We start from the raw sequence: 57,671 nt of genomic DNA, 5'->3' as shown, positions 1-57,671 counted from the left end.
CGGTCATCGTAATTGTAGATGCAAGTATGGATATTCGTAATGATATCTAAAACTCGATAGTCATCATTTGCTACTGAGAAATTGATAATTTCTTCAAGAGTCTCGGCACTTAGATCGTTCAAAAGCGAATGGTCTCGCACGATGCTTTCAATACGGTTAGTAATAGAGGAATTGTCGATAGCAACACTTAACATAGCAACGCTTCCTTGACCAAGTGGGTGTCTAGCTTGTTATTGGTTGCAATATCAAGCATTTCCATCAAATCATCATCAGCACTATGTTTGCCAGAACTCAGCGTATCTAAAACAAACACTGCTGATTGATACCAGTGAGCCACAATATCTAAAAAAGATTCCTCATCATCATGACTCTCAACAACAAAGCGTATAGCCATCAATAACTGCAAAAGTGATGTCGATATAGTGTATGTTAACTTGTCAAACCCTAATGATTCTGAAACTTCACTGTCAGTAGTCGTCTGCTGAGTAAAACCATGATCGAGGTGCTCTGGAATGTTGCTTATGCCGTGGTTATTCAAAAACACTTCGATGTCTTGAGCCTCCATGTTCACAGCATCAAGTCGATGCACTGAATCTTTCATTGCTTCAAGTAAAATAGCGTTCTGGAACTGACGTATCCAACGTGCATTAAAGAAGTCCATTAACGGCTTCGGAAGGTAAGATGTCAGTAGGTTTGCATCCTTCTTTTCATGACCAAGCGCCTCGGCAACGGCATCCATTGAACGTGTTTCCAAATAAATTTGAAAGCCTCGGTGTCGTCTAATGGAACGTAACGAATGGATATCGGAGATGGCTTGAGCATCTTCCAAGGTTATGTCGCTGCTCTTATCAAAGAGTGTTTCATCTTGAAGCCAATCATAAAAATCATTTGCTGAATGAAGAGTTGTATTGAGGTGATATGGGCGTATCACATTGGCAGCGGTTGCAGTCAAAATCATCTTTCGCCAATTCACATCCCCTTTTTGCTTCAGATATTCGCGACTCATATGAGTATGCTGTATCAGGAACTCAACTATAGATTTAGAAAATTCATTGAGCACTACTTCTTGATGCGCATTGGTAGACCCTTTGCGTGATTTGTAACTGACCGCAATGTGCTGATTACCAACTTGCTTATAACCCACCATATTGCCATTTACATCAAATAAGTCCCATTCTGCTAACCAAGAAGGGGTTATTAGAGGATGCTCAATCACAAGAAGCGTCAAAAGAACATTCAGTGTTGATTTGGTTGGTAGATTTAACTCTGTGTTGAACTGACTAGCATTTCCATGAAACCCCAAAAATTGTAAATAGGCAGTGTCTTTTGCAGCGATGCCATGCGCATAAAAGGTTGCTACTGTATTCTCTAACTTATCTTCACCGACAAAGTTCTTATATTTTTCATAGCCTGCCGTGCCGCTCAATGGTTTAACTAAGCCTGTGCTCTGAAAAGCTTTATTTCTATCTTCTCGCTCTAAAAGCTCTTCAAATTTCAAGAGACACACATGCCTGACATGCGCCATGTCTCGGTCTACACGTTGCTGAATAATTGAAACAGCCTCTTCATCTTTAATTTTGAGTGGAATGTTAGCAAACCATCGAAGGCTTTCTGGCTGCGTAGCATTGCCACCAATTGAAAAGGTGGGTGCTGCATCTTTTGGGTCTTTCCAGTCTGGAACGATGAATGGTTTGTGAGGCTCAGCAAAAACACCCGTGTTGATAAAGCACTCGGTATAATAGGTAATGGCATTTCGCCACTTAATATGAAAATCTTTTGGGCAGTTATGGGCTGCTTGAGAGCGCACAAATAGCACTTTAAACACCTTATGGAAAAGTAGCTGCACATAATTACGACTTAGAAGGGTTTCTATTGTCAGCCCGTCTCGGTCGGTATAAACAGTGGAGATACCTACAAAAAGTTTTTTGAGTGCATTTAATGCACTGGTCAGAGATGATGATTTTTGTGTAAAAGCGTAGTTTTTAAGAGCAAGATGAACCTTGTTGGTAAACGCCTCACCAAAATTAACATAAAGCGTATCCAGATGAGCCTCATGTTCCTTGCCTTCTTTTGATAGCACCTGCCAACCATCAAGGTAGTCAGATTTTGATTTATCTATATTAAGCTCTCTGAACTGAGCGAGACAACTCGAAGCCTCTTCTGTGATTTTTACAACCGAAAGCTTTACTTCATCAAGAGTTAAATGTTTATCTTGCGCAATGTAGCAGAAAAGATTTTTGAGTAGATTACCAATCACATATCTATGCTTGATAGTGATATCATCATAGTTATAAACAAAGCCAATGAGCGACTGGAAGTGTGCATTAAGTGAGCTTGAATCATTCAGTATTTCCAATGCACTGTAGTTACCTTGTTTAACCAAGTAGCAGAAAGCTGCATAAATATTCAATGTTGACTGAATTTTCGTTGAATCGATTGAGGATTCAGCAGCAAGTGTTAGGTAGTTAGAGTATTCGACTGACAGTGCAGTTTTTAATAAAGAAAGCTCATTTAGTATTTTTACATTCACAACCAAACCTCATAAATTGACAACTAATAAAAAACGTAGAAGTCAAAGTGATTATTGTCAACGTAAATAAAATGCACTAAAAACCATTTAAATCATTCACATTCATAAACTTGATACTGTTTTGATAACTTTTAGTCATTAGGATTAAGAACGTTTCATCTAAAAAAAGAATGCCGTTATGCGCCAAAGAGATCTCCCCCGGCCTTGGAATTGAACCACCACCAACTAAGGCAGCCATAGAGCTTGAATGATGAGGTGCACGTAGCGGTCGTTGTAACCAATTGCCTTGATGAATGCTCTGCTGAGTCAGCGAGGCAACAGCTGCAGTTTCTAACGCCTCATCATGGCTCATAGGGGGTAATAAATCACATAAGCGAGAGGCTAACATGGTTTTTCCCGTTCCAGGAGGGCCAAGAAACAGAAGGTTATGGCCACCGGCAGCTGCAATTTCCAATGCCCGCTTACCTTGCTGCTGACCAATAATATCTTGCATATCTCGCCCCTGAGTCAGATCTAACGAATCATCATCGGGTTTTGTTTGAAAGCGTAAAGATAAACTTTGCTGTCCTAATAGGTGAGCGCAAACTTGGATCAAATCAGGCGCTGACTTATGTTGTTTTTCACCTACTAATGCCACTTGATCGCCATTACGATCAGGGACAATCAAACACCTTTTAGCCTTTAATGCAGCAAGAGCAGCAGGCAGTGCCCCCTTTACCGGACGCAATTGCCCTGATAAAGCCAACTCCCCTAAAAATTCGTATTTATGCAGTGATTCTGCGGGTATTTGTCCTGAAGCAGCTAAAATTCCAAGCGCGATGGGTAAGTCAAATCGGCCCCCTTCTTTAGGCAAATCAGCGGGAGCTAAATTGACGGTAATTCGCCGAGAGGGAAACTCAAAATTGGCATTAAAAATGGCACTTCGAACCCGATCTTTGGCCTCTTTTACCGTTGTCTCAGGTAAACCCACCAGAGTAAAACTGGGCATTCCATTACTTAAATGAACTTCAACAGTTACTGCTGGAGCTTGTACCCCAACGCAAGCCCGGCTATGCACAATGGCCAATGACATACACAGTTCTCTTTTATGACTCAAAACCGCTACTACAGCGGATGAAGCCAAGGCTCTGCATTTTTTTCGTTAAAAGTTGCATATTAGTTAACAAAAATAACGAAAACCTTCGAGCCGATTAACTATTCATTGTTAACTCAATTCCAAATTCAGTTTCTAACCCATTGAGAAGTTAGAGAATAAAATCGCACTCGTTAAGATTAGTTATGTAAGTTGTTAGCAATTTTCTTAAATAACGAGAAAAAAGATGAAAAAAATCACACTTTTTCCTTGTCTGGCGGCTTATTGATGTGATATCACTTAGTTAGTACAACAAATAAACAATAAAAACTGGACAGACAGTCAATGCTATTTACATCAAACCTACTCATTCTCATTAACGTCGTCATCGAGGTGATTATTTCACCGCGACGGGGAATGCTAGGCGTAAAATAGCAACAAACACAACAACGCAAAGCCCCCGCAAGATCTCTTACGGGGGCTTTTTTTTCAACACTATGGACAGAGTGACGTCGCATATTCACGGATAAGGAGCAGCGATGACAGGGGCCGAGTTAGTCGTAAAGGCACTACAACAACAGGGAATCACCACCGTTTTTGGCTATCCAGGTGGGGCGATCATGCCAATCTATGATGCTCTCTATGATGGCGGTGTTGAGCACATTCTGTGTCGCCATGAACAAGGGGCTGCCATGGCTGCAATTGGCATGGCCAGATCAACTCAGCATGTCGCAGTGTGCATGGCAACCTCAGGACCGGGGGCGACCAACTTAGTCACTGGCCTTGCTGATGCTTTTCTAGATTCCGTACCACTGGTTGCCATTACCGGACAAGTTGCCAGCTCCCATATCGGAACTGATGCTTTTCAAGAAATGGATGTGATCGGCATGTCTTTAGCTTGCTGCAAACACAGCTATCTTGTTACTGATATTGATGAGCTTGCCAGTACTCTTGCCGAAGCCTTTGTGGTGGCAACATCAGGCCGTCCAGGCCCAGTGTTAGTTGATATCGCTAAAGATGTACAACTTGCCGAAGTGCCCGATCCCACTACCTATCATTTTCAGCCACCAGCACCACCGATTGCGACCAATGAACAAATTATGGCGGCACAGCAGTTATTATCTCAGGCACAAAGACCCGTTCTTTATGTGGGTGGTGGTGTCCAAATAGCTCATGCCACTCAAGTGGTTCGTCAATTTCATCAGCACAACCCAATGCCAGCAGTGAGTACTTTAAAAGGGCTCGGCACCATTGAACGTCATCATCCGTACTATTTAGGCATGCTTGGGATGCACGGCACACGCGCTGCAAACTTAGTGGTACAAGAATGCGACCTATTATTGGTGATAGGGGCTCGTTTCGATGATCGCGTCACAGGAAAGCTCGATACATTTGCCCCTCACGCCAAAGTTATCCATCTTGATATTGATGCAGCAGAAATTAATAAACTGCGCCAAGCTAATGTTGCATTACGAGGTGAAATCCAAGCGGTTCTCCCTCAATTAGAGCTTGGCTCAGATATTTCCGAGTGGCTTGAGCACTGCCAGCAATTACGGACTAAATTTAAATGGCGATATGACCATCCTGGTGAGCGTATTTATGCCCCAGCTCTGCTTAAGAACTTATCCGATAAGATGGCCGAGAATACTGTTATTGCAACCGATGTGGGCCAACACCAAATGTGGGCAGCACAACACATTCAACCAAGATCACCAGAAAACTTTTTATCATCAGCAGGCCTTGGCACCATGGGATTTGGACTTCCTGCCGCCATTGGAGCCCAAATTGCAAGACCGCACGATGATGTGGTTCTCATTACAGGTGATGGCTCTTTTATGATGAACGTACAAGAGCTTGGCACCATTAAACGCAAGCAATTACCAGTAAAAATAATTCTATTAAATAACCAACGTCTGGGCATGGTTAGACAGTGGCAATCTCTGTTCTTTGATGGCCGCTATAGTGAAACGATTTTAGATGATAACCCTGACTTCGTCGCATTAGCGAAAGCCTTTGCCATTGATGGACAAACCATTAGCCGTAAAGAAGACATAGAGGGCGCATTAGAGACTCTACTACAAAGCAAGGGACCTTATTTGCTGGAAGTGGTTATCTCAGAACAAGACAATGTTTGGCCCTTGGTTCCACCAGGTGCTGCTAACCAAGATATGCTGGAGAATACTTAACCATGGATAGATATGTATTAACCATTACCGCCGACGATAAACCCGTATTACTAGAGCGTGTTTTAAGAGTGATTCGTCACCGCGGTTTTATTATCAAAAAAGTCACGGCGACTCAAAATCAAACCAGTAAGGTCGCCAGCATTGAAATCATTGTCGACAGTATTCGACCGATTACGACGCTAATTCATCAAGTTGAAAAATTATGGGACATTCGCCACGTTGAAAGTGCGCTAATCACCACAAATGAACCTGCTCTCTAAACTGCAGGATGCTTATATTTTTAAGGAAGGAAAATACAGATGGCCAATACCGCAGATTATATTTGGTTTAATGGTGAAATGGTGGCTTGGGCAGATGCGAATGTCCACGTCCTCACCCATGCAATGCATTACGGTACGTCCGTTTTTGAAGGGATCCGCTGTTATAACACGCCGCAAGGTCCGGCGGTATTTCGTCATAGAGAGCACATGGAGCGTCTGAAAAATTCAGCAAAAATCTACCGTTTTCCCATTAACTACAGTGTTGATGAGCTGATGGAACACTGTCGAGCAACCCTACGCACTAACAAGCTAGAATCGGCCTACATACGTCCTCTTGCCTATGTGGGTAATGTCGGTCTTGGCGTTTGTCCTCCACCAAATACTGAGATGGAACTGATCATTGCCGCCTTCCCTTGGGGTGCTTACCTTGGAGATGAAGCGCTAGAAAATGGCGTCGATGCGATGATTTCCAGTTGGCACCGAGCAGCACCTAACACTATTCCAACCGCAGCCAAGGCTGGAGGAAACTATCTTTCATCATTATTGGTGGGTGGTGAAGCTCGTCGTCACGGTTATGCTGAAGGTATTGCGCTCAATGTAGAAGGCTATATTTCTGAAGGTGCGGGAGAAAACCTCTTTGTGGTGCGCAATGGCATCATCTCAACCCCACCAGCAACAGGTTCAATTCTGCCCGGTATTACCCGCGACACCATCATGACCTTAGCCAAAGAGTTAGGCTATGAGGTTAGAGAAGAAAACATTGCTCGTGAAGCGCTGTATTTAGCTGATGAAGTCTTTATGACAGGAACCGCGGCAGAAATTGTGCCTGTGCGCAGCATTGATCAAATCACCGTCGGCGTTGGCAAACGAGGGCCAGTTACTAAAGTCATGCAAGAGGCGTTTTTTGGCTTATTTAATGGCACCACAGAAGATAAGTGGGGCTGGCTTGATTATGTTAATGAGCAGTAAGAGACCCAATAAGCTATAACTTATGAGCTATCACCCATAAGCTAGAAATTAATGTGCTGAGGGCAATCTTCCCTCAGCTTTAGGACAGTTGTAACAAGGATGGAAACCTATGCCGACATATCGCTCAGCCACCACAACCCACGGCCGAAATATGGCTGGAGCCCGCGCACTTTGGCGTGCAACCGGGGTGAAGGATGAAGATTTTGGTAAGCCGATTATTGCCGTTGTGAACTCATTTACCCAGTTTGTACCAGGTCATGTACATCTTAAAGATTTGGGCCAATTGGTTGCAAAAGAGATTGAGCAAGCTGGAGGCATTGCAAAAGAGTTCAATACCATAGCAGTCGATGACGGTATAGCAATGGGTCATGGTGGTATGCTGTATTCTTTGCCATCAAGAGAGCTAATTGCCGATTCTGTTGAGTATATGGTTAATGCTCACTGTGCCGATGCCATGGTTTGTATCTCTAACTGTGACAAAATCACCCCGGGAATGCTTATGGCTTCGCTGCGCCTTAATATTCCCGTTATTTTTGTCTCTGGTGGACCGATGGAAGCTGGAAAAACCCAACTGTCCGATCAAATTATCAAGTTGGATCTGGTTGATGCGATGATCCAAGGTGCAGATCCTAATGTATCTGATGCCCAAAGTGAGCAGATCGAACGATCCGCCTGCCCAACCTGCGGATCATGCTCTGGTATGTTTACCGCTAACTCCATGAACTGCTTAACGGAAGCTCTCGGACTAAGCCAACCAGGCAATGGCTCTCTCCTTGCGACCCACAGCGATCGCAAACAACTCTTTCTTAACGCAGGTCGTCGTATTGTTGAACTAACAAAACGCTACTACGAACAAGATGATCCCCAAGCCCTTCCTCGTAATATTGCCAATAAAGCCGCATTTGAAAATGCCATGGCCTTAGATATCGCCATGGGCGGCTCAACCAACACAGTGTTACATTTGTTAGCAGCTGCGCAAGAAGGTGAAGTCGATTTTACAATGAATGATATTGACCGCATGAGCCGTCAGGTCCCTCATCTCTGTAAAGTCGCTCCCTCAACCCAGCAATACCATATGGAAGATGTCCATCGCGCAGGTGGCGTCTATGGCATTTTAGGGGAATTAGATAGAGCCGGATTGCTCAATAATCAATGCGTTAATGTGCTGGGCCAAACCGTCGCAGACAGCTTACGCCAATTTGATATCACGCAAACTCAAGATCCGGCAATCATTGACTTTTATCGTGCAGGTCCAGCTGGGATCCGCACTACAGAGGCTTTCTCACAATCTTGTCGTTGGGATAAGGTCGATGATGATCGTCAATTGGGTTGTATTCGTCGCCAACAAGATGCTTACAGTCAAGATGGCGGCCTAGCTGTACTGTTTGGCAATATGGCTCTAGATGGCTGCATTGTTAAAACTGCGGGGGTAGATGAGTCTTGCTTAACATTCAGTGGACCTGCCATCGTCTTTGAAAGCCAAGAAAGTGCGGTGGAAGGCATTTTAGGAGGCGAAGTCAAAGCAGGGGATGTGGTTGTTATTCGCTATGAAGGCCCAAAAGGCGGTCCGGGTATGCAAGAGATGCTTTACCCAACCACTTATTTAAAATCTATGGGCCTTGGTAAATCTTGTGCGCTGATCACCGATGGGCGTTTCTCCGGTGGTACCAGTGGCTTATCTATTGGTCATGTTTCCCCAGAAGCAGCGAATGGCGGCACTATCGGTCTCATTGAAAATGGCGATAATATCAATATAGATATCCCCAACCGCACCATTGAGTTAAATGTTGACCCCTTGCAATTGGCTCAACGTCGCGAGCAAGCCGAACAGCGAGGTTGGAAACCAATCGATCGTCAACGCCAAGTCTCATTTGCTCTTAAAGCTTACGCCAATCTAGCGACCAGTGCCGATAAAGGCGCTGTGCGAGATAAATCGAAATTGGGAGAGTAGCATGAGCCAAGCAGATGTTATTGAGGCCACCCCCTCACCACTACAAGGATCAGACTATTTACGCCAGATCCTAAAAGCGCCCGTTTATGAAGTTGCTCAAGTCACCCCTTTGCAAACCATGGAGCGACTCAGTACTAGACTGGGTAATCATATTGGACTTAAGCGCGAAGACCGCCAACCCGTGCACTCGTTTAAACTGCGTGGCGCTTACAATATGATGGCACAACTTAGCCATGAGCAAAAACAAGCTGGAGTGATCGCAGCATCGGCAGGTAACCATGCACAAGGCTTGGCTCTATCGGCCCAAAAGCTGGGCGTTCCTGCCATCATCGTGATGCCATTAACCACACCCGATATCAAGGTCAGTGCGGTACGAGGTTTTGGCGGGGATGTTATCTTACATGGCAGCAATTTCGATGAAGCCAAAACTCACGCTCAACAATTATCGCAACAGCACGGTTACACCTTTATTCCTCCATTTGATCACCCTCAAATCATTGCAGGACAAGGCACCATAGGATTAGAGTTAATTCAGCAAAATGGTCACCTAGATTATATCTTTGTTCCTGTCGGTGGTGGTGGGTTAGCAGCAGGCGTTGCCGTATTAGTTAAGCAACTGATGCCTGAAATCAAAGTGATTGGTGTCGAAGCTGAAGATTCCGCCTGCCTTAATGCGGCGCTAGATGCTGGCGAGCCCGTCACTTTAGATCAAGTCGGAATGTTTGCTGATGGCGTGGCTGTTAAACGCATTGGCGATGAAACATTTAGACTGTGCCAGCAGTTTCTTGATGGCGTTATTACCGTCAGTAGCGATGAAATCTGTGCTGCGGTTAAAGATATCTTTGAAGATACCCGAGCTATTGCTGAGCCTTCGGGAGCGTTATCGTTAGCGGGTTTAAAAAAATACGCTGAGCAATATCAATTAACCCAACAACAACTGGCCGCGGTACTGTCAGGGGCAAACCTTAACTTCCATGGTTTACGCTATGTATCCGAACGCTGTGAATTAGGAGAAAAGCGAGAAGGGCTATTGGCGGTAACCATTCCTGAGCGACCAGGAGCATTTCTTGATTTCTGTCGTCTATTAGGCGGTCGGGCAGTCACTGAATTTAACTACCGTTATAACCATAACCAACTGGCAAATATTTTTGTTGGGGTTCGCTTGCTCCAAGGGCAGGAAGAGTTGGATGCAATCATTACAGAGCTGCGTAAAGGCGGTTATCCTGTGGTGGATCTCTCAGATGATGAAATGGCCAAAGTTCATATTCGTTATATGATTGGAGGCAAACCCGCTAATGCATTAAAAGAGCGTCTGTACAGTTTTGAGTTTCCAGAATATCCAGGCGCACTGATTAAGTTTCTTAACACCTTGGGCACCCATTGGAATATCAGCTTATTTAACTACCGCAACCACGGTGCTGATTATGGTCGAGTGCTGTGTGGTTTTGAGCTTGATGATAAAGACTTACTCTCTTTTACCAGTTACTTACGCGAATTGGGCTATCACTGGAAAGACGAAACAGACAACCCAGCTTATCGTTTCTTCTTAGCTCAGCATTAATTTTACAACCCAGAGTCATTATCCAACCGATAAAAAAACAGCGACTCAATGGTCGCTGTTTTTATGTATTCATCATTAACGGCGCTTTAAAGCCGTAATATAGTCTAACCAGCAAGAGATAAACTCTTTATTATGCTTGATGAGTTGAGAGCGAACTTGGCTTGGCACTTGACCAAAGAGATTTAATAACTCTTGGATTTCACTGTGCTCGTCCCCCATTACCTTTTCTTCGTCGTCAAAAACAAACCAAGTTAAAGGTCGACCTGTTAGCTGAGCAATCTCAACTAAGGTAGAAATACGTGGTTCAGTCTTACCTGACTCTAAATCTAAGTAAGTTTGACGGGCAATACCTAGAGTTTTCGCCATTCCTACTTGAGTGATCTCTTTCCACTCTCGGGCTTCGCGAATTTTAGCTGCTATACGTGATTTTGAATTATCCATCTAATTACCATCAACATTTATCGTTATTGGCAGCAAACAAGGTGTAATAGCTGAGAGTCACTATGACAAAGATGTTGCCGTAAAAACAAATTATGACGCTAATAAGAATAAGATCACGGAATTCGAACTTAAAATGTGATATGCCGCTTTCCATGTAACCCAACATAGGCAAACACAAAAAAAATATGCCTACATAGATATACAAGCAAAACTATCAATTACACAGCATCAAGACTCATACTTTTTTGCTTATTTTTTATGAGTTAAGGCTCGAGTATACTCTGCCATAAACCCTGCTAATTGAAGACTTTGTTGTAATATCAAATGACGGGCAGAGTGAGGCAAACGACTAAAATACTGTAATAAGCGATCCAGTTCTTCACGGTATTCACTTTCCAGCATTTCTGTGCCTTCATCACCATACACAAACCATGTCAATGGACGTTCAGTAATGTGTGATATTTCTGCCAATAAACGCACTTTAGGCTCTGTCTTTCCAGTTTCTAAATCGAGATAGGTTTGCCTTGCGACCTCAAGTCGTTGCGCCATATACACTTGAGTTAACCCTTTCCACTCTCGAGCTTCCTTGATTCTCGAAGCAATTGTTACTTTGTTATCAGTCATGAAGCATCTACTCCCTAAGATAATCTCTTCATGACAACTAATGCATACATTGTTCCAATCAATGAGAATAGCGCATTCAATTAGTTAGCTGAAAATATGACGTAAATAACTGTGAATTCTGTCGTAATTTAAAAATTGCACCGCAAAATGCGAGCAAAAAAATCTAGACATAAAAAAGGCAGATACTGAAAAAACAGTATCTGCCATAATGATAAATATCTCAATATAAGCGAGTTAGGAATTACTCTACCGTAACGGCTTTCGCTAAATTACGAGGCTGATCAACATCTGTCCCCTTAATAAGGGCAACATGGTACGACAGTAATTGCATTGGGATTGTGTAGAAAATAGGAGCGATAATCTCATCAACTTTTGGCATGGTGATGATCTTCATTCCTTCACTCGCTTCAAAGCCTGCTTCGTTGTCAGCAAAAACATACAATAGACCACCGCGCGCGCGAACTTCCTCGATATTAGATTTAAGTTTCTCAAGTAAATCGTTGGTAGGTGCAACCACAATGACTGGCATATCAGCATCAATTAACGCTAATGGGCCATGCTTTAGTTCACCCGCAGCATACGCTTCAGCGTGAATGTAAGAGATCTCTTTTAACTTTAAAGAGGCTTCTACTGCAATTGGGTAAAACTCACCACGGCCTAAAAATAGTGCGTGATGCTTATCGGCAAAATCTTCTGCTAATGCTTCAATGGGCTTATCAAATGCGAGTGCTTTTTCAATATAGCTTGGTAGTTGCTGCATCGCATGAACAATTTTAGCTTCCAGCTCCGAATCAATCGCACCTTTTTCTTTACCTAATGCCGTTACCAACATCAGTAGGGCAATAAGCTGTGTGGTGAATGCTTTTGTTGATGCAACACCAATTTCCGCACCAGCTCGGGTCATAAAGGCCAAATCGGATTCACGAACTAATGAGGAACCGGCCACATTACAAATAGTCATTGCTGCCATATAGCCTTTCTCTTTGGCTAAACGAAGGGCGGCTAGGGTATCGGCAGTTTCACCTGACTGAGATAAGGTGATTAATAAACTATTTGGGCGGGTAACAAATTTGCGGTAACGAAACTCAGAAGCAATCTCAACATCACAGCTTACGCCTGTCATCGCTTCAAACCAATAACGAGCAACCATGCCTGCATTGTAAGAAGTACCACAAGCCACAATTTGGATATGCTCAACTTTATTTAAAATCTCTTTAGCACCAGTGCCAATACTTTCAACCACAACGCTATTGTTACGAATACGACCTTCCATCGTATTAATTAATGCACTTGGCTGTTCATAGATCTCTTTTTGCATGTAATGGCGATACTGACCTTTATCTGCAGCATCATGCTCGACAGTGGACTCATGGATTTCACGTTGTACCGCTTGGCCAGCCTCATCAAAAATAGCGATATCTCGACGAGTAATTTCGGCTACATCACCTTCTTCTAAGAAAATGAACCGACGAGTAACGTTAAGTAGGGCGAGTTGATCAGAGGCAATAAAGTTTTCACCAACACCTAGACCAATGACCAATGGACTACCAGAACGAGCGACAACCACACGCTCATTATCACGGCGATCCATAACCACAGTACCGTATGCGCCTTCAAGTTGAGCTACTGTTTTCTGTACCGCTTCCAATAGAGAGCCACTTTGTGCAAGCTCCCAATGAACAAGGTGCGCAATAACTTCAGTATCCGTTTGAGATTGAAATTCATAGCCACGTTGCTGAAGTAGGCTACGCAACGCTTCGTAGTTTTCTATAATGCCGTTGTGAACAAGAGCGATATCGCCCGAAGTGTGGGGATGAGCATTTGCTTCTGACGGCTCACCATGGGTTGCCCAACGAGTGTGAGCAATACCCGTACCGCCTGCAAGAGGCTGTTGCTCTAAGGCATCTGCCAACATTTGGACTTTACCTAGTCGACGAACGCGATGTAGCTGGTGCTCACTGTCGATCACAGCGATACCAGCAGAATCATAACCTCGGTATTCTAAACGACGCAGACCTTCTACCAAGATTTCTGCCACATCACGCTGTGCTACTGCACCAACAATCCCACACATATCGACTCCTGTTACTGCTATTCAGGGGCGCGAATCACTTGCACCCCATGTTGTTCAATTTGTTGTTTTGCCGTATCACTCAATCCACTATCGGTAATAACCGTATTGATGTTGCTCCATGGAATCTCTAGATTCGGGATCTTTCGTCCAATCTTGCTCGATTCCACCATAACCACAACCTCGCGAGAGACTTCAGCCATAACTCGGCTTAGCCCAATTAACTCGTTAAAGGTTGTCGTTCCTCGTGCAATATCAATACCGTCGGCACCAATAAATAGCTGATCAAAATCGTAAGAACGCAGTACCGACTCAGCCACTTGGCCTTGAAAGGACTCTGAATGCGGATCCCATGTTCCACCAGTCATCAGTAACGTAGGCTCGTTTTCTAACTCATTTAATGCATTGGCAACCTGTAATGAGTTTGTCATCACGATCAACCCTTGCTTTCGACCTAGCAAACTGATTAAGGCTGCGGTTGTACTGCCACTGTCAACGATAATACGATTATGATCACGAATGCGTTTTTCTGCTTCTTGAGCGATGGCTACCTTTTGAACCGAAACTTTATCTTCTGAATCATCAGTCATAATCTCAGAGGGCATTGCAATGGCCCCACCATAACGACGAAGCAATAAGCCATTATTTTCTAATGCCGCAAGATCTTTACGAATAGTGACTTCAGAAGTCGCAAACTGTTCGGCTAGTTTGTCGACACTGACTTCGCCTTGTTCATTCACTAAAGTCACAATAGCGTGACGACGTTGCTGAGTATTTCGTTTTGACATAATTCTGATTCGATAACTTTAAGTTTCGATTCGAAACTTATTTTAGCAGGAGTAAAACTTATAGATCAATGTTAAGAGCCAGAGATCTGCGAAAAAAAGATAAGATTCTCATAAGATAGAAGCCGTTATCTTGTTAGTCTAAGTGTAATCAATAAAAAAGGCAGGTGATATACCTGCCTTTTATAAAAGTTTCAGTTAAAAACTTATTACTTCTTAACTGGACGCTTCCAGCCTTGAATATTTCGCATTGGAGCGCGGGTGATCACCAACTCACCATCATTAACGTCTTTATTAATGGTAGAGCCAGCACCAATCGTTGCGCCTTTACCAACTTTCACAGGAGCAATCAGCTGAGTATCAGAGCCGACAAAAACATCATCTGCGATCTCAGTCTTAAATTTATTAGCGCCATCGTAGTTACAAGTGATAGTACCTGCACCGATGTTAACATTTGCACCAATCTCTGCATCGCCTAAATAGGTTAAGTGACCCGCTTTTGAACCTTCACCAAGACGCGCTTGTTTCATTTCAACAAAGTTACCTACGTGGGCATCACGCATCAGTTCAGCACCAGGGCGCAGACGGGTAAATGGGCCAACAGAACAATCTTCACCTACTGTTGCGCCTTCAATAACACTGTATGGACGGATCTCGGTGTTATCGTCAATCTCACAGTCTTTTAATACACAGCCAGCACCAATAACAACGTTATTACCCAAAGAAACAGAGCCTTCGATAATCACATTAACATCAATTTCAACATCAGTACCGCACTGTAGGTCACCGCGCAGATCGAAACGAGCAGGATCTCGCAACATCACACCTTGTTCTAATAGGCGCTCTGCTTGCATCGCCTGGAAAGCACGCTCTAAACGAGCCAGTTGAATACGGTTGTTTACACCTTCAACTTCAATGGCTTTTTCAGGGTGTACCGCTTCAACAGCACGGCCTTCTTCGTGTGCCGCTGCGATAATATCGGTTAAGTAGTACTCACCTTGCGCGTTATCGTTTTTCAATGCTGATAACCAACGCTTCAGATCGCCACCGCTAACAACCATCACACCCGTGTTGATTTCTTTAATTAGCTTTTGCTCTTCTGTTGCATCTTTTTGTTCAACGATTGCAACAACAGGGCCATTACGACGCACAATACGACCGTAGCCAGTAGGATCATCTAGAACAACAGTCAGCAGCGCGATACCACCAGCTGGTTGAGCATCAAGAAGGTTTTCTAGCGTGGTTTGACTGATAAGTGGAACGTCTCCGTACAAAATCAGAACTTGTTCATCGTCAGCTAGATTAGGTGTCGCTTGGTTAACAGCATGACCAGTACCAAGTTGTTCAGCTTGTAGAACCCACTCTACTTGCTCTTGGCTTAGTACTTGTTTCATTTGATCGCCACCGTGGCCATAAACCAAATGAATATTATCGGCTCCGGTATCATTACATGTATCGATTACATGCTTAACCATAGGTTTTCCAGCCAAAGTATGCAGTACTTTTGGCAAATTGGAATACATACGGGTGCCTTTTCCCGCAGCGAGAATCACAGCGCTAAAGCTCATGATGGGGTATCCCTCTTGATGCATAGATTTTATTTAAGTCTGCATTGTAACGGGAAAGGAGATCGGAATTAAGCTTTCGAACCGAAATTTTTCCGTCTTTTAACATACAAAGTACAAACATTTTGTTTATGAATAGTACACAGATAATAAAAAAGCGACCCTAGGGTCGCTTTTTTGCTTTGATGCTGAATTAGCGAGCGCGCTTAGTCAACTCAATGACACGAAGCTGAGCAATTGCTTTTGCTAAATCGCTCGCCGCTTGAGCATAGTCGATATCACCATGCGGATTATGGATATGCTCCATCGCTTGGCGTTTCGCTTCTTCCGCTTTAGCCGCATCCAGATCAACACCACGAATTGCCGTATCAGCCAATACAGTTACTGTACTTGGCTGTACTTCTAACATGCCGCCAGATAGGTAAATTACCTCTTCTTCGCCATGTTGCTTCGTAATGCGGATCATACCAGGGATAAGAGCGGTCAGCAGCGGGGTGTGGCCGGCATGAATACCAAGCTCACCTTCGCTACCGGTCACCTGAATATTTTCAACACGACCAGAAAACAGACGTTTCTCCGCGCTTACTACATCCAGATGAAAGGTTATCGCTGCCATATCGCCTCCTAATTAGCTTATAGCGTCTTCGCTTTTTCTAATACTTCTTCAATCGCACCACAGTACATAAATGCCTGCTCTGGGATATCGTCGTATTCACCAGCTAGAAGACCCTTAAAGCTACGTAGCGTATCTTTAAGAGGAACGTAGATACCAGGTTGACCAGTAAATACTTCTGCTACGTGATAAGGCTGAGTTAGGAAACGTTCAATCTTACGCGCACGAGATACAGACAGTTTATCGTCTTCAGATAGCTCATCCATACCTAGGATTGCGATGATATCTTTCAGCTCTTTGTAGCGCTGTAGGATACTCTGAACGCCACGAGCAATATCATAGTGCTCTTGACCTACAACTAGAGGGTCTAGCATACGAGAAGTAGAATCTAGTGGGTCGATCGCAGGGTATAGACCTAGCGATGCAATTTGACGAGAAAGTACAACTGTTGCATCTAAGTGAGCAAACGTCGTTGCTGGAGATGGGTCAGTCAAGTCATCGGCTGGTACGTATACCGCCTGAACTGATGTGATAGAACCACTCTTCGTTGACGTGATACGCTCCTGAAGTACACCCATCTCTTCTGCAAGAGTTGGCTGGTAACCTACCGCAGAAGGCATACGACCTAGAAGTGCTGATACCTCAGTACCGGCTAGGGTATAACGGTAGATGTTATCGATGAACAGTAGAACGTCACGACCTTCGTCACGGAACTTCTCAGCCATCGTTAGACCAGTTAGTGCCACACGTAGACGGTTGCCCGGTGGCTCGTTCATCTGGCCGTAAACCATTGCTACTTTAGATTCAGCTGGATTTTCAACGTTAACAACACCCGCTTCCTGCATTTCAAAGTAGAAATCGTTACCTTCACGAGTACGCTCACCAACACCAGCAAATACAGATAGACCTGAGTGCTGGATTGCGATGTTGTTGATAAGTTCCATCATGTTAACGGTCTTACCAACACCCGCACCACCGAATAGACCGATCTTACCGCCTTTTGCGAAAGGACAGATAAGGTCGATAACTTTAACGCCAGTTTCTAGCATTTCAGTGGTGTTAGATTGCTCTTCATAGCTAGGTGCTGCACGGTGAATGGCATAACGCTCTTCTTCACCGATATCACCGCGCTCATCAATTGCATCACCTAGAACGTTCATAATACGACCTAGGGTTGCTGTACCTACTGGCACTTCAATTGGGCGGCCTGTGTTTTCAACAGACAAACCACGACGTAAACCATCAGAAGTACCCATTGCGATACCACGAACTACGCCGCCACCAAGCTGCTGTTGAACTTCAAGTACTAGTGTACCTTGCTCTTTAGCATCAACGTGAAGGGCATCGTATACCTGTGGTACAGAGTCCTGTGGAAACTCTACGTCGACTACCGCACCGATGATCTGTACGATCTTACCTGTAGCCATCGTTAATCCTCTAAACTTATTAATTCTTTGCCTTAAACTGCTGCTGCACCAGATACAATTTCTGATAGCTCTTGTGTAATCGCTGTTTGACGAGCTTTGTTATACACAAGCTGCAAGTCATCAATTAAGTTGCCTGCATTATCTGTTGCCGCTTTCATTGCTACCATTCGAGCTGCCTGCTCACAAGCTAGGTTTTCCACTACACCTTGATACACTTGTGATTCAGCATAGCGAACCAATAGAGTATCGAGCAGTAGCTTAGGCTCTGGCTCATAAATGTAGTCCCAAGAATGGTTGCGTTGCATGTCTTCATCTTGTGACTTAGGCAAAGGCAACAATTGATCGATCACTGGATCTTGCACCATGGTGTTGACAAACTTGTTGTAAACCAGATACAGACGATCCAATTGGCCTTCATCATATTTCTTCAGCATAACGCCAACGGTACCAATCAGTTCATCCACTGTTGGCGCATCACCCAAGCCAGAAACTTGAGCTGATACATTACCGCCGTAGCTGTTAAAGAACGCAGTCGCTTTCGCACCGATAAGAGCAAGCTCTACTTCGGCACCTTGCTGATTCCATTGCTGGATATCTGTGATTGCTTTTTTGAACAGGTTAATGTTCAAGCCACCACATAAACCGCGGTCTGTTGAAACAATGATGTAACCTACGCGCTTGGCTTCACGCTCCTCTAAATAAGGATGCTGATATTCAAGACTACCAAGGGCGATATGACCGATCACTTTGCGCATAGTTTGGGCGTATGGACGTGATGATTCCATTGCATCTTGCGTTTTACGCATTTTAGATGCAGCAACCATCTCCATCGCTTTGGTGATCTTCTGTGTGTTTTTCACACTACCGATCTTATTACGAATCTCTTTTGCGCCGGCCATCGTTACTCTCCGTTAGAAGGTGATCGCGTACGACCACCTACCAATTACCAAGTCTGGGTCGCTTTGAAATCTTCCAGCAGTTTCGTGAACTGCGCTTCGATTTCGTCGTTCCAAGCACCCGTTTCATCAATCTGTGCTACTAGCTCAGCAAATTGACCTTTAGCGTATGAAAGTAACGCAGCTTCAAAATCAGCAAGCTTGGTTAGCTCAACATCATTTAGATAGCCTTTTTCAGCAGAGAAGATAACAATCGCTTGCTCAAATACAGACATTGGCGCGTATTGTTTCTGCTTCATTAACTCAGTTACTTTCTGACCGTGGTCTAGCTGTTTCTTAGTCGCATCATCTAGGTCAGATGAGAACTGAGCAAACGCTGCAAGTTCACGATACTGAGCCAGAGCAGTACGGATACCACCAGATAGCTTCTTGATAACTTTAGTTTGAGCAGCACCACCTACACGAGATACAGAGATACCAGGATCGACCGCAGGACGAATACCAGCATTGAATAGCTCAGTTTGTAGGAAGATCTGACCGTCGGTGATAGAGATTACGTTAGTCGGTACGAACGCTGATACGTCACCCGCTTGCGTTTCGATAATAGGAAGCGCAGTTAACGAACCTGTTTTACCTGTCACTTCACCATTAGTGAATTTCTCAACGTAGTGCTCGTTTACACGTGCAGCACGCTCTAGAAGACGTGAGTGAAGGTAGAAAACATCACCTGGGAATGCTTCACGGCCCGGTGGACGGCGAAGTAGTAGAGAGATTTGACGGTAAGCTACCGCTTGCTTAGATAGATCATCATAAACAATCAGTGCGTCTTCGCCACGGTCGCGGAAGTATTCACCCATCGCACAACCTGAGTATGGAGCTAGATACTGAAGTGCCGCAGCTTCTGATGCTGATGCAACAACAATAATCGTATTTTCAAGAGCGCCGTGCTCTTCTAGCTTACGTACTACGTTGGCAATAGTGGATGCTTTCTGGCCGATAGCAACATATACCGAATAAATACCAGAGTTCTTCTGGTTGATGATGGCATCGATAGCCATCGCCGTTTTACCAGTCTGACGGTCACCGATGATAAGCTCACGCTGGCCACGACCGATTGGAATCATCGAGTCCACTGCTTTGTAACCAGTCTGTACTGGCTGATCAACAGATTTACGATCGATAACACCTGGTGCAATCACTTCTACCGGAGAGAAAGTTTTTGCATTAATAGGACCTTTACCATCGATTGGCTCACCTAGGGTGTTTACCACACGACCTAACAGTTCAGGACCTACAGGTACTTCAAGAATACGACCTGTACCCGTTACCTTCATACCTTCTTGCAGGTCAAGGTAAGGACCCATTACTACCGCACCTACTGAGTCACGCTCAAGGTTAAGAGCAAGGGCAAAACGGCCATTTGGTAATTCAATCATTTCACCTTGCATAACGTCTGCAAGGCCATGGATACGAATGATACCGTCGCTTACCGAGACGATAGTACCTTCGTTACGCGCTTCACTAACTACGTTGAAAGATTCAATACGTTGTTTGATCAGATCGCTAATTTCCGTGGAATTAAGTTGCATGCTCCAATTCCCCAAATCAAGACAGCAATGTATCGCTCAGGCGAGCAAGTTTGCCACGCACTGAATTATCGATAACCAGGTCTCCAGCTCTAATTACAACCCCAGCAATCAGGGTCTCATCTACGCTGCAGCTCAGCTTAACTTTACGCTCTAGACGCGTACTCAGTTTCGCTTCAATGGCATCACGTTGAGCATCATTTAGCTCAATAGCTGAAACCACAACGGCTTCAACAGTTTTTTCAAGCTCGTTCTTCAACAGCATGAATTCGTGATACACATCAGGAAGCGCTTTTAAGCGTCCATTCTCAGCCATTACCTTTAATAGGTTTTGGCCGTGTTCGTCGAGTTGTTCACCACAAACTGCCACGAAAATTTCGGACAGTTTGTCAGCTGCGTAACCACTATCCAAGATATCTTGCATAGTGTCATTTTCAGCAACCTCACTAGCAAACAGTAGCATTTCTGCCCATGGTGCTAGGGTGTTCTTCTCAACAGCAAAATCAAAAGCGGCTTTTGCGTAGGGGCGTGCGATTGTGGCTAATTCCGACATAGCTTGCCCCTTCTATTACAGTTCTGCAGTGACTTTGCTTAGAATCTCTGCTTGAGCATCTTTATCGATAGAATGCTCAATGATCTTCTCAGCGCCAATCACAGCTAGAGTTGCAACTTGTTTTCTCAGCTCGTCACGAGCGCGATTACGCTCCGCTTCGATTTCTGCCATACCTTGCGCGATGATCTTCTCACGCTCGGTTAGAGCTTCAGCTTTCGCTTCATCTAGAATCTGAGACTTGCGTTTGTTCGCTTGCTCGATGATTTCAGACGCTGCGCGTTTTGCTTCTTTTAGCTGATCAGAAGCATTTGCTTTAGCTAGGTCTAGGTCTTTGGTAGCGCGATCAGCAGCTGCCAAACCGTCAGCAATTTTCTTCTGACGTTCTTCAATCGCTTGCATAATTGGTGGCCATACATATTTCATGCAGAACACCACAAATAAGAAGAAAGCGATCGCCTGGCCCAGCAAAGTTGCATTCATATTCACAATGCATCTCCTTCAAAAAGGGTTGCGGGTCCATTCGTTAACAGCAATAACCGAGTACAGTTATTGCTATGCGTTATTAGCCAGCTAGCTGACCAACAAATGGGTTTGCGAATGTGAATAGTAGAGCGATTACGATACCGATCATTGGAACCGCATCAAGTAGACCTGCGATGATGAACATCTTAACTTGAAGCATTGGTGCCATTTCTGGTTGACGTGCAGCACCTTCAAGGAATTTACCACCAAGAAGTGCGAAGCCGATTGCTGTACCAAGTGCAGCAAGACCTACAATGATGCCCACGGCAATTGCAGAAAAGCTTAATAAAGTTTCCATCACTATCTCCAGTTTAGAGTTGTTGGCTAATGTGCCAAAAAAACAAAAAAAGAAAAAAAATATCAATCGTTAATGATTGTCTTCATGCGCCTGAGATAGGTACACAATAGTCAACATCATAAACACGAACGCTTGAATTGTAATGACTAGGATGTGGAAAATTGCCCACGGTAGCGAGCCTAGCCATTGTGCCCACCACGGCATCAATGCCGCGATAAGAATAAACACCACCTCACCGGCAAACATATTACCGAACAAACGCATACCAAGAGAAAGCGGTTTAGCCAATAGCGATACCACTTCTAGAAGTAGGTTGAACGGAATCATCACCGGGTGATTGAACGGGTGAAGAGCCAGTTCTTTAGCAAAGCCGCCAAGTCCTTTTACCTTAATGCTGTAGTAGATCATTAACGCAAAAACACCCAACGCCATAGCCATGGTGATGTTGACATCAGCACTTGGAACCACCTTCAGATAAGGGATACCAAGACTACTTGCTGCATACGGAAGAAAATCGATTGGCACTAAGTCCATGATGTTCATCAGTAGAATCCAGCAGAAAATAGTAAGCGCCAAAGGAGCTATTAGTGGATTGCGACCATGGAAAGTCTCTTTGACATTAGAATCAACGAACTCAACCATAATCTCAACAAAACACTGTAGCTTACTTGGCACACCTGATGTTGCTTGCTTCGCTGCTTTGCGGAATAGCCATAAAAAAGCCAAACCGGTTAACACAGAGAAGAACAAGCTATCTAAATGAACCGTCCAGAATCCACCATTGCCCACTGCTAAATTGGTTAAGTGGTGGGTAATGTATCCTGACGGCGTTAGCGCTTCACCTGGCGCAGCCATAACTCATCCTATTTGTTGTTGTTAATGAATAAAACCGGCCCAAAGATATTAATACCAAGAGCCAGCAAATAGGTTAGTTTGAGGGGAAGTAAATCCACCTCGGTATACAGGTAAACAACAGCAAAGAGGATAACTGTGATGAGAATTTTGAGTACTTCACCGCCATAGAATGACGCCATGACCAGACGCGCCTTGCGAGCACCACTGAACATGAAAGCACAACAAGCAAAGACAGCTTGGGCAACAATAAAGATGCCACCACCGATAAATGCGGAGATTCCCCAGTCAATATTAACAGCAAATGCTGCCAGTATTGCCGTTGTCAAAACGACGCCAGATTGTAGTAACAGCAACCGTTTTGCCAATTGGCGTCCCGGTCTAACTAGCGCCGATACCATGTATTCGTTCCTCGAGTCCATTCCACTACACGATTGTGAGGGGAAAACAGCGAAAATTATACGCAAGTGATAAGAGTGAATGCAATCTCATCACAGCAAAAAAAGTCGGCAGAATTTACAACACAATAACTTGATCACGTGTTATTTAATGCATTTAACAAAAATTACACACTTTAAACTCAAATTATTGACCAATCTTGTCCAAAATCTGCTGAAGTTCATGATCTTGATCAAAGCTAATTACAATTTTTCCTTTGCCATTTTTTTGTTTAGAGATGGCAACAGGTGTTCCAAACTGCTCTGATAGACGATTTTCTATCGCCTCAACTACTGGATTTCTCGTAACTTTTTTAGCTTCAACTTGAGGCTCTAATTGCTTTTTAACCAGAGCTTCTGTTTCACGAACTGTTAACGCTTTACTTACAACAATTTGCGCTATCGCTAACTGTTGCTCTATCGGTAAAGCCAATAATGCTCGAGCATGACCCATTTCAATCTGCTTAGTTTCAACTAGGTGTTTAACCTCAGTTGCCAATTGATTTAAACGCAATAAATTGGATACCGCAGTACGAGATTTACCAACAGCTTGCGCTAATTGTTGATGGGTCAGTGAGAACTCACTTTGTAAACGTTCTAATGCTTGAGCTTCTTCCATAACATTGAGATCTTCACGTTGAATATTCTCAATAAGAGCAATAGCCATAGTAGCGCGATCATCAACTGATTTCACTATACAAGGCACTTGCTTAAGCCCAGCTTGACGAGCGGCGCGCCAACGACGCTCACCAGCAATGATCTCAAAGTGAGTGTTTGTCAGTTCACGAACAATAATCGGCTGAATAATGCCTTGAGCGCGAATAGATTCGGTCAGTTCAGCCAATGCCTCATCCGCCATATCTTTACGCGGCTGATATTTGCCTGACTGCAATTGTGAGACAGCGAGCTCGCGTAGCGCGCCATCATTTGAAAGGGTTTGTGCTTGGTTGGCAGCTTGTTGTTTAGCCAACGCGACAGAGCTCGTTGCGAATAACGCATCAAGACCTTTTCCTAGGCCTCTCTTACTCATGTTTTATTTCCTATTTTTATGCGTTGACAGTTTCAGCTTGAGATAACTGTTGCTCTTCTCGACGGATCATCTCACCAGCAAGGGCAAGATAAGCTTTAGCGCCACTAGAATATTTATCGTAATACATTGCAGGTCGGCCATGACTTGGGGCCTCTGCTAAACGTACATTGCGAGGAATGACCGTTCGATAAACTTTATCACCGAAGTGCTTCTTCAACTGATCAGACACTTCATTGGCAAGGCGATTACGCGGGTCGAACATGGTTCGAAGTAAGCCTTCAATTTTTAGATCCGCATTCACTACTGCGGTAAGCTTACTAATTGTATCCATCAGAGCTGTTAATCCTTCCAGTGCAAAATACTCACACTGCATTGGGACCAAAACAGAATCTGCCGCTGTCATCGCATTGATTGTAAGTAGGTTTAGTGCAGGCGGACAATCAATAAAGATGAAATCATAGTTATCGCGAACTGTCGCTAACGCATTACGTAAACGAACTTCTCGCGCAAAAACTTCCATCAATTTGATTTCAGCTGCGGTCACATCACCATTGGCCGCTATCAAATGATAACCGCCTGTCGTTTCAGTGATCGCAACTTGTTCAAATGGGGTCTGTTCGACCAGAAGATCATAAGCTGTAGCTTCAACTTGGTACTTATCAACACCACTGGCCATCGTTGCGTTACCTTGAGGATCGAGATCGATCACCAAGACTTTACGTTGAGTGGCAGCAAGAGATGCCGCTAAATTAACACATGTTGTTGTTTTACCTACGCCACCTTTTTGGTTGGCAACCGCTATGATTCTTCCCACGAACAAACCTCAATTATCATTCCTTTGCGCTTAGCACCACAAGGTGACGCTCACCATCCAATTCAGGTACACGCAGAGAGTTAACCTCATTTACCGTGCACCAGTCAGGAAGTTCTGCCACTTCTTGTTCACTAAACTGTCCTTTAAGTGCTAAAAAGTTACCATTCGCCTTAGGTAGGTGGTGACACCAAGTGACCATATCCGTCATCGATGCAAATGCTCGACTCAAGACACCATCAAATCCTTCTTCAGGTTGGAACTCTTCAACACGACTCTGTACTGGTGTCACATTGGTAATTTTTAATTCAAAAATGACCTGACGAATAAAACGAATTCGTTTACCTAAGCTATCGAGCAAAGTAAAAGATTTCTCTGGACACATAATTGCCAGAGGAATCCCCGGTAGACCAGGTCCGGTACCCACATCAATATAGTGGTCACCTTTTAGGTATTCACTTACGACAATACTATCCATGATATGTTTCACTAACATCTCATTTGGATCACGCACAGAAGTCAGATTATACGCTTTATTCCATTTGTTCAGCAGTTCAACATAGCCTACTAGCTGGTCTAATTGCTGTTCTGTGACCTGTAGGTCAGTTTGAGAAATTAATTGGGCTAAACGTTGTTTCACAACAAACTCCTATTCGCCTTTTTTCAGCAAGCCTTGCTTTTTCAGGTACACAAGCAGCAATGAGATAGCCGCAGGAGTAACACCTGAAATACGAGATGCCATACCTACCGTTTCCGGTTTTGCATCGTTTAGCTTCGCAATAACTTCGTTTGATAGACCTTTAACAACGCTATAGTCTAAATCAAATGGTAGTTTGGTTTTTTCATGGCGAAGTGATTTTTCTACTTCATCTTTTTGGCGATCGATATAACCTTGGTATTTAACCTGGATTTCGACTTGCTCACTCGCTTGCGTATCTTCAAGAGCCGGACCAAAAGTCTCAATCGCTGTTAGCATGTCATAAGTCACTTCTGGACGACGAAGTAGATCCTCACCACTTGCTTCACGTACGATAGGTGTTTTTAGGATCTTATTAAGTTCATCAACTTGTGCTGAATTTGGATTGATCCAAATATCTTTCAAACGTTGACGTTCTTGTTCCATATTTTCGATCTTCTGATTGAAACGAGCCCAACGCTCATCATCAACCAAACCAAATTGACGACCCATTTCGGTTAGACGTAAATCGGCATTATCTTCACGAAGTAGCAGACGGTATTCCGCGCGAGAGGTAAACATACGGTATGGTTCTTTCGTACCAATTGTTGATAGGTCATCAATCAATACACCCATATATGCCTGATCACGACGAGGGCTCCAACCATCTTTGCCTTGAGCGCACAACGCAGCGTTCATACCCGCTAATAGGCCTTGTGCAGCTGCCTCTTCGTAGCCAGTTGTACCGTTAATCTGACCGGCGAAGAACAAGCCTGCCATAAATTTGGTTTCAAAAGTTTGTTTTAGATCGCGAGGATCAAAGAAATCGTACTCGATAGCATAGCCAGGTCGAACGATATCTGCGTTTTCAAAACCTTTCATTGAGCGCACGATCTGCATCTGAACATCAAATGGCAAACTGGTTGAGATACCATTTGGATACAATTCATGCGTTGTTAAGCCTTCTGGCTCAATAAAGATTTGATGGCTGTTTTTATCTGCAAAACGCATTACTTTGTCTTCGATAGATGGACAGTATCGAGGACCAACACCTTCGATTACACCCGCATACATTGGGCTACGATCTAGGTTGTTGCGAATTACATCATGAGTACGTTCATTGGTATGAGTGATAAAACAAGGGATCTGACGCGGATGATCCGATTGCTTACCCATAAATGAAAATACAGGAGTTGGATTATCACCAAACTGTTTTTCTAGCACGCTAAAATCAACAGTACGCGCATCAATTCGAGGTGGTGTACCCGTTTTTAAGCGGCTTACACGAAATGGAAGTTCACGTAAGCGATGAGCTAGTGCTATGGATGGTGGATCGCCTGCACGACCGCCATTGTAGTTCTCTAAGCCAATATGGATTCGGCCGCCAAGGAAAGTACCTACGGTCAATACCACAGCTTTAGCGCGGAATTTCAACCCCATTTCAGTTACTGCACCAACAACACGATCTTGCTCAACGATAAGATCAGTAACGGCTTGTTGGAATAGCATCAAGTTAGGTTGATTCTCTAATGCTTCACGAACCGCCGCTTTGTAAAGTGCACGGTCAGCTTGAGCACGAGTTGCGCGAACAGCAGGGCCTTTAGAAGAGTTAAGTGTACGAAATTGGATCCCGCCTTTATCGATGGCACGCGCCATTAGGCCGCCAAGTGCATCGACTTCTTTAACCAGGTGTCCTTTCCCGATCCCGCCGATAGCTGGGTTACAAGACATTTGACCCAATGTGTCAATATTATGCGTCAAAAGTAAGGTTTTTTGTCCCATTCGAGCAGCAGCGAGCGCAGCTTCAGTACCTGCGTGACCACCACCCACAACGATGACATCAAAATTATCCTGGTAAAACATGGAACTGCCTTAGGTATTTTAAATAGCCAATGAGTTAACTACGAGCAAAGGGACGTTATTCTATCCTTTTTCTTAAAAAGAGAGAATCTTTCATCAAGATCATTTGATCATGAGTTTTGTCTTCTTTAAATATATATAAAGATCTTTTAAGAAGATCTTTTGTTAGATCTACTATTAAGATCGCATGATCGTGTGGATAAGTGATAAATGATCCTAATGATCATGAGTTTATCGAGGATCATTTGCTGTGGAGGAGCTTGGATCTTATTTGGGATTAGCTGGGATCTAAATGGCCACTTATACACAGGGCATGGGGGATCTAAAACTTATACAATGGATAACTAAGGGTTGATCACTGTTTAGATCTATAGTTATCCACAGAAAAAAGTTTTAGATCCGGCTTAAAATTGAGTAATAATTGATGAATTATTAACCGTTATAACGTATTTTTCCATTGCTCAAGCCAGATTTCTGCTGGTTCTTCAGGTACTGGATGAGCTGAAACATCAATATCAAGGCGTGGAGCGATAAGTTTTGCCCCTAGATCCACCAGCATTTGTTCTATTTTCTTTCCTGCGGCACAGAAGGTGTCATAACTACTATCACCTAAACCAACTACAGCCAGTTTGAGCTCTGAACAATCGGGCTTTTGTTCAATAATTTGAGATGCAAGGTTTTGAAAATTATCAGGAAAATCACCTGCTCCATGAGTTGAACACACAATAATCCACAACCCGCTGGTGGCTAGATTGTTTAAATCGGCCTGATTTTCAATTTCTGTGTTGTGACCATCTTCTGTTAATAAATCAGCCAGATGCTCTGCAACATATTCTGCACCGCCTAAAGTACTGCCGGTGATAAAAGTGATATCTGTCATACAATCCTCAATGATACGTTCATGACGTTGCAGCGATTGTACAAGCTTATAGAAAATAAAACAGAGAGAAAAAGTAGGGGATAACCGAGGTGGTTGGGGGAGAAGAGAGAAGAAAAGATCCACAACTTATTGCGTTAAGGTGTGGATCTTAATCAAAAAGGGATCGCTTTACTTACCAATACAGAATGAAGTAAAGATCCGGCCAAGAAGATCGTCTGAGGTAAATTCCCCTGTAATCTCACTAAGATGTTGCTGAGCAAGACGAAGTTCTTCCGCTAGAATTTCACCTGCCATATAGCCTTCTAGCTGAGATTTACCGATTTCTAGGTGTTCTGCTGCGCGTTCTAAGGCGTCTAGATGGCGACGACGAGCCATAAAACCACCTTCGGTTGTACCAGAGAAGCCCATACACTCTTTTAGGTGCTGACGTAAGCTATCAACGCCTTCTCCGGTTAAAGCAGATAAACGGATCAAGGTTGGGTTATTAACATGGCAGATCCCGGCTTGTTCACCGGTAAGCTCGATCTTATTGCGGATCACCGTTAGGCCCATATTTTCGGGTAGGCGTTCAATAAAATCAGGCCAAATTTCTTTTGGATCTGTTGCATCAGTTGTGGTGCCATCGACCATAAATAATACGCGATCGGCTTGTAAAATTTCATCCCAAGCTCGTTCAATACCAATTCTTTCTACTTCATCGGATGCTTCGCGTAGGCCTGCGGTATCGATAATGTGTAGCGGCATACCATCAATATGGATATGTTCACGCAGTACATCACGAGTTGTACCTGCAATATCGGTAACAATTGCGCTGTCTTTTCCTGAGAGGGCATTCAGTAGGCTTGATTTACCAGCATTAGGACGGCCAGCAATCACTACCTTCATGCCTTCACGCATAATAGAGCCTTGGTTGGCTTCTTTGCGTACGGCTTCTAGGCGGTCAATGATGCGGTTAAGATCGCCTGATACTTTACCGTCAGAGAGAAAATCAATTTCTTCTTCAGGAAAATCAATGGCAGCTTCAACGTACATACGTAGATAAATAAGAGACTCAACCAGTTCATTAACACGAGTTGAGAATGCGCCTTGTAGCGACTGGAAGGCACTTTTAGCCGCTTCTTCAGAGCTGGCATCAATCAGGTCGGCAATCGCTTCTGCTTGAGCAAGATCCAGTTTGTCATTCATAAAAGCGCGTTCTGAGAATTCACCAGGGCGAGCAGGACGAATACCATCAAGCGTTAGAATACGGCGAATCAACATATCCATTAAAACTGGGCCGCCATGGCCTTGCAGTTCTAGAACATCTTCGCCTGTAAATGAATTTGGACCTTTAAAGAATAAAGCGATGCCCTGATCAAGAGCGGTGCCATCTTCATTCTTGAAAGGCAGATATTCGGCATAACGAGGACGGAGTTCTCGACCCGCAACAGCTAAAGCCACTTCTTTAGCTTTTGGGCCTGAGACACGAATAATACCTACGCCACCACGGCCTGGCGGTGTAGCTTGAGCGACAATGGTATCTGTATGTTGATTCATAACTTGTGACTTAGCTTAAAAATAAGGCGGTGATTGTAAACTAGAGTAGCGGATAACACCTAATAATCCATCATCAATCTTTTTTAACCAATAAAAAAGGCGACCTTAAGGTCGCCTTTTTAGTAAGAATTGAGGTTACGACTTAGAGTGTAAGCCTTTCTTCTCTAGTGAACGATAAATCAGAGTTTGCTGAATTAGCGTTACGATGTTTGATACTAGCCAGTATAGAACTAGACCAGATGGGAACCATAGGAAGAAGAAAGTAAACATAACAGGCATAAATGTCATGATCTTCTGCTGCATTGGGTCCGTAATAGTCGATGGGCTCATCTTCTGAATCATGAACATAGTGATACCCATCAGAATTGGCAAGATGTAGTAAGGGTCTTGCGCTGATAGGTCATGAATCCAGCCGAAGAATGGCGCATGACGTAGTTCTACCGATTCCATCAGAGCCCAGTATAGCGCGATGAAAATTGGCATTTGAACCAGGATAGGTAAACAGCCACCAAGTGGGTTTACTTTTTCCTTACGGTATAGCTCCATCATCTCTTGGCTTAGGCGTTGACGGTCATCACCGAAACGCTCACGCATTGCTTGCAGCTTAGGCTGTAGCATGCGCATTTTCGCCATAGAAGTGTATTGTGCTTTTGTTAGTGGGTACATGGCACCACGAACAATGAAGGTCAATACCATGATAGCTACACCCCAGTTACCCACGATGCTGTGGATAAATGAAAGAAGCTTATGAAGTGGGCTTGCAATGAACCATAACCAACCGTAGTCAACCGTTAGGTTTAAGTTTTTCGCAGTTGCTGCCATTTCATTTTGTAGCTTAGGACCTACCCATAATGTTGCTTTTAATGTGTCAGTCGCACCTGGTGCAACGGTCACAGCAGGCATACGAACACCGATATAACCATTACCGTCGCTTGAACGAGAGTACAGGTTATTTAGTGATTCATTACCGTCACGAGGGATCCAAGCTGATACAAAGTAGTGTTGAAGAACCGCTACCCAACCATCTGGTGTAGTAACATTTAGGTTCTTATCTTTCATATCATCAAAGCTGTACTTCTTGTAGTTAGTATCAACTGATGAGTATGCGCCACCTTGGTATGTTGGCATAGTTAGGCTGCTCTTGCTTGCAACTAGAGAGTGGCGAAGCTGAGCGTACATTTGAACTGATGTTGGAGCTGCACTTTGGTTATCGATAGTGTAATCAACATTTACAGCGTAGCTGTTAGGCTTAAGAACAAATGTTTTAGTGTATTTAATTCCATCTTTCTCATAAGTCATAGGAACGCGAAGTTCTTTTTGATCAGGAGCTAGAGTGAAATCTTTACCAGAAACGGTAAATTGAGCGCGGCCAGCATTAGTATCAATACCGTTTTGACCAATAAGGCCAGATTGTGCCACATAGCTGTGTTCAGGATTGTTCTCTAATAGCACAAATGGGTCTTTTGAGCCTAGAGTGTTGTTGTATTTAAGTAGTTTTGCATCTACTACGTCACCACCAAGCGTATCGACAGTAAGCGCCAGTACATCGGTTTTAATGGTGATTAAGTTTTGCGAGCTACTTTGATCAGTGACTAGCTGACCATCAGCAGAATGTGAAGGCACATCACCGCTGTTGTTAACTTGTTGCGCTACACCCTGGCTTTGAGGCTGAGGGTTTTTGTCGCTGTTCCACTGTTGAAACAGTAGAAAAGAAACAAACAGTAGAGCAATTAACAGAATATTGCGTTGGGAGTCCATCGTTATTTATCTCTGTCGTTATGCTTGGTTGGCGGAACGGGGTCATAACCCCCGCAGTTCAAAGGGTGACATCTTAATAGACGTTTCGCCGCTAACCAACAACCTTTTATCGCTCCATGCGTTTTTATGGCTTCTATCGCATATTGTGAACATGTAGGGGTAAAACGACAGCGTGGTCCAATCAATGGACTGATCGCAAGTTGGTAAAAGCGGACTAGTCCAATGACTAGCCACGCGAAGGGCGAGACAGGCGATGCCATAATTTATCTAACAACTTATTGAGCTCGTCGTTGCTTAAATCCTGAGCACTCTTTCTTGCGATAACAACGAAATCTTTGGCTGGTAGCTGATGTTGCTTTAAACGGAAGCTATCACGAACGACACGTTTAAATCGATTACGAGCTACAGCTGTTTTGATCTGCTTTTTAGGAACGGCAAGACCAAGACGGGGATAACCTAGAGAGTTATTACGGGCAAGAATAGTTAAGTGAGGAGAGCCAGCACGATGAGCTTGCTGGAAGACTGCTTGATAATGTTCGGGAGTTAACAGACGTAACTCCCGAGAGAATGCGAACTTATCCAAAATAATCAAAGATTACTTAGATAGACGCTTACGGCCTTTAGCGCGACGTGCGTTGATAACTGCACGACCGTTCTTAGTCGCCATACGTGCACGGAAACCGTGAGTACGCTTACGCTTTAGAACTGAAGGTTGAAAAGTGCGTTTGCTCATTTTGTTACCTTAAAATTAACTGATCAGTTTTTAAGTTGTTACGGCTTTATTGGTCAGTTTAACCATTAGCCTCTAACAAAGAGGCGGAATTGTAATCACTGACCAACAAAGAGTCAATCATTATACCCATATGAGTATGGGCGCTGAATTATACGTCTTGTTTGTTTTTGTGCAAGGATCCTTTTTAGATCCCAACTTGATTTAAGAATTTTTTTAATCGCAGATCGTGTGGTTGAGTAAAGATCTGATCCGGTGTTCCTTGTTCAACAAATTGACCATCAGCCATAAAGATCACTCGGTCAGCAACTTCACGGGCAAATTGCATTTCATGGGTGACGATAATCATAGTTTGTTGTTTTTTAGCTATTTTTTTTATAAGTAGTAATACCTCTCCAACCCATTGAGGATCCAGTGCTGAGGTCGGTTCATCAAATAAAAGCAGCTCTGCTTGTTGAGCCATTGCTCGTCCGATCCCAATGCGTTGTTGTTGTCCTCCAGATAGTGCAATGGGATAAAAATCGGCTTTATCTGCTAAGCCAATTTCTTGCAAAATATTTAATGCAATTTTATAAGCGCGCTGTTTTGACCATTTTTTTACAGTAATTAAACTTTCGGCAATGTTCTCTTTGGCGGTCAAATGCTGAAAGAGGGCTTGGCGGTCAAATGCTGAAAGAGGGCGTAATTTTGAAACACAAATCCAGTTTGTTGCCGCAAAGCTAGCCGCTGTTGTGCATTCGTTTTAGGGTAGTGCAGAGAGACATCATTAATGGTAACCGAACCCGAATCGGCTTGTTCTAAGCTGTTTATGGTACGTAATAATGTTGATTTTCCTGTTCCAGATGGACCGATAATCGCCACAATTTCACCGGGTTTTATCGTTAGATTCAGATCGGAAAATAGAGTCTGTTCACCAAAGCGTTTGGTCAGATTTTTTATCGTTATCATCGGGTATACGCCTTATTTAAACGAGTTTCAGCCAAAGTTTGTAAGCGAGTAAGCACTATCACTATTAACCAGTATATTAAGGCGACGGCTAGGAATGCCTCAAAGAATCTAAAGCTTGATGAAGCCTCCATTTGTGCTTTTGCCATGATTTCTGGAACCCCTAATGCAAACGCCAATGAGGTCGATTTAATCATATCGATAAAGTAGTTCATCAAAGAAGGTAAGGCGATACGCATGGCCTGCGGCAAAATAATGCGTCGCATCGCCTGTTGTTCACTCATTCCTATTGCTAGGCTGGCTTCGTACTGACTGTTATCGATACCTAAAATTGCCCCACGAATGGTTTCTGCCATATAAGCAGCAAAATGAAGACTTAAACCAATGACTGCTGCGCTATAGCCATCAAGGCCTACAAAAGCGGGAATAACTTGCGGTAGGCCGTAATAGAACAAAAACAGTTGTACTAACAAAGGTGTCCCACGAAAGAAACTAATATAGAGTAGACTTAAGCTGTTGAGTCCCCATATACGTTTAATACGAATCAACGCAATCACTAGGGCCAAGAATAAGGCAAAAATCATCCCCCACAGTGCCATTGAGAGTGTCGTTGTTAAGTATTTGGCTAATATGGGCAACAACGACACCATATAACTTACATCAAACCCCATCGCCATCTCCTTTGATTAATTAAGTTAGTGGCTACTTACTGAGTGATGTCACTAGCAAACCATTTTTCCGATAATTGACGCAATGTGCCGTCTTTGCGCATGTTGGCGAGAGCTTGGTTAACCTCTTGTTGGAGCTTTTTCCCTTTCTCGGTTCGACTAAATGGCCAAGCATTTTCTATTTGTTCAAAAGGTTGTCCTGCCAGTTGTAGCGGAAGGTTGACCTTTTTAATGACTTCTAATGATGATAATCGATCCATCACAAAAGTATCGGTGCGGCCTAAAGCTACGTCGTGCTCAATACCTGTGTCGTAGGTTTTGATATTGATCTGGTCGGCATTAGGTAGTTGGCGTAGCAGTTGCTCATAGTTAGAGCCTAAATTCACGCCTACGGTTTTGCCGTTGAGATCGGACGTTGAGGTAATGGCATTGTTTCCTTTACGCACGACGAGTTGAGCACCATCAATGACATAAGGTTGCGAGAATAAAAATTTGTTTTGGCGTTCGGGGGTTATGGTGATCTGATTTGAAATCGTATCGATCCGTCCGGTTTCTAATAAACCAAATAAACCAGAGAAGTTAGCGGTAACAAAATCGACTTTATAATCGTTACGTTTACCTATTTCTTGCCATAAATCGACTTCAAAGCCCTGTAATTGGTCTTGCTTAACAAAAGTGAATGGGAAATAGCGTCCAGACATACCAACTTTGACCTCTGTTGCGGCAAAAATGCTGCTCGATCCGATTAAGGCAAAAGTTATCGCGGCAAAACGCAGAGATTGGCTAATTTTCATAAACTGACTTCCTGTATTTTTATTGTGTTGTGCTATGGCTGTCATCGTACTTGGTTATATAAAGGTTTTTTAAATAACTTTAAGTTATTTGAAATAACCGATTACTCATACTTATTGAGCTTAAAACGATAAAACAGTGACTTACTCACAAGTGATTTTTATGTTGTGGATGGAATATCCAAAGGTGGGGTAAATAGTAAGTGGATAAGATCGTTATCTTATTGCTATATAATATTTTTGCTTGGATCTTGAAAATGTGTATAGCTGTGTGGGTAAAGTTGCGTAAAAATGGCCGGATCGGACAAAAAGATGTGAGATCTATGTGAATAAGTCCGATCTTATTCACTGGATCTGCGATCTTCTTACTGGCGATCCGAGGCTAAGGGGTATAAAATTACATCCCTTTTGTGTTTTGTTTATTTAATGTGTGGAGTCGAACTTGTCATCTTCGCTTTGGTTGCAGTGCCTTCAACGCTTACAGGAAGAACTCCCTGCGACAGAATTCAGCATGTGGGTTCGCCCTTTACAAGCCGAACTTAACGATAATACGCTGACATTGTTTGCGCCAAATCGTTTTGTTCTCGATTGGGTTAGGGATAAGTACCTAAATAATATCAATCGTCTACTGAATGAGTTTTGTGGACAGGACGTGCCGATCTTGCGTTTTGAGGTAGGTAGTAAGCCTATTTCAGCTCCAAGCATTACGCCTGCGCCAGCTCCCATTCTGACTCCAACGCCGATCCCTGTCGTGACTCCGGCCCCAGCTCCGATTGAAGCTGCGGTAATGCCGGCAGACATTCTACCTGCCGTTGCTCATCCAGCGGCACAGCAAGCGGGTGGTTGTCGCTCGAATGTAAACCCAAAACACAACTTTAATAATTTCGTGGAAGGTAAATCTAACCAGTTAGGTTTAGCGGCTTGTCGTCAGGTGGCAGATAATCCAGGCGCGGCTTATAACCCATTATTTTTATATGGTGGTACTGGTTTAGGTAAAACGCACTTACTACACGCTGTGGGTAATGCTATTGCTGATCGTAAGCCCAATGCCAAAGTGGTTTACATGCACTCTGAACGTTTTGTGCAAGATATGGTGAAAGCTCTGCAAAATAACGCGATCGAAGAATTTAAGCGTTACTATCGCAGTGTTGATGCGTTGCTTATCGATGATATTCAATTTTTTGCCAATAAAGAGCGTTCACAAGAAGAGTTTTTCCACACGTTTAATGCGCTACTTGAAGGCAATCAGCAGATCATTTTGACCTCGGATCGCTACCCACGAGAGATCAACGGGGTAGAGGATCGTCTAAAATCACGCTTTGGTTGGGGACTCACGGTAGCAATTGAGCCGCCAGAACTTGAAACGCGTGTTGCTATCTTAATGAAGAAAGCTGAAGATCATAATATTCGTTTGGCTGATGAAGTGGCGTTTTTTATTGCTAAGCGCTTACGTTCTAATGTTCGCGAACTAGAAGGGGCGTTAAACCGAGTGATTGCAAATGCAAACTTCACTGGACGTGCCATTACCATTGATTTTGTTCGTGAAGCTTTACGCGATTTGCTCGCATTACAAGAGAAACTCGTTACCATAGATAATATTCAAAAAACGGTTGCTGAATACTACAAGATCAAAATGGCCGATATGTTATCTAAGCGTCGTTCTCGTAGCGTGGCACGTCCTCGTCAAATGGCGATGGCTCTGGCCAAAGAATTAACTAACCACAGTTTACCTGAGATTGGTGATGCTTTTGGTGGTCGCGACCATACTACGGTATTGCATGCTTGTCGCAAGATTGAGCAGCTTCGTGAAGAAAGCCACGATATCAAAGAAGATTATTCTAACCTAATTCGAACACTGTCATCTTAATATGAAATTTACTCTTGCCCGTGAACAACTATTAAAGCCCTTACAGCAAGTATCTGGTGCGTTAGGTCGTCCATCCTTGCCGATTTTGGGTAATATTTTGCTGCAAGTTGAAGAGGGATTGCTCTCTTTAACCGGTACCGATTTAGAAGTAGAACTGGTTGCCAAAATTGTCCTTGAAGGGGAGTTTGAAGCCGGTGCTATTACTGTCCCATCGCGTAAGTTCTTAGATATTTGCCGAGGACTGCCTGATAGTGCAACCATTTCAGTGTCCGTAGAAGGCGATCGCGCACTGATCCGCTCTGGTCGTAGTCGTTACTCATTAGCAACACTGCCTGCAAGTGACTTTCCAAATATCGATGATTGGCAAAGTGAAGTTGAATTTGAGCTGGAACAGAGCCGTTTACGCCAGTTGATTGATAGCACACAGTTTTCAATGGCTCATCAAGATGTACGTTATTACCTAAACGGCATGTTGTTTGAGACCGATGGCAAACTATTACGTACAGTGGCAACAGATGGTCACCGTATGGCTGTGTGTGCCATCGATACCGCGTATGATGTGCCATCAAAACAGATTATCTTACCTCGTAAAGGGGTACTAGAGTTGGTGCGTCTGCTTGATAACCCAGAAGCGCCGGTTCAGATTCAAATTGGCGGTTCTAATCTGCGAGCAACGGTAAATAACTTTGTCTTTACTTCTAAGCTTGTTGATGGCCGTTTCCCTGATTATCGCCGAGTTTTACCGCAAAATAGCAATAAGTTTGTTACAGCAAGTTGTGATGAATTGCGTAAAGCATTTTCTCGTGCGGCGATTTTATCTAATGAAAAATTCCGTGGCGTTCGCGTCAATTTAGCTGCAGGTGAAATGCGCATTACCGCTAATAACCCAGAGCAAGAAGAAGCTGAAGAATTTTTGGATGTTGATTATCAAGGTGAGCCAATTGAAATTGGGTTTAACGTTAGCTATGTGCTAGATGTTCTTAACACTTTGAAATGTGAACAGGTCAAAATGTCTTTAACTGATGCGAATGCTAGTGCGTTGCTCGAAGATAATGCGGTTGATGACGCTATGTATGTGGTCATGCCGATTAGACTATAATTCATGGCACTAACACGTTTAATTGTTAAAGATTTTCGTAATATTGCTGACTGCGATTTGGAACTATCTCCCAGTTTTAATTTCTTAATTGGGGCCAATGGCAGCGGCAAAACCAGTGTGCTTGAAGCGGTTCATTATTTAGGTCATGGCCGCTCTTTTCGCAGCCATTTAACGGGTCGAGTGATTCGTCATGAGCAAAGTGAACTCTTTGTTCATGGCCGGGTTCAAGGAGAAGGGACACAATTACCTCAACCGGTTGGCATTAATAAAAAGCGAGATGGTACAACGGAAGTAAAAATTGCTGGCGAAGGGAATCAGAAGCTCGCTCAATTAGCCCAAATTCTTCCTTTACAGCTAATCACCCCTGAAGGTTTCGATCTACTCATTGGTGGGCCTAAGTTTCGTCGTGCATTTATTGATTGGGGCGTGTTTTATGTTGAGCCTAAGTTCTTTCAAGCTTGGAGCCGACTAAAACGATTAACCAAACAACGTAATGCGTTACTTAAGACCGCAACCAGTTATCGAGAACTCTCATATTGGGATCAAGAATTGGCTCAATTGGCTGAGCAGATTGATCTGTGGCGCAGTGATTACTTAGCCGCAGTAAAACAAAAAGCCAATGAAATTTGTTTAGGCTTTTTGCCAGAATTTGACATTCAACTCGGATACTACCGAGGATGGGAAAAAGAGACGCCTTATGGGGAGTTATTGCGTCGTAACTTTGAGCGCGATTGTCAGCTCGGTTATACCGCAAGTGGTCCTCATAAAGCCGATTTACGAATTAAAGTTGCTGGTACGCCTGTCGAAGATGTGTTGTCTCGCGGGCAATTAAAGTTAATGGTTTGTGCGCTTCGTTTAGCGCAAGGGCTTCATTTGACGGAAGTGACCGGTAAACAGTGTATTTATTTAATTGATGATTTTGCTTCCGAGCTGGATAGCCACAGGCGTGCGTTGCTTGCGCAGCGATTAAAGGAGACCCACGCCCAAGTTTTCATTAGTGCGATCAGTGCTGATCAAATAACTGATATGCAGGATGAAAAAGGTAAGATGTTCTTAGTAGAACACGGTAAAATAACCGCAGGATAATTTAAGCGAGAGTAACTCAATGTCCAACAATTACGATTCATCAAGCATTAAGGTGCTTAAAGGCCTCGATGCGGTACGTAAGCGCCCAGGGATGTACATCGGTGATACTGATGACGGTACTGGCTTGCACCACATGGTTTTTGAGGTTGTCGATAACTCAATCGATGAAGCTCTTGCTGGTCACTGTGAAGATATCGTTGTTACCATTTGTGAAGATGGTTCGGTATCTGTAAGCGATGACGGCCGTGGTATTCCAACCGAACTTCACCCAGAAGAAGGGGTATCAGCTGCAGAAGTTATTATGACAGTACTGCACGCTGGTGGTAAGTTCGATGATAACTCATATAAAGTTTCGGGTGGTCTACACGGTGTAGGTGTGTCCGTTGTGAACGCACTGTCTGAAAAAGTGGAATTGACCATTTATCGTCATGGTCATATTCACCGTCAAATCTATCGCCACGGTGTACCTCAAGCACCATTAGAAGTGATTGGTGATACTGATCGTACAGGTACAACCATTCGTTTCTGGCCAAGCTCTGAAACCTTTACTAATACAACATTCCAATACGAAATTTTAGCTAAACGTCTTCGTGAACTGTCGTTCCTAAACTCAGGCGTTTCTATCAAGCTTAACGATGAGCGTGAAGAAGGCAAACAAGACCACTTTATGTATGAAGGTGGTATTCAAGCGTTCGTTGAGCACTTAAATCGCAATAAAACACCAATTCACCAGAAAGTATTCCACTTCAATGTTGAACGAGAAGATGGCATTACGGTTGAAGTGGCAATGCAGTGGAATGATGGCTTCCAAGAGAACATCTACTGTTTCACTAACAACATTCCTCAACGCGATGGTGGTACACACTTAGCTGGCTTCCGTGGCGCGCTGACTCGTACTTTGAATAACTACATGGAAAAAGAAGGTTATTCGAAGAAAGCGAAAGCGGCGACTTCTGGTGATGATGCGCGTGAAGGTCTAACTGCTGTTATTTCAGTAAAAGTTCCTGACCCTAAATTCTCAAGCCAGACTAAAGATAAGCTTGTTTCAAGTGAAGTGAAGTCGGCTGTAGAATCGACTATGGGCGAAAAGCTGGGTGAATTCCTATTAGAAAACCCAGGTGATGCGAAAACAGTTTGTACGAAGATCATCGATGCTTCTCGTGCTCGTGAAGCTGCCCGTAAAGCGCGTGAGATGACTCGTCGTAAAGGCGCATTAGATCTTGCGGGTCTTCCTGGTAAACTTGCTGACTGTCAGGAAAAAGATCCTGCCTTGTCTGAACTTTACATTGTGGAGGGTGACTCTGCGGGCGGTAGTGCTAAGCAGGGTCGTAATCGTAAAAACCAAGCTATCTTGCCACTTAAAGGTAAGATCCTAAACGTTGAAAAAGCACGCTTTGATAAGATGCTATCTTCACAAGAAGTGGCAACCCTGATCACTGCGATGGGTTGTGGTATCGGCCGCGATGAATACAACCCAGATAAATTACGTTATCACAGCATCATTATTATGACCGATGCCGACGTCGATGGTTCGCACATTCGTACGCTACTGTTGACCTTCTTCTATCGTCAAATGCCAGAATTGATTGAACGTGGTCATATCTATATTGCTCAGCCACCGCTTTACAAAGTGAAAAAAGGCAAACAAGAGCAGTACATCAAAGATGATGAAGATATGCAGCAGTTCCAGACTTCGCTTGCGTTAGAAAATGCTGCGCTGTTCACTACTGAAGGTGCGCCAGCAATGGCAGGTCTTGCTCTTGAGAATCTGGTAGGTCAGTACAACAGCACAATGAAGTTGATTGAGCGTATGAGTCGTCGTTACCCAACGCTACTTCTTAATGAGCTTGTTCATCAACCTCGTCTAACGGCTGAGATGCTATCTGATCGTGCACAAGTTGAAGCTTGGGTTACGCCAGTGATTGAAGCGCTTAACGCGAAACAATCAGGTGAAAGTCACTACACATTTGATATTGTTGTTGATAGCGAGAACAATCACTTCTTACCTAAGGTTGTGGTGCGTACTCACGGTGTTGATCATGAGTATCCATTAAGCTTTGAGCTAATTTGCTCTAAAGAGTACAGCAAGTTGGCTGATCTTTCTGAGGTGCTAAATGGTCTACTTGATGATTCGGCTTACGTTCAACGTGGCGAGCGCAAGCAACCAGTAGCAAGTTTTAAAGAAGTTCTAGAGTGGTTAAATAAAGAGTCTCGTCGTGGTCTATCGCTACAGCGCTACAAAGGTCTTGGTGAGATGAACCCAGATCAGCTGTGGGAAACAACAATGGATCCTGAATCTCGTCGTATGATGCGCGTGACTATCAACGATGCTGTTGCTGCCGATGAGTTGTTTACCACTTTGATGGGCGATCAGGTTGAACCTCGTCGTAACTTCATCGAAGCGAATGCTCTAAATGCAAATCTAGACGTATAAGTTTTTGCTTTTATCATAAAAAACGCTGCCAAAAGGCAGCGTTTTTTTTATTGTTCTAAATAGGCTTTTTTAACTTCCTGCGCAATGATATCAATACCTTGTTTCATCACTTCATCATCTTGGACATAGTTCATCCGCAGACACTGATGCTGGTGTTGCCAAGAGTCTTCTAAACCAATAAAGAAATACTCTCCGGGAACAATAAGTACGCCTCTTTGTTTTAAACGACGATACAGCTCTGTTGTGGTAATCGGTAGCTCATCAAACCATAACCATAAGAAAATTGCACCTTCAGGCTTATGGATTCGAAATCTGGGATCTGGAATGGCTCGCTGTAACCAACTGACGGCTTGCGTAGCTTTACGTTGATAGAAAGGCTTTATGACCTGATGACTTAGCGATAGCAGTTCATTGCGCTCAATTAATTTGTGTGCCACCGCAGGCCCCACGCTGCCAGGGGCTAAGTTAAGTACGCCATTCATATTCGCGAGTGCTTGAACTATAGTTTCATTTGCTATCACAATGCCACAACGTACGCCTGGCAAGCCTAATTTTGATAGGCTCATACACAAAATGGTATTGGGGTTCCAAAAGGGTGTCACATCAGCAAAAATGATGTCAGGGAAGGGCATGCCGTAAGCGTTATCAATAATTAAGGGGATATGGTGCTGTTGAGCAAGAGTATCAAGTTTTGCGATCTCTTCATCGGTTAACACATTACCTGTTGGGTTAGTGGGCCTTGAGACACAAATAGCACCGATATCGGGGGTTATTGTTAAGGTTGAAAAGTCGATATGATACTTAAATAGTCCATTATCTAACAAAGTGATCTCAGGGCGATAAGATATAAACATATCATCATGAACACCCGCATCACTATAGCCTATGTATTCAGGAGATAGGGGTAATAGAATCTTCTTATGGCTACCATCTTGATACTTTCCTGCTAATAAATTAAATAAGCTGAAAAAAGCACTCTGACTGCCATTAGTTAGCACAATATTACGTTCACTGATCTCCCAACCATACTGCTGCTTGAGCATAGCTGCCAGTGCGATCAAAAATCGATTTTTTCCTTGCGGCCCATCGTAATTGCTCATCGCTTGCGTTAACTCACTCGATGCGGCCATTTCACTGAGTAATTGAGTGAAATAGGCATTTATTGTTGGTATTTGAGCTGGGTTACCGCCACCTAACATGATGGCATTGGGGTCTTGCAGGCCATCATTTAAGTCATCCATTAACTGAGCAATACTGGAATAGCGAGCGAACTTGTCGCCAAAGGTTGAGAACTCCATGTGTCTTTGCAAACCTCAATGTTTTTATAACCCATCCAATCTAGTGCTGGGGGATTTATGATGTTGTGTTTGCTCAACATACCTTATTGCGGCGAGTGTGAAAAGAGAGCAGAAAAACATCAATAACATTGTTTCACGTGAAACAGTGATGATCAAAGATTAGAGTTTTTTGATGATAAAAAAAGCCCGCACAGAGGCGGGCTTTGTTATATCAATTGAGATTATTTCTGTAGTAGAGAAATATCTGCAACTTGTAGGAACATATTGCGAAGGGCATTAAGCATAGTTAGACGATTTACTTTTAGTTTCTCGTCATCTGCCATAACCATTACGTTATCAAAGAACGCATCAACAGGTTCACGTAGGCTTGCTAGTTCAGTCAGTGCTTGCTGGTAGTTACCCGCAGCGAAAGCTGGCTCTAGAGTTGCTTGCATTGCTGCAATATCAGCGGCAAGTGTTTTCTCTGCATCTTCAACCAGTAGAGCGTTATCCCATTGTGCAGGAAGCTCACCGTCAAATTTCGCTAAGATATTACCAACACGCTTGTTGGCTGCTGCTAGTGATTCAGCTGCATCCAATTCACGGAAGTGAGATACCGCTTTCACTCGTTGGTCAAAGTCAGCAGGCTTGGTTGGATGTAGAGCCAATACTGCTTGAATAACATCAACGCTGAAGCCTTCATCTTGATACCAAGCGCGGAAACGACCAAGCATAAACTCGATAACATCCGACTCAACATTATCGTTACTTAGCTTATCACCGTATAGCTCATGTGCTTTTGCAACAAGCTCAACAAGATCTAAGTTATAGCCTTTTTCAACGATAATACGCAATACACCTAGTGCTGCACGACGTAGTGCAAATGGGTCACTGCCTTTTGGTGCTTGGCCAATACCGAAGATACCTACTAATGTATCTAGCTTATCTGCCATTGCTACTGCAGCAGAAACACCAGTACTTGGTAACTCATCGCCGGCAAAGCGAGGCATGTATTGTTCATTAAGAGCTAATGCTACTTCTTCTGCTTCACCATCGTGGCGAGCATAGTGCATACCCATAACACCTTGAGTATCGGTAAATTCGAATACCATTGAGGTCATTAGGTCACATTTAGATAGCAGACCGGCACGTTTTGCGTTATCAACATCAGCATCGATTTTTGCTGCAATAAAGCCAGCAAGTTCGGTGATGCGATCTGTTTTATCTTTAATAGTACCTAGCTTTTGCTGGAAGATTGCTGTCTCTAGTTGAGGTAGACGATCAATCAGTGGACGCTTGCGGTCAGTATTAAAGAAGAACTCAGCATCAGCAAGACGTGGGCGAACCACTTTCTCGTTACCTGCGATGATTTGGCTTGGATCTTTCGAGATTAAGTTTGATACAAAGATAAACTTAGGAACCAGGTTGCCTTCAGCATCATAAACAGGGAAGTACTTCTGGTCACCTTTCATGGTGTAAACCAGAGCTTCAGCAGGAACAGCTAGGAACTTCTCTTCAAAAGAAGCGGTTAGAACCACAGGCCATTCAACAAGAGAAGTTACTTCTTCTACTAGTTCATCATCAAGGTCTGCGATACCACCTACTTCTTGAGCGGCTTTTTGTGCATCGGCAACAATGATAGCTTTACGAGCTTCGTAATCAGCCATCACTTTACCGCGCTCTTCTAGAATTGCAGGGTACTGATCAGCATTATCGATAGTGAACTCGCTTTCACCCATAAAACGGTGACCACGAATAGTGCGAGCTGAATCCACACCAAGAATAGTGCCTTCAACAAGCTCATCACCAAGCAGCATGGTTAGAGTTTTCACTGGACGAATAAATTGTGTTTCTTTATCGCCCCAACGCATTGGTTTTGGAATTGGTAGCTTAGCTAGTGCATTTGTAGCAAGTTCAGGAAGTAGCGCTTTTGCTTCTTGGCCTTTAACTTCTTGCTTGAACAGTAGCCATTCGCCTTTATCTGTTACCAGACGTTCAGCTTGCTCTACAGTAATACCATTACCACGAGCCCAGCCTTGTGCTGCTTTTGTTGGGTTACCGTCAGCATCAAAAGCAGAAGCGATAGCCGGACCACGCTTTTCTACAATTTTGTCTGGTTGGTTTTCAGCCAGCGCATTAACTTTAAGTGCTAAACGGCGAGGAGCCGCAAACCACTCAATGCCATTGTGCGCTAGATCTGCAGCTTTTAGTTCTGCCTCAAAGTTAGCAGCAAAAGCTTCAGCCAGAGTACGAAGTGCTTTTGGTGGTAGCTCTTCTGTACCTAGCTCAATTAGGAAATTACGTTCTGTCATGACTATCCCTTACTTATCTTTTTTGCACATAGGGAAGCCAAGAGCTTCACGTGATGCGTAATAAGCTTCTGCAACCTGCTTAGTTAGGTTACGGATACGCAGAATGTAGCGTTGACGCTCAGTTACCGAAATTGCTTTACGTGCATCTAATAGGTTAAATGCGTGAGCGGCTTTTAGGATGCGCTCGTAAGCAGGAAGTGGTAGTGGCGTTTCCAACTCAAGCAGTTGTTGACACTCTTTCTCGTTTTGATCGAAGAAAGTAAATAGGAAATCAACATCGGCATGTTCGAAGTTGTAAGTCGATTGCTCAACTTCGTTTTGGTGGAAGATATCACCGTAAGTTACTTTACCTAGTGGGCCATCAGTCCATACTAGGTCGTATACTGAGTCAACACCTTGAATGTACATTGCAAGACGTTCGATACCGTAAGTGATCTCACCTGTTACTGGTTTACACTCTAGGCCACCAACCTGCTGGAAGTAAGTAAACTGAGTTACTTCCATACCGTTTAGCCATACTTCCCAGCCAAGACCCCAAGCACCAAGTGTTGGGTTTTCCCAGTTATCTTCAACAAAGCGGATATCGTGAATTTGAGTATCGATACCAAGTGCTTCTAGAGAGCCAAGGTATAGCTCTTGAATATTATCTGGAGAAGGCTTTAGCATTACCTGAAATTGGTAGTAGTGCTGAAGACGGTTTGGGTTTTCACCATAACGGCCGTCAGTTGGACGACGAGATGGTTGAACGTACGCTGTTGCAATAGGCTCTGGACCTAGAGCTCGTAGACATGTCATTGGGTGAGAGGTACCTGCACCGACTTCCATATCTAATGGTTGTACGATGGTACAACCTTGTTGGCCCCAGTAATCCTGCAGCGCGAGGATCATGCCCTGAAAGGTTTTAATGTCGTATTTATGCATTGTCAGCTTCGCGAGATTAGTGGATTAAAGTAATAACTATCCAGTATACCTTGCATGGCGACCAGCGAGTAGAGTTCGTGGATGTTTTTTATTCATCCCAGCTCGCTTTTGACAAAAATATTGACCAATTTATTTTGATAGATATTGAAATGGTGAATATTTGACAAAATTTTGATGTGATTTGATGGATTGTTGATTAAACTGCCCGCTGTTTTATTGTAGCGTTTATGCTATTAACCTCAGTTTTCTCACGAAAGTGAGAGGGTCGAAAACACGGAATCTATTAATCATGGCTAACAATGTATCTAACGCATCGAACAAGTGGGTGCGCGCTGCAGTGATCTCAGTTATTGCTGCGATGACTATGACTGGTTGTTCAACAGTAAACCCATATACGGGTGAATCACAAACGGCTGACGCAACCAGTGGCTCAATTATTGGTGCTCTTGCAGGTGCAGCAATTGGTGTCGCTTCTTCAAGCAAACACGATCGTGGTAAAGGTGCATTGATTGGTGCTGCATCAGGTGCTGCTCTAGGTGGTGGTATCGGTTATTACATGGATGTGCAAGCGGCAAAACTTCGCAAGCAATTAGCATCTTCAGGTATTACTGTTACACGTAACGGCAATAACATTGTGTTAAACATGCCAAACGAAATTACATTCGGTGTGGATCAAACAACACTAAATCAGCGTGCAATGAATGCGCTACACAATGTTGCACTTGTTGCAAAAGAGTATAACAAGACTCAGCTAAACGTATACGGTTTCACCGATAGCACAGGTGCTGCATCTTATAACCAACGTCTATCTCAAGTACGTGCGGCAGAAGTAGGTAATTACTTAATTCGTCAAGGTGTTGCAGCAAACCGTGTGGTTTCTCAAGGTATGGGCGAAGCAAGCCCTATCGCAACAAACAGTACAGCTGCTGGTCGTGCGGAAAACCGCCGCGTACAGATCGTAATGAGTCCTCTTGGCTAATTGACGAGTTTATTGTGAGAAAAACCGCAGTTGTTAAGACTGCGGTTTTTTTTGCCATAAACATGACCTTTACAGCCAACTATTGGCTTTGATATCATGCTCGCTCCTTTGGGGAGTAGCCTCTAATCTAGTGTTGCAATAAGACTAGAATAGACATTCATCAACATAATTGAAGCAAAATCTTCATGGTGAATGTGACCGTTTTGGGTTTGGCAAGACCATAGGTAAGACCGCATAAACCGGGGTGGGGAGTGCGAGTTTTACTATTGGTTCTAATAATAATTCTCCCCCCAAAGAGCCTGTCGTGAGTGTACTAGCAATATCTATAACAACGGTTGCCTTAGCTGAAATTGGTGATAAAACCCAATTACTCTCTTTAATGCTAGCTAGCCGTTATCGCAAACCTATTCCCATCATTTTAGCGATTTTTGCAGCAACCGTAGCAAATCATGCTTTAGCTGCCTGGCTTGGTGTTGTCGTTGCCGATTACTTAACGCCTCAAATTTTAAAATGGGTGCTAGTGATAAGTTTTATCGCTATGGCGCTCTGGATTTTGGTGCCAGATAAACTTGATGATGAAGAGACTCTGTCTAATCGAGGACCATTTATTGCCAGTTTTATTGCTTTTTTTGTGGCTGAGATTGGCGATAAAACTCAAGTTGCAACAACCATGCTCGGTGCAAAGTATCATGATGCCTTGATGTGGGTGGTTTTGGGAACAACGATTGGCATGCTATTGGCTAATGTGCCTGTAGTATTAATTGGTAAGCTGTCGGCGGATAAAATGCCACTTGGATTGATTCGTAAAGTAACTGCTGCTCTCTTTGTTGTTTTAGCGGTCGCTGCAGCATTGGGGATGTAGCTGTTTCACGTGGAACTGCATCCCTTAGTATAAAATGTGAACCAGTTAATGGAGCAATCAAAACATGCATGCTATGGTGAAGATGACATTGGTAAAGCAATCTTAGGAGGGCCCTATGACCCGCTTTCTTGCAATATCTCCACAGAGTCAGTTTTGGTTGTTTCACTTCGCATTAGCATTAAATATCCTTGGCATGGTGCTGACTGATATGTGGCTACCTATGGTAGTGGGAGCCATTGTCACAACCTATTTATCTATTGATGCTTTGGTGCGGGTTCGGTATGTACTTCCAATGAAAAAAGAGATGCGTGAGCTGCGCCATGAGCTTGAACGGTTACGGAAAGTTGAACAGCAGCATTATGATGAATAACAAAAAGGCAGCTTAAGGCTGCCTTTTACTGTTATGCGCTAACCCCTTTTTGAATAAGGTAGCGATACGGTAGATTTTCTGTATCAGCCGCAACTAAGGTGTGATCCATAAAACGACAAAAGCTCGGAATATCTCGAGTGGTTGATGGGTCATCCGCCAAGACTAATAGGGTTTCGCCATCAGCCATTTTTCTTACTGTTTTACGAACCATCATTACAGGTTCTGGGCAGCGTAATCCTTGTGCTTCTAGGCAATGATTTGGGTTATCAAAAGTTGCAGTCATAATTTTTTGTGCCTCTGTAGCTAAGGGCATCAATAATACTGATGGATAAGAATTAATCAATATCACTTGGCAAAGTGAGAAAAATCACGTAACGTAATTAACAAGTTGTTAACCTTTCTTCTAACGGACTAGGAGGTCAAGGATGCTGACTCAACGAGATAGATTAACCATTTATTGCCTGTTAGGGCTGATCACCTTTTGTACTATCGTTCTTCGTAGCCCACAAGATCTTAATATTTTTGCGCTTGGTGGGTTAATTGCTGCTGCTATTGGTTTGTGGTTTGAACTGGCAGACTCCGATAATGAGGAGGAAGAAGAGGAGTGGTAATACAATAATCAATATATCGTGTTTTTCTGATTATTTCCGCATAATAGAGGCTCAGACCACGACCCTATGAGCCGTTGCTATGGAATTAGAAGAAGTATATCGCCGCGATTTAAACCTATTGGTGGCATTAAAAGTCTTATTAGAAGAATCAAGTGTCAGCAAAGCGGCGGTACGCTTGAATCTAAGTCAATCAGCAATGAGCCGAGTATTGGGTCGACTGCGCCACTTACTCAATGATCCTCTTTTTACTCGTCAAGGACAGCATCTGATCCCCACCCAACGGGCGCTTGAACTTAATGAACAATTGCACGACCCTTTAGAATCTTTACGCATTTTATTAACGCCAAACGACTTTCAACCTGAATTGTGCGATCAGCGTTTTACCATTGCTACAACAGATTATGCGATGCAGACCATTTTGCCTTTTGCTTTACCTCGTATCTATCAAGAAGCGCCTAATATTTCTTTAGAGTTTGCCCCTTTGCAACATGACCATCTATTAGAACAGCTAACAACAGATGGTTGTGATATGGCTATTTGTCGCCCAATTGGCTCCGTTGAACCTCTGAGTTCAGAACACTTAGGCTTAGTGAGTGTTTTCTGTTTGCTTAGCCGTCATCATCCGTTAGCTGATAAACCATTGACGCTATCAGATTACTTAACTTTCCCCCATGCTATGATTGCGATTAGTGATGGGGTAAAAGCGCTGGTGGATGATGCATTACGCGGACATCCCGAGCGTAAAATGGTATTGCGGGCGTATCATTTAGAAGCAGCGCTAGCGATAGTTGAAAGTATGCCGTTAATTATTACCGTTCCGGCTGATTTGGCTTATTTGGTGGCGGAAAAACACAACTTGGTGATTAAACCTCTCCCTTTTGATTTTAAGCCGTTTGATTATTCACTGATTTGGCATCCGCGTTGCGAGCATTCAGCTTCACAATTATGGCTGCGTAATCTCATTAAAGAAGAGTGCAGTCGCCTGATTGATACCCGTATTCACGATATGGGGTTGATGGAGTAAATAGAAAAGACAAAAGCCAGCAGAATAGTATTTCCCACTGGCTTTTGGTAGTCACTCAGTTATTGGTGTTATAGCTTGATTACTTAGAGCTTAATAACAACTCGACCCGTGATTTGTCCGTTAGTAATAGCTTCGGCACATTCAGGTACTTGTTCTAAGGTTACTTCTCGACAAGCTTGTTCAAAGTAACTTGCAGGTAGTAATTCACCTAAACGTTGCCACGCTTGTTGACGCTTCTCAAATGGACACATTACAGAGTCTACGCCAAGAAGTTTTACGTTACGTAGAATAAATGGCATCACTGTTGTAGGTAGATCGAAACCGCCAGCTAGACCACAAATGGCTACTGCACCGTCATAGTTTACTTGTGATAACACTTTAGCCAACATAGTGCTACCAACGGTATCAATCGCACCAGCCCATAGTTGTTTATCGAGTGGACGTACTGGCTCTGCGAATTCACTGCGCTCAACAACGCGGCTTGCACCAAGTTGTTTTAATAGTTCGCCGTTTTTAGCTACACGACCTGTTACTGCCACTACTTGATAACCTAACTGAGAAAGTAGAGTAACGGCAACAGAGCCTACGCCACCACTTGCACCAGTTACGAGAACTTCGCCATCTTGTGGTTTTACACCAGCATCGACTAGTGCTTGTACACACAACATAGCGGTGACACCTGCTGTGCCGATCATCATCGCTTGCTTGCCATCAAAGGCTTGTGGCATAGGAACCAGCCAATCTGCTTTTAGACGAGCCTTTTCTGCCATTCCGCCCCAATGACCTTCACCGACACCCCAACCAGTCAATACCACTTTATCACCAGCTTGGTAGCGGTTGTCATTTGATTGCGAAACCGTGCCGACTAAATCGATGCCTGGAACCATTGGGAATTGACGAACAATACGGCCTTTGCCTGTGATCGCTAAACCATCTTTGTAGTTTAAGGATGAGTAATCAACGTCGATCAGCACATCACCTTCAGGAAGTTGTGATTCATCGAGTTGTTCAATGCTAACTAGGGTTTTTTTGTCTTCTTGATTGAGTACTAATGCCTTAAACATACTTGCTCCACATAATCAGTTAAGGGGCTGTTATTGACTCTAGTGTAGACGCAAATAATCTATGAAGAAAATGAAACTTACTCATTTATTCTATGATTATTGTGCATAAATTAAGCGTAGTATAGAAGAGGGAGCCCATTTTAAGATTAATGGGCTCATGGTTATTTGCAGATGGTTATTACCGTTTGTTTTCCTGTGAGCTTAGACTCGTTCGAATACTGTTGCGATACCTTGGCCAAGACCGATACACATAGTCGCTAAGCCAAATTGAGCGCCTTGTTGTTCCATTAAGTTGATAAGCGTTGTTGAGATTCGTGTACCTGAACACCCTAATGGATGACCCAGAGCAATTGCTCCTCCATTTAGGTTGACCTTTTCGTCCATCATATCCAGCAAACCAAGCTCTTTAACACAAGGGAGAGACTGAGCGGCGAAGGCTTCATTAAGTTCAACAATATCAATATCTTTCATGGTTAATCCTGCTCGTTGCAATGCTTTCTGACTGGCTGGAACAGGGCCAAATCCCATGATGGAAGGATCGCATCCTGCAATAGCCATCGATTTGATACGAGCGCGAATTGACAAGCCGAGTTGGTTTGCTTTTTCTTCGCTCATAATTAGCATCGCACTGGCACCATCGGATAGGGCCGATGAGCTGCCTGCCGTTACCGTTCCATTAACAGGATCAAAAACAGGGCGCAGTGCTGAAAGTGATTCGATTGTGGTTTCAGGGCGGATGACCTCATCTTGAGTTAGTTTAATTAAATTACCTTGGCTATCGTGGCCTAACGTTGGCAATATCTCATGACAGAACCGACCTTCAATCGTGGCAGCATGAGCTCTTTGGTGAGATCGCGCAGCAAAGGCGTCTTGCATTTCTCGGCTTATTCCATACATTCGACCGAGCATTTCCGCTGTTAACCCCATCATGCCAGCCGCTTTTGCTACGGTTTTACTTAATCCAGGATGAAAATCGACCCCATGATTCATTGGGACATGACCCATATGTTCAACGCCGCCAACCAAACAGATATCACCATCACCAACCATAATCGAGCGAGTAGCATCATGTAAGGCTTGCATTGAAGAGCCACAAAGACGATTAACTGTAGTTGCACCAACCGTATGGGGGAGGTCTGCGAGTAGAGCTGCATTTCGGGCAATATTAAATCCTTGTTCTAGCGTCTGTTGCACGCAGCCCCAATAGATATCTTCGATCTGTTCTGGTTGCAGTTGCGGATTACGCTCTAATAACCCAGACATTAAATGGGCTGAGAGATCTTCGGCACGGACATGACGAAAAGCGCCTTGTTTCGAGCGACCCATTGGAGTTCGAATGCAATCGACAATAACGACATTATTCATCATAAATCCCTCATCCTTGAGTGTGTAAATTCAGTGTGCTGTTTGGTTTCGGATAGTAGGTTTGTTGTTTTTTCGCCATCTCTTGCAAACTGCTAGGTACTGAGTAAAGAGTCCCCAGTTGCTGATATTGCTTGGTGAGGCGCAAGTAATTATCTAAGCCTAAGTTATCAAGGTAGCGGAAAACCCCTCCAATAAATGGAGGAAATCCTAAACCATAAATGAGCGCCATATCCCCATCGGCTGGATCGGCAATAATTTGCTGCTCCAGACACAGAACGACTTCATTGATCATTGGGATCATCATACGTTCCATGATCTGCTGATCGCTAAGATCGAGTGGTTGTTGGCAAAGAGAGTTGAGTAATTGAGTGACTTCGGGAGCTAGAGTTTTCTTCGGTTTCCCTTTTTTATCTAATTGATAGTTATAGAATCCAGAACCATTTTTTTGTCCAAAACGTTTATTTTCAAACAGCACATCAATAGCATCTTTGTGTACTTTAGCCATTCGATCTGGATACCCTTCGGCCATTACCGCTTGGGCATGATGGGCAGTATCAATACCGACAACATCTAATAAGTAAGCCGGACCCATAGGCCAACCAAATTGGCGCTCCATAATTTTATCAATACGCTGAAAATCAATGCCGTCATTAACCAATTGGCTAAAAGCAGCAAAGTAAGGAAACAGAACGCGGTTAACGAAAAATCCAGGACAATCATTGACGACAACAGGCGTTTTCCCCATCTGTTTGGCATAGCTGACCACTTGCTGAATGGTTTGTTCTGAAGTGGCCTTTCCTCGAATAATTTCAACTAGAGGCATCTTATGTACTGGATTGAAGAAATGCATGCCACAAAATTGTTCTGGACGAGTTAATCCTTGCGCTAACAGATCAATCGGTATGGTTGAAGTATTAGATGTTAGTACGGTTGTGGCGGGAGTAGCTGCTTCAACCTCCTGTAATACTGCCATTTTAATTTTGGGATTTTCAACAACCGCTTCAACTATGATCTGAGGTGTCTGTTGTGGATAAGATAAGGTTGGGTTAATACGACCTAGGATTTGTGCCATCTTCAGCCCATCAATGCGGCCTCGCTCTAGACGCTTATTGAGTAATTTTGCGGCTTCTGTCATCCCTAAATCTAGCGATGCTGGCGCAATATCTTTCATGGTGACTTGGATACCCTTCACCGCAGACTGATAGGCAATACCTCCTCCCATAATACCTGCACCTAGCACCATGCTATGCTCAATTAAGCTGCTTTCTTTGGCGGCTTTTTTGGCTGCTGCTTTAAGCTTTTGATCTCCTAAAAAGAGCCCTATTAATGCTTGGGCTTCACTGGATTTCGCTAGTTTTACAAAGTTTGTGCTCTCAATCTGCAGTGCTTCTGCTCGGCTGAGTTGCGCCGCATTTTCAATGGTTTTTACTGCCATCATAGGTGCGGGATAGTGGGGACCTGCTAGCTTGGCAACCATGGCTTTTGCTGTGGTAAAGCTCATCATTGCTTCGGTATGGTTTAAAGCGAGCGGCTGCTGTTTTTGACTACGGCGAGGTTGCCAGTTAATCGTAGTATCAATGGTATTGTGCAGTAAATTGAGCGCCGATTGATGGAGATTTTCTGTATCCACAATAGCATCAAGGAGGCCCATTTTTAGCGCTTGAGATGCTGTTTGCTCTTTTCCTGTGGTGATGATTTCCATTGCGCTATCAGCACCAATTAAGCGAGGCAAACGCACGGTACCCCCAAACCCTGGCATGATCCCCAATTTGGTTTCAGGTAGACCGATTTTGGTTGTTGGGGTGCCGATACGAAAATCACAAGCCAATACACACTCACACCCACCACCTAATGCATAACCGGAGATGGCAGACACAGTAGGCACGGGGATATCTTCAAGCTTATTAAAAATACTGTTAGCGTAATTCAACCATTGCAACAGCTCTGGTTCTGATTGTGCAAAGAGGCCGAGAAATTCTGTGATATCAGCCCCAACAATAAAGCTGTCTTTGCTTGAGGTAAGTAAAAGACCTTTGAGGTCGGGTTGTTGATATAGGGCGTTGAGGGCTTGGTTTAAGCTTTCTAATGTGGCGAGATCGAATTTATTGATAGAGCCTGAAGCATGTAAACACAGTTCAGCAATACCGGGTTCAATGTAGTCCACATAGAGGGTTTCACCTTGATAAATCATGTTCTATCTCCATGAAGCTCGATTTTTATCGAATCTTATTAACTGGTTTGACCTGTCCTAGGTTAAAAATTAGTCTGGACCCAAAATAAAACTATTTCAATACTATTTTTAAACATTTGTTTAACTTTTGCTGTTTCATTGAGGTGATAAGAGTTGTTTAAAAATATGGTACTCTAGCCAGAGTTTGTTTTAGTTAGTGAGCAACGTTATGAATTCTGAGCCTTATTGGGTTCCAGCTGATGCGGTTGTATTTGAAGAAGAAATAAAAAAAAGTCGCTTTATTACCTATCTTGCCCATACGCCAAATATTGAAGCTGCCAAAGCTTTTGTTAACCATATAAAAGAGAAGCACCATGATGCTCGTCATAACTGTTGGGCTTTTGTTGCTGGCCGACCAACCGATTCGATGAAGTGGGGCTTTAGTGATGATGGTGAACCATCGGGAACAGCAGGGAAACCTATCTTGGCTCAGCTTACTGGTTCTAATGTCGGTGAAATCACAGCTGTTGTGACTCGTTATTATGGCGGTATTCGATTAGGTACTGGTGGTCTAGTCAAAGCTTATGGTGGTGGTGTTCAGCAAGCACTTGCTCAACTGATAACGCAAGAGAAAGTCATGACGGCCATCGTCACCTTATGCTGTGATTATAATCAAGTTTCTTTGGTCGAATCCCTACTTAATGAGCACAGTGGTGTACAGTTAACTGCTGATTATCAAACCCAAGTTTCTATGGCCTTAGAGCTTGATCAACGAGAAGTTTCAGCTTTTTGCGCTAAATTGGTTAATCGCAGTGGTGGGCGTATCCAACCCGTCACCGCCGATTAATCTATTACTTATTGCTTAGGATGAGAGCCTTTAGGCTATGCAATTTCGTTCAATTATCCGTATTGTAGGGCTATTGCTCGCATTTTTTAGTGTCACCATGTTAGCTCCTGCGTTAGTCGCCTTAATTTATCGCGATGGTGCTGGTGTTCCTTTTATTGTGACCTTCTTTTTACTGTTTGCTGGTGGGGCAGCGTTATGGTTTCCTAATCGACGTCACCGCCATGAATTAAAAGCGCGCGAAGGTTTTTTAATTGTTGTGCTTTTTTGGGTAGTTATTGGTAGCGCCGGTGCGGTGCCTTTTATTCTTTCTCATACACCCGATCTTTCGGTTACCGACTCCTTTTTTGAATCCTTTTCTGCCCTAACAACAACAGGGGCAACGGTCATCGTTGGATTAGATGCTTTACCTAAAGCGATTTTATTTTATCGCCAGTTTTTACAATGGTTTGGTGGGATGGGAATCATCGTTCTTGCTGTTGCTGTTCTTCCTGTTTTGGGGATCGGTGGTATGCAGCTATATCGAGCGGAAATTCCAGGGCCTGTAAAAGACAGTAAGATGACGCCGCGAATAGCAGAAACGGCGAAAACACTCTGGTTTATTTATTTAGCTTTAACCGTGAGTTGTGCCTTAGCCTTTTGGGTCGCAGGTATGACTCCATTTGATGCAATTGCTCATAGTTTTTCGACCATAGCTATCGGCGGTTTTTCTACTCACGATGCCAGTATGGGTTACTTTAATAGCCCAACAATTAATATGATTACCATGGTTTTTCTATTGATATCAGCCTGTAATTTCTCGCTTCACTTTGCAGCCTTTGCTAATGGCGGGATTAGATTACGAACGTATTGGCGCGATCCTGAATTTAGAGCGTTTCTATTTATTCAATTGATGCTCTTTGTGATTTGTTTTGCCATCTTAGTTAATCACCATTCGTATGACTCTTATTATCAGGCAATGGATCAGGCGTTATTTCAAACGGTATCTATTTCGACCACGGCTGGCTTTACGACGACTGGATTTGCTGATTGGCCTCTATTTTTACCTGTGCTGCTTCTGTTCTCTTCTTTTATTGGCGGCTGTGCCGGTTCGACTGGCGGTGGAATGAAAGTGATTCGAATGCTGTTACTTTCCTTGCAAGGTGTGCGAGAGCTAAAACGTTTGATTCACCCAAGAGCGGTATACACCATTAAATTAGGTAAAAAAGCATTGCCGCAGCGGGTCGTTGATGCAGTGTGGGGATTCTTCTCTGCCTATGCTTTAGTCTTTGTCGTCTGTATGCTGGCATTAATCGCAACTGGGCTTGATGAGCTGACATCATTTTCAGCCGTTGCCGCCACATTAAATAATTTGGGACCAGGGCTTGGAGAGGTTGCAGTTCATTTTGGCGAGATTAATGATCCTGCTAAATGGATTTTGGTTGTTGCGATGCTATTTGGTCGTTTGGAAGTCTTTACGCTGTTGGTTTTGTTTACCCCGACATTCTGGCGTAATTAAGGAGTTATCATGAAGAAGAAGCTATTAATGCTTTATTCTAGTCGTGAAGGTCAGACGTTAAAAATCCTTCATTATATAGAGAAAGAGTTGGGGGATGGATTTCAGTGCGAAGTTCGAGATCTTCATGCTCAACCTAATGTTAATTGGTCTGAGTATGATCAGATTATTATCGGTGCTTCCATTCGCTATGGTCACTTTAATAAACTCTTGTATCAATTTATTGAACGTAACCAAGTTGAATTAAAAAGAGCGGGCGCCAGTTTTATCTGTGTGAATCTTACCGCACGTAAAGAAGGCAAAGATACACCACAAGGCAGTGCTTATGTTCGTAAGTTTCTGCAAAAGTCACCATGGCAGCCTGAACAGATTGCGGTTTTTGCTGGAGCTCTTCGTTATCCTCGTTATCGCTGGTTTGATCGGCTAATGATTCAATTGATTATGAAGATTACAGGAGGAGAAACCGATACGACGAAAGAAGTGGAATACACCAATTGGCAAAAAGTCAGTGAGTTTGCGAGTGGAATTGCCGCAAAAAAAGGATAAAAACATCGTTTGGATGAAAACTTGAGCGAACGTTTTGTTTTTCATGAAAAAACCAATTTTTAAGCTTGCTTTGACGATCGATTTCTCTATAATGCCTCCTCACCAACGGGGAGCCGGCATTAGAAAGATGTGGCAATGAAACGTTGGAGCTAGTTCAAAAAGTTGATTGAAAATAAGTGTTGACACTTAATTTAATTTGCGTAGAATTGGCAGCCTCTTCAGTAATTGAGTTTAACGCTAAGTTATTGAAGATATTGTTCTTTAACAATTTGACCATGCAATCTGTGTGGGCACTCGTGAAATGATTTAGTCTAAAAGATTTAATCAATGAAAATGAGTGACCAAGTGATACGTAAGTATCAGCACAGTCAATTCATTCATCATTTATGATGAATTAACAGTATTCATTGAGCCGTATCGTTAGATACAACAAAACTTTAATTGAAGAGTTTGATCATGGC

52 protein-coding genes, 2 pseudogenes and 1 riboswitch (1 of these 55 running past the window's edge) are annotated in these 57,671 nt (G+C 43.5%); of the genes and pseudogenes, 17 read left to right on the top strand and 37 right to left on the bottom strand.

The window, feature by feature from the left end; genetic code table 11:
* The 3 genes and pseudogenes from CTN07_RS15415 to CTN07_RS15405 form a co-directional block, all read right to left on the bottom strand.
* Positions 1-194, bottom strand: the 5' end (the start) of a protein-coding gene (locus tag CTN07_RS15415; protein WP_005302194.1) for a hypothetical protein. 2,218 nt of this gene lie to the left of the window's left edge; the window shows 194 of its 2,412 coding nt (coding positions 1-194); it begins with the start codon at positions 192-194; its stop codon lies off the left edge, out of view.
* Positions 188-2,530 carry a hypothetical protein gene (locus CTN07_RS15410; protein ID WP_005302196.1) on the bottom strand — a complete coding sequence of 781 codons (2,343 nt, stop codon included), beginning with the start codon at positions 2,528-2,530 and terminating at the stop codon, positions 188-190. The genes CTN07_RS15415 and CTN07_RS15410 overlap by 7 nt, the downstream gene beginning before the upstream one ends.
* 154 nt (positions 2,531-2,684) lie before the next feature.
* Positions 2,685-3,602: pseudogene (locus CTN07_RS15405) on the bottom strand (YifB family Mg chelatase-like AAA ATPase); the annotation flags it as partial.
* A gap of 539 nt (positions 3,603-4,141) precedes the next feature.
* Between CTN07_RS15405 and ilvG the strand changes: the two are divergent.
* From ilvG to ilvA, 5 genes are all read left to right on the top strand, one after another.
* Positions 4,142-5,788: an acetolactate synthase 2 catalytic subunit gene (gene ilvG, locus CTN07_RS15400; protein WP_005302200.1), complete on the top strand. Its 1,647-nt coding sequence runs from the start codon at positions 4,142-4,144 to the stop codon at positions 5,786-5,788.
* A 2-nt stretch (positions 5,789-5,790) separates the two neighbouring features.
* Positions 5,791-6,048, top strand: a complete 258-nt coding sequence (ilvM, locus tag CTN07_RS15395) for an acetolactate synthase 2 small subunit (RefSeq protein WP_036764608.1) — start codon at positions 5,791-5,793, stop codon at positions 6,046-6,048.
* Positions 6,049-6,087: 39 nt separating this feature from the next.
* A complete protein-coding gene (locus tag CTN07_RS15390) occupies positions 6,088-7,017 on the top strand; it encodes a branched-chain amino acid transaminase (protein ID WP_005302203.1) in 930 nt (309 codons plus the stop codon).
* Between the two features lie 109 nt (positions 7,018-7,126).
* Positions 7,127-8,968 (top strand): dihydroxy-acid dehydratase, encoded by a 1,842-nt coding sequence (gene ilvD, locus CTN07_RS15385; protein ID WP_005302206.1) that lies wholly within the window; start codon positions 7,127-7,129, stop codon positions 8,966-8,968.
* A 1-nt stretch (position 8,969) separates the two neighbouring features.
* Complete coding sequence (gene ilvA / locus CTN07_RS15380; RefSeq protein ID WP_005302209.1) at positions 8,970-10,529, top strand: threonine ammonia-lyase, biosynthetic; 1,560 nt, start codon at positions 8,970-8,972, stop codon at positions 10,527-10,529.
* A 75-nt stretch (positions 10,530-10,604) separates the two neighbouring features.
* On the opposite strand, the gene CTN07_RS15375 is transcribed toward ilvA, so the two are convergent.
* The 27 genes and pseudogenes from CTN07_RS15375 to CTN07_RS15245 form a co-directional block, all read right to left on the bottom strand.
* Positions 10,605-10,970 carry a helix-turn-helix transcriptional regulator gene (locus CTN07_RS15375; RefSeq protein WP_036764610.1) on the bottom strand — a complete coding sequence of 122 codons (366 nt, stop codon included), beginning with the start codon at positions 10,968-10,970 and terminating at the stop codon, positions 10,605-10,607.
* Between the two features lie 249 nt (positions 10,971-11,219).
* Positions 11,220-11,594, bottom strand: a complete 375-nt coding sequence (locus tag CTN07_RS15370) for a helix-turn-helix transcriptional regulator (RefSeq protein WP_036764611.1) — start codon at positions 11,592-11,594, stop codon at positions 11,220-11,222.
* Positions 11,595-11,835: 241 nt separating this feature from the next.
* Positions 11,836-13,668, bottom strand: a complete 1,833-nt coding sequence (gene glmS, locus CTN07_RS15365) for a glutamine--fructose-6-phosphate transaminase (isomerizing) (protein ID WP_005302217.1) — start codon at positions 13,666-13,668, stop codon at positions 11,836-11,838.
* 17 nt (positions 13,669-13,685) lie between these two features.
* Positions 13,686-14,453: a DeoR/GlpR family DNA-binding transcription regulator gene (locus CTN07_RS15360; RefSeq protein ID WP_005302220.1), complete on the bottom strand. Its 768-nt coding sequence runs from the start codon at positions 14,451-14,453 to the stop codon at positions 13,686-13,688.
* A gap of 206 nt (positions 14,454-14,659) precedes the next feature.
* Entirely contained in the window at positions 14,660-16,018 is a 1,359-nt protein-coding gene (gene glmU, locus CTN07_RS15355) for a bifunctional UDP-N-acetylglucosamine diphosphorylase/glucosamine-1-phosphate N-acetyltransferase GlmU (RefSeq protein ID WP_036764612.1), read from the bottom strand.
* A 190-nt stretch (positions 16,019-16,208) separates the two neighbouring features.
* A complete protein-coding gene (locus CTN07_RS15350) occupies positions 16,209-16,631 on the bottom strand; it encodes a F0F1 ATP synthase subunit epsilon (RefSeq protein ID WP_005302226.1) in 423 nt (140 codons plus the stop codon).
* A gap of 17 nt (positions 16,632-16,648) precedes the next feature.
* Positions 16,649-18,055, bottom strand: coding sequence for a F0F1 ATP synthase subunit beta (atpD, locus tag CTN07_RS15345; RefSeq protein ID WP_005302228.1), 1,407 nt, complete (start codon positions 18,053-18,055; stop codon positions 16,649-16,651).
* Positions 18,056-18,087: 32 nt separating this feature from the next.
* On the bottom strand, positions 18,088-18,954 hold the full coding sequence (atpG, locus tag CTN07_RS15340) for a F0F1 ATP synthase subunit gamma (RefSeq protein WP_005302231.1): 867 nt from the start codon (positions 18,952-18,954) through the stop codon (positions 18,088-18,090).
* A 44-nt stretch (positions 18,955-18,998) separates the two neighbouring features.
* Positions 18,999-20,540 (bottom strand): F0F1 ATP synthase subunit alpha, encoded by a 1,542-nt coding sequence (atpA, locus tag CTN07_RS15335; protein ID WP_005302234.1) that lies wholly within the window; start codon positions 20,538-20,540, stop codon positions 18,999-19,001.
* Positions 20,541-20,556: 16 nt separating this feature from the next.
* Positions 20,557-21,090: a F0F1 ATP synthase subunit delta gene (gene atpH / locus CTN07_RS15330; protein ID WP_005302239.1), complete on the bottom strand. Its 534-nt coding sequence runs from the start codon at positions 21,088-21,090 to the stop codon at positions 20,557-20,559.
* Positions 21,091-21,105: 15 nt separating this feature from the next.
* Complete coding sequence (gene atpF / locus CTN07_RS15325; protein ID WP_036764613.1) at positions 21,106-21,576, bottom strand: F0F1 ATP synthase subunit B; 471 nt, start codon at positions 21,574-21,576, stop codon at positions 21,106-21,108.
* A gap of 76 nt (positions 21,577-21,652) precedes the next feature.
* Positions 21,653-21,910, bottom strand: a complete 258-nt coding sequence (atpE, locus tag CTN07_RS15320) for a F0F1 ATP synthase subunit C (protein ID WP_005302247.1) — start codon at positions 21,908-21,910, stop codon at positions 21,653-21,655.
* 69 nt (positions 21,911-21,979) lie between these two features.
* On the bottom strand, positions 21,980-22,765 hold the full coding sequence (gene atpB / locus CTN07_RS15315) for a F0F1 ATP synthase subunit A (protein WP_005302250.1): 786 nt from the start codon (positions 22,763-22,765) through the stop codon (positions 21,980-21,982).
* Between the two features lie 8 nt (positions 22,766-22,773).
* A complete protein-coding gene (locus CTN07_RS15310; RefSeq protein ID WP_036764614.1) occupies positions 22,774-23,163 on the bottom strand; it encodes a F0F1 ATP synthase subunit I in 390 nt (129 codons plus the stop codon).
* Between the two features lie 184 nt (positions 23,164-23,347).
* A complete protein-coding gene (locus CTN07_RS15305) occupies positions 23,348-24,229 on the bottom strand; it encodes a ParB/RepB/Spo0J family partition protein (protein ID WP_005302253.1) in 882 nt (293 codons plus the stop codon).
* 16 nt (positions 24,230-24,245) lie between these two features.
* Positions 24,246-25,043 carry a ParA family protein gene (locus tag CTN07_RS15300; RefSeq protein WP_005302255.1) on the bottom strand — a complete coding sequence of 266 codons (798 nt, stop codon included), beginning with the start codon at positions 25,041-25,043 and terminating at the stop codon, positions 24,246-24,248.
* A 16-nt stretch (positions 25,044-25,059) separates the two neighbouring features.
* Positions 25,060-25,680, bottom strand: a complete 621-nt coding sequence (gene rsmG / locus CTN07_RS15295; protein ID WP_005302257.1) for a 16S rRNA (guanine(527)-N(7))-methyltransferase RsmG — start codon at positions 25,678-25,680, stop codon at positions 25,060-25,062.
* 9 nt (positions 25,681-25,689) lie between these two features.
* Complete coding sequence (gene mnmG, locus CTN07_RS15290) at positions 25,690-27,579, bottom strand: tRNA uridine-5-carboxymethylaminomethyl(34) synthesis enzyme MnmG (protein ID WP_005302259.1); 1,890 nt, start codon at positions 27,577-27,579, stop codon at positions 25,690-25,692.
* A gap of 436 nt (positions 27,580-28,015) precedes the next feature.
* Complete coding sequence (gene mioC / locus CTN07_RS15285; RefSeq protein WP_036764615.1) at positions 28,016-28,456, bottom strand: FMN-binding protein MioC; 441 nt, start codon at positions 28,454-28,456, stop codon at positions 28,016-28,018.
* 168 nt (positions 28,457-28,624) lie between these two features.
* Positions 28,625-29,992 carry a tRNA uridine-5-carboxymethylaminomethyl(34) synthesis GTPase MnmE gene (gene mnmE, locus CTN07_RS15280; RefSeq protein WP_005302263.1) on the bottom strand — a complete coding sequence of 456 codons (1,368 nt, stop codon included), beginning with the start codon at positions 29,990-29,992 and terminating at the stop codon, positions 28,625-28,627.
* A 135-nt stretch (positions 29,993-30,127) separates the two neighbouring features.
* Positions 30,128-31,750: a membrane protein insertase YidC gene (gene yidC, locus CTN07_RS15275; RefSeq protein WP_005302266.1), complete on the bottom strand. Its 1,623-nt coding sequence runs from the start codon at positions 31,748-31,750 to the stop codon at positions 30,128-30,130.
* Between the two features lie 2 nt (positions 31,751-31,752).
* Positions 31,753-32,010, bottom strand: coding sequence for a membrane protein insertion efficiency factor YidD (gene yidD / locus CTN07_RS15270; RefSeq protein ID WP_075985224.1), 258 nt, complete (start codon positions 32,008-32,010; stop codon positions 31,753-31,755).
* Positions 31,977-32,342, bottom strand: coding sequence for a ribonuclease P protein component (gene rnpA, locus CTN07_RS15265; RefSeq protein WP_370466046.1), 366 nt, complete (start codon positions 32,340-32,342; stop codon positions 31,977-31,979). Before rnpA ends, yidD begins: the two co-directional genes overlap by 34 nt.
* Before the next feature lie 3 nt (positions 32,343-32,345).
* Entirely contained in the window at positions 32,346-32,483 is a 138-nt protein-coding gene (gene rpmH, locus CTN07_RS15260; RefSeq protein WP_005302269.1) for a 50S ribosomal protein L34, read from the bottom strand.
* Between the two features lie 184 nt (positions 32,484-32,667).
* A pseudogene (locus CTN07_RS15255) lies at positions 32,668-33,428 on the bottom strand (amino acid ABC transporter ATP-binding protein).
* Positions 33,425-34,096, bottom strand: a complete 672-nt coding sequence (locus CTN07_RS15250; RefSeq protein ID WP_005302273.1) for an amino acid ABC transporter permease — start codon at positions 34,094-34,096, stop codon at positions 33,425-33,427. Before CTN07_RS15250 ends, CTN07_RS15255 begins: the two are co-directional and overlap by 4 nt.
* Before the next feature lie 35 nt (positions 34,097-34,131).
* Positions 34,132-34,887 carry an amino acid ABC transporter substrate-binding protein gene (locus CTN07_RS15245; protein WP_005302276.1) on the bottom strand — a complete coding sequence of 252 codons (756 nt, stop codon included), beginning with the start codon at positions 34,885-34,887 and terminating at the stop codon, positions 34,132-34,134.
* A 439-nt stretch (positions 34,888-35,326) separates the two neighbouring features.
* Here CTN07_RS15245 and dnaA point away from each other — a divergent pair, with 439 nt between their 5' ends.
* From dnaA to gyrB, 4 genes are read left to right on the top strand one after another with little or no spacing between them, the layout of a single operon-like run.
* Positions 35,327-36,751 carry a chromosomal replication initiator protein DnaA gene (dnaA, locus tag CTN07_RS15240; protein ID WP_005302278.1) on the top strand — a complete coding sequence of 475 codons (1,425 nt, stop codon included), beginning with the start codon at positions 35,327-35,329 and terminating at the stop codon, positions 36,749-36,751.
* 1 nt (position 36,752) lies between these two features.
* Positions 36,753-37,850, top strand: coding sequence for a DNA polymerase III subunit beta (dnaN, locus tag CTN07_RS15235; protein WP_005302281.1), 1,098 nt, complete (start codon positions 36,753-36,755; stop codon positions 37,848-37,850).
* Between the two features lie 3 nt (positions 37,851-37,853).
* The gene (gene recF / locus CTN07_RS15230) at positions 37,854-38,936 is read left to right on the top strand and encodes a DNA replication/repair protein RecF (protein ID WP_005302284.1); all 1,083 of its coding nucleotides are present in this window, start codon (positions 37,854-37,856) and stop codon (positions 38,934-38,936) included.
* A 19-nt stretch (positions 38,937-38,955) separates the two neighbouring features.
* Positions 38,956-41,370, top strand: a complete 2,415-nt coding sequence (gyrB, locus tag CTN07_RS15225) for a DNA topoisomerase (ATP-hydrolyzing) subunit B (protein ID WP_036764618.1) — start codon at positions 38,956-38,958, stop codon at positions 41,368-41,370.
* 47 nt (positions 41,371-41,417) lie between these two features.
* Here gyrB and CTN07_RS15220 read toward each other — a convergent pair whose 3' ends face one another.
* From CTN07_RS15220 to glyQ, 3 genes are all read right to left on the bottom strand, one after another.
* Positions 41,418-42,668: a valine--pyruvate transaminase gene (locus CTN07_RS15220; RefSeq protein WP_005302290.1), complete on the bottom strand. Its 1,251-nt coding sequence runs from the start codon at positions 42,666-42,668 to the stop codon at positions 41,418-41,420.
* Between the two features lie 221 nt (positions 42,669-42,889).
* Positions 42,890-44,959: a glycine--tRNA ligase subunit beta gene (glyS, locus tag CTN07_RS15215; RefSeq protein WP_005302293.1), complete on the bottom strand. Its 2,070-nt coding sequence runs from the start codon at positions 44,957-44,959 to the stop codon at positions 42,890-42,892.
* Positions 44,960-44,968: 9 nt separating this feature from the next.
* Positions 44,969-45,880, bottom strand: a complete 912-nt coding sequence (gene glyQ / locus CTN07_RS15210) for a glycine--tRNA ligase subunit alpha (RefSeq protein WP_036764621.1) — start codon at positions 45,878-45,880, stop codon at positions 44,969-44,971.
* A 289-nt stretch (positions 45,881-46,169) separates the two neighbouring features.
* On the opposite strand from glyQ, the gene CTN07_RS15205 reads away from it, so the two are divergent.
* From CTN07_RS15205 to CTN07_RS15195, 3 genes are all read left to right on the top strand, one after another.
* Entirely contained in the window at positions 46,170-46,859 is a 690-nt protein-coding gene (locus CTN07_RS15205; RefSeq protein ID WP_005302299.1) for a YiaD family glycine zipper/OmpA-like lipoprotein, read from the top strand.
* Between the two features lie 105 nt (positions 46,860-46,964).
* Positions 46,965-47,142: riboswitch (yybP-ykoY riboswitch) on the top strand.
* Between the two features lie 21 nt (positions 47,143-47,163).
* Positions 47,164-47,721, top strand: coding sequence for a TMEM165/GDT1 family protein (locus CTN07_RS15200; protein WP_005302304.1), 558 nt, complete (start codon positions 47,164-47,166; stop codon positions 47,719-47,721).
* A 115-nt stretch (positions 47,722-47,836) separates the two neighbouring features.
* Entirely contained in the window at positions 47,837-48,091 is a 255-nt protein-coding gene (locus CTN07_RS15195; protein WP_036764623.1) for a hypothetical protein, read from the top strand.
* Between the two features lie 31 nt (positions 48,092-48,122).
* Here CTN07_RS15195 and tusA read toward each other — a convergent pair whose 3' ends face one another.
* Positions 48,123-48,374, bottom strand: coding sequence for a sulfurtransferase TusA (tusA, locus tag CTN07_RS15190; protein ID WP_036765206.1), 252 nt, complete (start codon positions 48,372-48,374; stop codon positions 48,123-48,125).
* A 142-nt stretch (positions 48,375-48,516) separates the two neighbouring features.
* Between tusA and CTN07_RS15185 the strand changes: the two genes are divergently transcribed.
* Together CTN07_RS15185 and CTN07_RS15180 are read left to right on the top strand one after the other, a co-directional pair.
* Positions 48,517-48,702: a hypothetical protein gene (locus CTN07_RS15185; protein ID WP_036764625.1), complete on the top strand. Its 186-nt coding sequence runs from the start codon at positions 48,517-48,519 to the stop codon at positions 48,700-48,702.
* 79 nt (positions 48,703-48,781) lie between these two features.
* Positions 48,782-49,726, top strand: a complete 945-nt coding sequence (locus CTN07_RS15180; protein WP_005302308.1) for a LysR family transcriptional regulator — start codon at positions 48,782-48,784, stop codon at positions 49,724-49,726.
* Between the two features lie 83 nt (positions 49,727-49,809).
* Here CTN07_RS15180 and acuI read toward each other — a convergent pair whose 3' ends face one another.
* The 3 genes from acuI to fadB form a co-directional block, all read right to left on the bottom strand.
* On the bottom strand, positions 49,810-50,790 hold the full coding sequence (acuI, locus tag CTN07_RS15175; RefSeq protein WP_005302311.1) for an acrylyl-CoA reductase (NADPH): 981 nt from the start codon (positions 50,788-50,790) through the stop codon (positions 49,810-49,812).
* 201 nt (positions 50,791-50,991) lie between these two features.
* The gene (fadA, locus tag CTN07_RS15170) at positions 50,992-52,155 is read right to left on the bottom strand and encodes an acetyl-CoA C-acyltransferase FadA (RefSeq protein ID WP_036765207.1); all 1,164 of its coding nucleotides are present in this window, start codon (positions 52,153-52,155) and stop codon (positions 50,992-50,994) included.
* 10 nt (positions 52,156-52,165) lie between these two features.
* Complete coding sequence (fadB, locus tag CTN07_RS15165; RefSeq protein WP_005302316.1) at positions 52,166-54,346, bottom strand: fatty acid oxidation complex subunit alpha FadB; 2,181 nt, start codon at positions 54,344-54,346, stop codon at positions 52,166-52,168.
* Positions 54,347-54,554: 208 nt separating this feature from the next.
* Here fadB and CTN07_RS15160 point away from each other — a divergent pair, with 208 nt between their 5' ends.
* From CTN07_RS15160 to hemG, 3 genes are read left to right on the top strand one after another with little or no spacing between them, the layout of a single operon-like run.
* Positions 54,555-55,172 carry a YigZ family protein gene (locus CTN07_RS15160; protein ID WP_005302319.1) on the top strand — a complete coding sequence of 206 codons (618 nt, stop codon included), beginning with the start codon at positions 54,555-54,557 and terminating at the stop codon, positions 55,170-55,172.
* 37 nt (positions 55,173-55,209) lie between these two features.
* Positions 55,210-56,667 (top strand): TrkH family potassium uptake protein, encoded by a 1,458-nt coding sequence (locus CTN07_RS15155; RefSeq protein WP_005302321.1) that lies wholly within the window; start codon positions 55,210-55,212, stop codon positions 56,665-56,667.
* Positions 56,668-56,676: 9 nt separating this feature from the next.
* Positions 56,677-57,210 carry a menaquinone-dependent protoporphyrinogen IX dehydrogenase gene (gene hemG / locus CTN07_RS15150; RefSeq protein ID WP_036764627.1) on the top strand — a complete coding sequence of 178 codons (534 nt, stop codon included), beginning with the start codon at positions 56,677-56,679 and terminating at the stop codon, positions 57,208-57,210.
* Positions 57,211-57,671: the final 461 nt, after the last annotated feature.

The organism is Photobacterium damselae (assembly GCF_003026815.1).
Lineage (GTDB): Bacteria > Pseudomonadota > Gammaproteobacteria > Enterobacterales > Vibrionaceae > Photobacterium > Photobacterium damselae.
This window is presented reverse-complemented; position numbering and strand designations above follow the sequence as displayed.

Coding starts and splice junctions, on each gene's coding strand:
- ilvG (WP_005302200.1), top strand. CDS start 4,142: ATGACAGGGGCCGAGTTAGTCGTAAAGGCACTACAACAACAGGGAATC.
- ilvM (WP_036764608.1), top strand. CDS start 5,791: ATGGATAGATATGTATTAACCATTACCGCCGACGATAAACCCGTATTA.
- CTN07_RS15390 (WP_005302203.1), top strand. CDS start 6,088: ATGGCCAATACCGCAGATTATATTTGGTTTAATGGTGAAATGGTGGCT.
- ilvD (WP_005302206.1), top strand. CDS start 7,127: ATGCCGACATATCGCTCAGCCACCACAACCCACGGCCGAAATATGGCT.
- ilvA (WP_005302209.1), top strand. CDS start 8,970: ATGAGCCAAGCAGATGTTATTGAGGCCACCCCCTCACCACTACAAGGA.
- CTN07_RS15375 (WP_036764610.1), bottom strand. CDS start 10,970: ATGGATAATTCAAAATCACGTATAGCAGCTAAAATTCGCGAAGCCCGA.
- CTN07_RS15370 (WP_036764611.1), bottom strand. CDS start 11,594: ATGACTGATAACAAAGTAACAATTGCTTCGAGAATCAAGGAAGCTCGA.
- glmS (WP_005302217.1), bottom strand. CDS start 13,668: ATGTGTGGGATTGTTGGTGCAGTAGCACAGCGTGATGTGGCAGAAATC.
- CTN07_RS15360 (WP_005302220.1), bottom strand. CDS start 14,453: ATGTCAAAACGAAATACTCAGCAACGTCGTCACGCTATTGTGACTTTA.
- glmU (WP_036764612.1), bottom strand. CDS start 16,018: ATGAGCTTTAGCGCTGTGATTCTCGCTGCGGGAAAAGGCACCCGTATG.
- CTN07_RS15350 (WP_005302226.1), bottom strand. CDS start 16,631: ATGGCAGCGATAACCTTTCATCTGGATGTAGTAAGCGCGGAGAAACGT.
- atpD (WP_005302228.1), bottom strand. CDS start 18,055: ATGGCTACAGGTAAGATCGTACAGATCATCGGTGCGGTAGTCGACGTA.
- atpG (WP_005302231.1), bottom strand. CDS start 18,954: ATGGCCGGCGCAAAAGAGATTCGTAATAAGATCGGTAGTGTGAAAAAC.
- atpA (WP_005302234.1), bottom strand. CDS start 20,540: ATGCAACTTAATTCCACGGAAATTAGCGATCTGATCAAACAACGTATT.
- atpH (WP_005302239.1), bottom strand. CDS start 21,090: ATGTCGGAATTAGCCACAATCGCACGCCCCTACGCAAAAGCCGCTTTT.
- atpE (WP_005302247.1), bottom strand. CDS start 21,910: ATGGAAACTTTATTAAGCTTTTCTGCAATTGCCGTGGGCATCATTGTA.
- atpB (WP_005302250.1), bottom strand. CDS start 22,765: ATGGCTGCGCCAGGTGAAGCGCTAACGCCGTCAGGATACATTACCCAC.
- CTN07_RS15310 (WP_036764614.1), bottom strand. CDS start 23,163: ATGGTATCGGCGCTAGTTAGACCGGGACGCCAATTGGCAAAACGGTTG.
- CTN07_RS15305 (WP_005302253.1), bottom strand. CDS start 24,229: ATGAGTAAGAGAGGCCTAGGAAAAGGTCTTGATGCGTTATTCGCAACG.
- mnmG (WP_005302259.1), bottom strand. CDS start 27,579: ATGTTTTACCAGGATAATTTTGATGTCATCGTTGTGGGTGGTGGTCAC.
- mioC (WP_036764615.1), bottom strand. CDS start 28,456: ATGACAGATATCACTTTTATCACCGGCAGTACTTTAGGCGGTGCAGAA.
- mnmE (WP_005302263.1), bottom strand. CDS start 29,992: ATGAATCAACATACAGATACCATTGTCGCTCAAGCTACACCGCCAGGC.
- yidC (WP_005302266.1), bottom strand. CDS start 31,750: ATGGACTCCCAACGCAATATTCTGTTAATTGCTCTACTGTTTGTTTCT.
- yidD (WP_075985224.1), bottom strand. CDS start 32,010: ATGGCATCGCCTGTCTCGCCCTTCGCGTGGCTAGTCATTGGACTAGTC.
- rpmH (WP_005302269.1), bottom strand. CDS start 32,483: ATGAGCAAACGCACTTTTCAACCTTCAGTTCTAAAGCGTAAGCGTACT.
- CTN07_RS15250 (WP_005302273.1), bottom strand. CDS start 34,096: ATGGGGTTTGATGTAAGTTATATGGTGTCGTTGTTGCCCATATTAGCC.
- CTN07_RS15245 (WP_005302276.1), bottom strand. CDS start 34,887: ATGAAAATTAGCCAATCTCTGCGTTTTGCCGCGATAACTTTTGCCTTA.
- dnaN (WP_005302281.1), top strand. CDS start 36,753: ATGAAATTTACTCTTGCCCGTGAACAACTATTAAAGCCCTTACAGCAA.
- recF (WP_005302284.1), top strand. CDS start 37,854: ATGGCACTAACACGTTTAATTGTTAAAGATTTTCGTAATATTGCTGAC.
- gyrB (WP_036764618.1), top strand. CDS start 38,956: ATGTCCAACAATTACGATTCATCAAGCATTAAGGTGCTTAAAGGCCTC.
- CTN07_RS15220 (WP_005302290.1), bottom strand. CDS start 42,668: ATGGAGTTCTCAACCTTTGGCGACAAGTTCGCTCGCTATTCCAGTATT.
- glyS (WP_005302293.1), bottom strand. CDS start 44,959: ATGACAGAACGTAATTTCCTAATTGAGCTAGGTACAGAAGAGCTACCA.
- glyQ (WP_036764621.1), bottom strand. CDS start 45,880: ATGCATAAATACGACATTAAAACCTTTCAGGGCATGATCCTCGCGCTG.
- CTN07_RS15205 (WP_005302299.1), top strand. CDS start 46,170: ATGGCTAACAATGTATCTAACGCATCGAACAAGTGGGTGCGCGCTGCA.
- CTN07_RS15195 (WP_036764623.1), top strand. CDS start 47,837: ATGACCCGCTTTCTTGCAATATCTCCACAGAGTCAGTTTTGGTTGTTT.
- tusA (WP_036765206.1), bottom strand. CDS start 48,374: ATGACTGCAACTTTTGATAACCCAAATCATTGCCTAGAAGCACAAGGA.
- CTN07_RS15185 (WP_036764625.1), top strand. CDS start 48,517: ATGCTGACTCAACGAGATAGATTAACCATTTATTGCCTGTTAGGGCTG.
- CTN07_RS15180 (WP_005302308.1), top strand. CDS start 48,782: ATGGAATTAGAAGAAGTATATCGCCGCGATTTAAACCTATTGGTGGCA.
- acuI (WP_005302311.1), bottom strand. CDS start 50,790: ATGTTTAAGGCATTAGTACTCAATCAAGAAGACAAAAAAACCCTAGTT.
- fadA (WP_036765207.1), bottom strand. CDS start 52,155: ATGAATAATGTCGTTATTGTCGATTGCATTCGAACTCCAATGGGTCGC.
- fadB (WP_005302316.1), bottom strand. CDS start 54,346: ATGATTTATCAAGGTGAAACCCTCTATGTGGACTACATTGAACCCGGT.
- CTN07_RS15160 (WP_005302319.1), top strand. CDS start 54,555: ATGAATTCTGAGCCTTATTGGGTTCCAGCTGATGCGGTTGTATTTGAA.
- CTN07_RS15155 (WP_005302321.1), top strand. CDS start 55,210: ATGCAATTTCGTTCAATTATCCGTATTGTAGGGCTATTGCTCGCATTT.
- hemG (WP_036764627.1), top strand. CDS start 56,677: ATGAAGAAGAAGCTATTAATGCTTTATTCTAGTCGTGAAGGTCAGACG.